Source organism: Ferrovibrio terrae, assembly GCF_943371255.1.
GTDB classification, from domain to species: domain Bacteria; phylum Pseudomonadota; class Alphaproteobacteria; order Ferrovibrionales; family Ferrovibrionaceae; genus Ferrovibrio; species Ferrovibrio terrae_B.
The window spans coordinates 1-44,051 of the sequence record NZ_CALRUC010000022.1 but is presented as its reverse complement, the minus strand read 5'-3'; the positions used below and the strand labels follow the sequence as shown (position 1 = coordinate 44,051).

The following is a 44,051-nucleotide window of genomic DNA, read 5'->3' as shown; positions in this document are numbered from 1 at the left end:
TAGCTGATCGCCTGCTCCAGCGTCATCTTGCGCGGCGGGGTGAGGCGCACGGCCTCATCCTTGCCCGACGCACGCATGTTGGTCAGCTGCTTGGCCTTCATCGGATTGACTTCGAGGTCGTTGTCGCGGCTGTTCTCGCCGATGATCATGCCCTCGTAGACCGGTGTGCCCGGATCGACGAACAGCGTGCCGCGCTCCTCGATGTACCACAGTGCATAGGCCACGGTTTCGCCGGTGCCGTTGGCAATCAGAACGCCGTTGCGGCGGCCCGGGATGACGCCGCGATGCGGGCCGTAGCCATGGAACAGCTTGTTCATGATGCCGGTGCCGCGCGTGTCGGTGAGGAATTCACCGTGATAGCCGATCAGGCCGCGCGAGGGGGCATGGAAGGTGATGCGGGTCTTGCCGCCGCCCGAGGGGCGCATGTCGCGCAGCTCGGCCTTGCGCAGGCTCATCTTTTCCACGACCACGCCGGTATAGGCGTCGTCGACGTCGACATGCACTTCCTCGATCGGCTCGAGCAGGTTGCCGTCTTCGTCCTTCTGGAACAGCACGCGCGGGCGGCTGATGGAGAGCTCGAAGCCCTCGCGGCGCATCACTTCAACCAGCACGCCGAGCTGCAGTTCGCCACGGCCGGCGACCTGGAAGGCGTCCTTCTCCTCGGTCTCGCGGATATGGATGGCGACGTTGCCTTCGGCTTCGCGCAGCAGGCGGTCGCGGATCACGCGGCTCTGCACCTTGCTGCCTTCCTTACCGGCGAACGGGGAGTTGTTCACCGAGAAGGTCATGGCCAGCGTCGGCGGATCGATCGGGTTGGCCGGTACCGGCTCGGTCACGGCGGGCTCGCAGATGGTGTCGGCGACCGTGGTGGTGGTCAGGCCGGCAATGGCGACGATGTCGCCGGCATCGGCTTCTTCCACCGGCACGCGTTCGATGCCGCGGAAGGCCAGCAGCTTGGTGACGCGGCCCACTTCGATCTCGCTGCCATCAGCGCGCAGCGAATGGATCGGGGTGTTGACCTTCAGCTTGCCCGAATAGATACGGCCGGTAAGGATGCGGCCGAGGAAGTTGTCGGCTTCCAGCGTGGTGACCAGCATCTTGAAGGGCGCATTCTGCTCGGCGATCGGCGCCGGCACATGGCGCACGACGAGGTCGAACAGCGGGGCGAGATCCTTGCGGGCGCCTTCCAGGCTGTCATCGGCCCAGCCGGAGCGGCCAGAGGCGAACATGCAGGGGAAGTCGAGCTGCTCTTCGGTGGCGTCCAGCGCGGCGAAGAGATCGAAAACTTCGGAATGGACTTCCACCGGACGGGCGTCCTGGCGGTCGACCTTGTTGATGACCACGATCGGACGCATGCCAAGGCCGAGCGCCTTGCCGAGCACGAACTTGGTCTGCGGCAGCGGGCCTTCGGCGGCGTCCACGAGCAGCACCACGCCATCCACCATCGACAGGATGCGTTCGACTTCACCGCCGAAATCGGCGTGGCCGGGGGTGTCGACGATATTCACGCGTGTGCCGTGCCACTCGACCGAGGTGCACTTGGCGAGAATGGTGATGCCGCGCTCGCGCTCCAGGTCGTTGCTGTCCATGACGCGCTCGGCGACCTGCTGGTTCTCGCGGAACGAGCCGGACTGGCGCAGCAGGGCGTCGACGAGCGTGGTCTTGCCATGGTCGACGTGGGCGATGATGGCGATATTGCGGATATCCATGCGGCTTACACAAAAGGCCCGGTCCATCCTGGGGTCAGGCGGCCGGGCGCGATTCCTTTAGGTTTCGGCTAGAGTTGGGCGGGTATATACGGCCCGGGGCGGATTGTTACAAGGATAGATTTGTTGCGTCGCAATGACGATGGTGCAGGGCTGCCATGTTGGCGCCTTGCCTGGTAATTAATGTCGCTGAATCCGTAGCTTAGCTTTTGCCGGAGCTGCAGGTGCCCCCTCGGCTACGGTTTTCTCGGCTTCGGCCGCCAGCCAGGCGGCAAAGGCCCGAACCCGCAGGTCGCCCGACAGGGCTGCCGGCCAGCGCACCACATGGGCCTTTTCCGCGGGCATTTGCCACTGCGGGCCGAGCGGCCGGATCAGCCGGCCGTCGCCCAGGGCGTCATGCACCAGCAGGGAGCGCGCCAGCACCACACCGGCGCCTTCCAGGGCGGCCGAGATCGCCGTGCCGATATCGCCAAAGCGCAGGCTGGTTTTCGGCTTGCCGGCGATGCCCAGGCGTTTGAACCAGGTGCTCCATTCCCATTCCGGGGTCTGGCCTTCCTCGACCGCCTTGTACAGCAGCGGCAGGGTGGCGATGGCCTTGGGGTCGCGCAGGGGTTTTGCCAGCACTGACGGGGCGCAGACCGGGAAGACCTGTTCGCGGAACAGCAGGCGCTGGGTGCTGGTGTTGCGGGCCTCGTCCGGCTTCTTCCACAGCACGCGGATATCGATGTCGCCGGAGCGGGCCTCGGCCTGCGCCTTGGTGGTGAAGATCACCAGTTCCACATCGATGCCGGGATGGCGTCTGGCAAAGGCGGGCAGGCGGCGCACCAGCCAGAGCTGGGCCAGTGCCGCGCTGATGCCGACGCGCAGGCGGGCCGGTGCCGTGGTCGCGCGGCAGCGATCGCGCAGGCCGGCCATGCTGTCGAATACATCGCCCAGCCCTTCGGCCAGTGCCGTACCTGCAGGGGTTGGCGACAGGCCGGCGCGGCGCCGGAGCAGCAAAGGCGTGCCGATGAAGGTTTCCAGCCGGCGCAGGCGATGGCTCACCGCGCTCTGGGTGATGCCCAGCTCGCTGGCGGCCGCCGTCATGCTGCCATGGCGCAGCACGGCATCGAAGGCGACCAGGGAGTCGAAGGGCGGCAGGGGGCGCATGGCCGTATTATGAATGATATTCATGATACTGTGAAGCGATCTTGTTGGTGCCGTCCGCGCCGGCATGCGATGCCAGCGTCATGTCCGATCTCGCCCAACCCGTCGCACGTTTTGGTTTCCAGCATCCGATGGCCGTTGCCTGGATTCTTGCGCTGTCGGTCAGCCTGGCCAACTTCGATGTCACCGTCGTCGCCGTGGTGTTGCCGGCCATCCGTGACGAGCTCGGCTTCTCGATCAGTGCCACTGCCTGGGTGATGGATGCCTACAGCCTGGCCTTTGCCGGCTCATTGTTCGCCGCCGGCGCACTGGCCGACCGTTTCGGCCGCCGCCGCATGCTGCTGCTGGGCAATGCCGGCTTCGCGCTGGCTTCGCTGCTCTGCGGTCTGACCTGGGACGGGCCGTCGCTGTGGGTTGCCCGCGCGCTACAGGGCCTGTGCGCAGCCTTCTATATCACCGGCGGCCTGGCGGCGATCTCGCTGGCCTATCCGACCTCAAACATTGCTGCCCGCGCGCGGGCCTTCGGCATCATCGGCGTTACCAGCGGCGCGGCGATGGCACTGGGCCCCACGCTGGGCGGCTTTGTAGCCGCGGGCTTCGGCTGGCGCTGGGTCTTCCTGATCAACCTGCCGATCTGCGCCCTTTGCGACTGGGCGGTGCGCCGTGTGATTGCGGAATCGCGCGATGAGGAAGGCCGTGCGCTCGATCTGCCGGGTGTTCTGCTGCTGACACTGGCGATTGCCCTGCCGGTGCAGGCACTGCTGCACAGCGACGGCGCGCCGGTCTGGCGCTGGCTCGCCACGGGCGCAGGCCTGCTGCTCGGCATCGCGCTGGTGTGGCAGCAGAAGCGCCGTGCGAAACCGATGCTGGATCCGATGCTGTTCCGCCGCCGCGAGGCCATCGGCATCGGCTGCCTGCTGCTGTCATTGTCGGCCGGCTACTGGGCCACGCTGATCTATCTGCCGCTCTATCTGCTGGCGGCCTTCGGTCTCGATGTCGAACGGAACGGGTTGGCGATGCTGGCGGCCACTCTGCCGATGCTGGTGCTGCCGCCGGTCGGCGTCTGGGCGACGCAGCGCTATGGCTGGCAGGTGACGTTCACCGGCGGCATGCTGCTGCTCACCGCGGGCCTGGCGCTGCTGGCTTTCGCCACACTGCAGGGGGCGTCGCTCTGGCTGGTGCTCGGCGCCATGCTGCTGCTGGCCAGCGGTGCCGGGATCAGCAATTCGCAGGTTTCGGGTGCGCTGGTGGCGCTGGCGCCGCCGGATCGTGCCGGCATGGCATCGGCGATGGCGACAACCCTTCGCCAGGCCGGCTTCGCCATCGGTATTGCGCTGCTCGGCGCGGTCTCCGGCGGTGTGGATTATGCCGTTGCCTTCGGCGTGGCCGCCGCCGCCGCCGCCCTAGGTGCAATCGCGGCGGCGCTGACGTTGAGGAAAACCCTGAGCTAGGCCGTTCAGACCACAATATTGGCGACGAGACCGGTGGTCTTGCTGCCCATGTTCATGCCTTCCTTCATTTTCCTTTCAAGCAGATCGCGGAACTCGTCCTCGATCTTCTTGCGGTCTTCCTCGCTCAAGGATGCCAGAGATTTTTCGTCCAGCCCTCTGCTTTCAAGGAACTGCTTGCGGATGCGCTCGGGCACCGAAAGCTTGGCGAAATCGAGGAATTCCTGCGTCACGTCGCCGACGTTCAGCGGCGCCGCCGAAACGGCAGAGGCGCCAGCTGTAGCGGCTTCTTCCTTGGTCTTCACAACTTCTGTCGGCTTGGTGCCGCCGGCCTGGTTGATGCCGTAATAGGGATTGGTGAAGTAGCTGGATGAAATCGAGCTCATGGTTGGTTCACACCACTAGGTTGGCGATGCCACCGATGTTTTTGCCGGTCTGCGCGCGGATGGTCTTTTCCACCTTCTGGCGGATGGGCTCATCGAGATTGGCGCGCTCATGCGCGTCTTCCTCGTTTTCTGCGAGGGAAGAAGCAAGTGACATGCCAGAGGTTGCAAAGATCCGCGTGTAACAGAATGTTGCGGATTACAGCAAAATCACACTGTTGCGCAGTTTGGTGAACGCGGATTAACCGGAAAGTTTTGCCGGGCAATCGCGGCACTGCGGCGCGAATTGCCGGGCCTGCTTGGGACAATGCAAACAGATCGGCGGCTCAGCGATCGATATGGCCAAGGTTGCGCGCGGGATCGAGGCGGTCGCGCACCAGCTGCTTCAGCGTCTTTACATCCGGAAAGCCGCCATCGCGCTTGCGGTCCCAGATCGTGTCGCCGTCATAGGCAATGACGAATGTGCCGCCGCTGGCCGGAATCAGCGCCACCTCGGCCAGATCCTCGGTGAAGGTGGAAAGCAGTTCCTGCTGCATCCAGGCCGCGCGCAGCAGCCACTGGCACTGGGTGCAATAGGTGATCGCGATTCTGGGACGGTGGCGCTCGCTCATGGCAACACCCTAGCATGACCTAACCGGCTGAATCAGCACAGAATTCAGCAAGCTTTACTTTGGCCTTCCGGCCACTAAATATGATGATCATCATATTCTGGACTCACCATGCCCCCAGCCACCGTACCGACAGAGCGCAAGCAGGCGACCCGCGAGAAGATCCTGCGGCAGGCCGCCCGGGCCATGCGCGCCCATGGTCCGGCCGGTGTCGGCGTTGCCGAGATCATGCGCTCTGCCGGCCTGACCCATGGCGGCTTCTACGCGCATTTCGGGTCGAAGGATGATCTGGTAACCGAAGCGATCCGTGGCATGTTCGCTGAAGGCAGTGCGCGCTTTGCCAGCCGTGTCGGCGCCGCGACCGGCATCGATGCCTTGCGGTGCTGGGCGGATTCCTATCTGTCGCCATCGCATCGCGACAATCCGGGCAATGGCTGTGCGGTTGCGGCGCTGAGCGGCGATCTGGCGCGCCTCAGCAAGGCTGCACGCGCCGCGTTCGATGCCGGTATCGAAGGTATTGTCGCGCGTTACATGCGGCATCTGCCACAGCGTGACGCTTTCGATGCGCAGGGCTTTGCGCTGGCGATGTTGACGCAGATGGCCGGCGCGGTCGCCATGGCGCGCGCCGTCGCTGACCAAAGCTTGTCTGACACTATCCTCAATGCCGCACGGCAGAGCGTGCAACAGCGGCTCAACGCGATCGAAAAGGCGGCCTGACATGAATGACCAGACAATCCGCAAGCCTGTCGCCGCGGCGACGGGGCGCGAGATGCTGCTCACTGCGCCGATCCTGCCCACCTTGCTGAAGCTCAGCGCACCGACCACGGTTGCCATGCTGGCCACTGCACTGGCTGCGATTGCCGAGACAGCCTATGTCGGCCTGCTGGGTGTGGAATCGCTCGCCGCCATGGCGCTGGCCTTCCCGATGGTGATGCTGATGCAGATGATGTCGGCGGGTGCCATGGGTGGCGGCGTGTCCTCGGCCATCGCCCGTGCGCTGGGTGCCGGTGATCTGCAGCGCGCCAACACGCTGGCGCTACATGCCATCATCATTGCCGTGGTGGCCGCCGCATTTTTCACGGCCTTTTTCTGGCTGCTTGGCCCAGCAATTTACCACCTGCTCGGCGGGCGCGGTGCGGCGCTGGACCTGGCGGTGCTGTATTCCAACACGGTATTCAGCGGCGCGATTGCCGTCTGGTTGTTCAACACGTTGTCCTCGGTGCTGCGTGGCACCGGCAACATGAATGTGCCTTCGGTGCTCGGACTCGCCGCCGCGGTGGCGCAGATCGCCATCGGCGGTGTGCTTGGCCTCGGGCTTGGGCCGATCCCGGGTTTCGGCATTGTCGGTGTCGCGCTGGGACAGGTGTTTGCCTTCGGCCTGGGCACGCTGGTGCTGTTTGTCTACCTGCGCAGCCGTCGCGCCCGGCTGCGGCTGAGTGCAGCAGGCTTTGTCGCCCAGAAGCCGCTGTTCCTCGATATCCTGCGGGTTGGCGCGCTGGCCTGCGTCTCGTCGCTGCAGACCGTGCTGACAGTGCTGATCTTCACTGGGCTGGTGGCGCGCTTCGGCACGGTTGCGCTGGCCGGCTATGGCATCGGCGCCAGACTGGAATTCCTGCTGATTCCGATTGCCTTCTCGGTCGGTGTCGCCAGCGTGCCGATGGTCGGCATGGCCATCGGTGCCGGGCAGGTGGCGCGCGCGCGCCATGTCGCCTGGATGGCCGGCAGTGTGGCCGCCGTGGCGCTGGCCGTGATCGGCCTGATCGTCATCGTCGCGCCCGATCTGTGGTCGCGGCTGTTCACGGATGATGCCGCGGTGATTGCGGCGGCGCGGCAGTATCTGATCGCCGCCGGCGCCGGCTTCCCGTTCTTCGGTTTCGGCCTGTGCCTGTATTTCGCCTCGCAGGGTTCGGGCAAGGTGCTTGGCCCGGTGGTGGGCGGCACCATCCGGCTTGTGATGGTGGCGCTGGGCGGCTGGTGGCTGACGATGAGCGGCGCCGTAGTGTGGACATTGTTCGCGCTGGCCGGTGCCGCGATGGTGGTCTACGGCGTCAGCACCGGCTTGCTGGTGAAGGCGACACGCTGGGAGCCGAAGTAGCTTACAGTGTCTTGCCCAGATGATGCGCCACGTCGGCCGGGAAGAATCCGGCCTCGCGCACGGCCTCGCTCAACGCAGTTTTCGAAACACCGAGGCGCTCGGTCCAGTATTTGACCTCGTCGTCATCGCTCAGATTCACACGCTCATGCTTCTGCAGCAGCTTGTCGCGGGTGCGATCCCCCGCCTTGGCTGATTTGTCGCTGTCCAGCGATGCCGTGGCCGTGGTCGGCTGGGTTAACGCCACCGGATCGCTGGCGGGGAAGCTGTCACGCAGCGCTATGTCCAAATCTTCCTGCTTTTCCGTCTGGCTCTGATCGCTGTGGTGCGCTTCACGCATCTGTTCGTCGCTTGGTTTTGGCATTGGTTTGTGTGGCACCATGGTCTGCACTCCTTTTTGGGCCCTGTACAGAACCTGTCCGAAGCCGGAGGGTTCCGCAGTTTCTTGCGGAACCAATGCGCGGCCAGATCGTCTTTAAACCTGCGGGCGAAAAAACCAGTCCCGTTTCAACGAGATTGTCATGCGCCTGTTCGAATGTCTGGGCTGCGGCCAGCCGCTCTATTTTGAAAACACTCAATGTGAAAGCTGCGGGCGGCGGCTCGGCTTTCTGTCCAATGCCCTGGTGCTCAGTGCGCTGGAACCCGTGACGCGCAGCGATGGCAGCGCAGCGTGGCAGGCGCTGGCGGCGCCCGAACAGCACTACCGCTTCTGCTGCAATGCCGAGCACGACGCCTGTAACTGGCTGGTGCCGGCCGAGGCCGAGGGGCAGGCACCCGATCCTGAACCCTATTGCGTGGCCTGTGCGCATAACCGCACGGTGCCCGATCTGTCGGTGCCGGTGAACCTGGCCAACTGGCGCCGCATCGAAAGTGCCAAGCACCGGTTGTTTCACGGCCTGCTACGGCTTGGGCTGCCGCATGAAACGCGTGACGAAGACGCGGAAGAGGGGCTGGCCTTCGATTTCCTCGCCGACCCGCCCGATCCGTCAGCCCCACGGATCATCACTGGACATGACAACGGCCTCATCACCATCAATCTGATGGAAGCCGATGATGCCAGACGCGAGAAGATCCGTGTCGCGATGCATGAGCCCTACCGCACCCTGCTCGGCCATTTCCGGCATGAAGTCGGGCATTACTACTGGGAGCGACTGGTGCGCCGGACCGGTGAAACCAGCGAGACCATGACTGGCTTTCGCACCTTGTTCGGCGATGAACGGCAGGATTACGGCGAGGCATTGCAGCGTCATTATGATGATGGCCCCGGTTCCGGCTGGCAGGAGGGTTATGTCAGTGCCTATGCCGCGGTGCATCCCTGGGAGGATTTCGCCGAAACCTGGGCGCATTACATGCATATCGTCGATACACTGGAGACGGCGGGCGCTTTCGGCCTGCGGGTCAAACCGCGCATCAGCCGGGGCGAAGAACTGGGCGTGCGGGTCGATTTCGACCCTTATCATGCCGACAGTATCGAACAGCTGATCGAAGCCTTTCTGCCGGTCACCTTTGCGGTCAACAGCCTGAACCGTTCCATGGGCCAGCAGGATCTTTATCCCTTTGTGCTGAGTGCTGCGGCGATCGGCAAGCTTGGTTTCATTCACACGCTGTGTCGTCAGGCGCGCGAAGGACTGGGCCAGCCAGTGTCGGCATTCCAATCCGGCGTTGCGCCACTGCAGCAGACAAATCAGCCGCAGCCGCTGGCTGCGTCAGTTGGCACCGATCCGCAGCCGGATGCAGAGGTGCCGGAACAGACGGCAGCTTTGCTGACAGTCGCTTCGCAGTTGGCGCTCGATCCGGTGCCTTGATCAGGCGTCCGGTGCACCGTGGTAGAAGAAGGCCGAGAGGATGCGGTCCACCGTGCTGCCGTCTTCCCCAAGCGGGCAATGGGCATATTCCACGTCGCCGAAGTTGAAGCGGAAAGGAATGTTGACCCGACCGCACCAGTGTTGCATGCAGCCGGTTTCCGCCACCTGGCGCCGCACATCGACGATGCGTGACTCGCTGTCGTCCCGTGAGTCCTTGATCAGGTTCACGCTGCTTTCGATATATCGATTCATCAGCGGTACCGGCACGGCGCGCAACACGGATTCGCCGGCAACGCGGACCAGAAACCTCATCGCACCGGCAGAGGGACGCTCGACCTGCACCAGCACGAGATGGCCGAGCAGATGTGGAACCCGCATGGGATCGAAGGCCGCACGCGCGGGCAGCCGGTCCGCCGGGTGGATGTTGCGCATATGCTGGAGGAAGTCGCGGATGACCGGACTTTTCGCCGCGGCCAGGGCGACGTCGATGGCGGCAAGATTGGGATGCGTGGCGGTATTGCTCAGCGGAGGACCGGCTCCAGGGCCTGATAATGGTTGACCGTCATGATGTGATCGACGGTAACGCCATTCTCGGCCAGCGGGCAATGAGCATATTCGACTTCGGCATAATCGAGCGGGAAGCGCAGCCGGGGTTTGCCGCGGCGATAGACCATGCAGCCGGTCTCGACAACACTGTGGCGGCTCTCGATGGGAAAGCGCGCGGTCGGTTCCGATGTGTTGGCGATCTCGTCCATATAGCGCCCGATCAGGGGCATGCGCAGGGCGGCGACCACCTCTTCGCCTGCCACCTTGATGCGAAACCGGGCCGGCCGGCCATCGGGCTGGCGTTCCACTTCGGCCAGCACCAGATGCGGCAGCAGGCGTGGCACTGCCATCGGATTGAAAGCCTCGCGCGAGGGCAGGGCATCGGCTGGATGGATGCCGGCATAGTAGGCCAGGAAGTCGCGCACAATCGGGTGGCGCGCTTTGGCCAGCGCCGCCTGCACCGCATCCTGGTTGGCATGCGGTGTCATGGTGGCGAGACGGGCTGTAGTCACGGACATAAACGGCCTCTGTTGCCGAACGAGGCGCGCTGTCTATCAGGAAATATTGCGCCGCACCATGGCGCCGGTCACAAACCAGCTTTGCAGAATTGACGACACTGCCGCGGATTTGGGCAGGATCATAACTGCCCTGATAGCACCAGTCTCAGATCGGCATGGTGGCAGCGCCGGCCTTCACCCGTTGCAGCAGCCGGTCCATGAAGGCCTCGCAGAGACCAATCTGGGCCAGCTCGATGAACTCATTGGGCTTATGCGCCTGTTCGATCGAACCCGGACCGCAGACGATGGTAGGAATGCCCAGCTCGGAGAACAGGCCGGCCTCGGTGCCGAACGAGACCTTCTGCACGCGGTTGGCGCCGGTGAGCGCCTTGGCCAACTCTACCACGCCACCGCGGTCATTGGTGGCGAGGCCGGGGAATTCCGATATCTGCGTGAAGGTGAAGCCACAGGCCGGATCGATCTTCTTCATCTCCGGTTCCAGCCTGGTCCTGGCATAAGCCACGACTTCGGCGAACAGCGCATCGACATCGTCCTGCGGCAGGTAGCGGATCTCCCACAGGAAGCTGCAATCCTTCGGCACGATGTTGAGCGCCGTGCCGCCATTGACCGTGCCGGTATGCAGCGAGGTATAGGGCGGGGCAAATTCGGAATCAAACGGGCCGTTATCCCGCTTGTTGCGGGCCAGCGACTTGATGAAGGCGATCAGTTCGGCAGCGGCCTCCACTGCATTGGCGCCCATATGGGTCAGCGAGGAATGGCATTCAAAACCGCGCACATCGACGCGCCAGCTTTTCTTGCCCTTGTGCTGGGCGATCACCTGCATCTCGGTCGGCTCGCCGACGATGCAAGCCTTGGGTTTCACCGGCATGTCGCGCAGCACTTCGATCAGGCGCTTGGCACCGAGGCAGCCCACTTCCTCGTCATAGGTGAAGGCATAGTGGATCGGCGTATCCAGCGTCTGCGCCAGGAATTTCGGCGCATAGGACAGCGCGATGGCGACGAAGCTTTTCATGTCCGAGGTACCACGGCCATAGAGCTTGCCGGCTTTTTCGGTCAGCTTGAAGGGATCGGTATCCCAGTCCTGGCCGTCGATCGGCACCACATCGGTATGGCCCGACAGCACGATGCCCGGCTTGTCCTGTGGCCCCAGCGTGGCATAGAGGTTGGCTTTCTTGCCGGTGGCATCATGCACCAGCGTGGCATCGACGCCGAGCGATTTCAGGTGGTCGCGGATCCAGTGAATCAGGTCGAGATTGGAATCGCGGCTGACGGTCGGCATCTCGATCAGCTGCCTGATCATTGCCAGGGCTTCGGGGGAGGGCTTGGTCATAGGCGCTTACCTTCATTCTACAACAGTGTCATGCCCGGCCTTGAGCCGGGCACCCACGAGTTTTTTTTCGCAGCGGCCACGCTGCAAGACGTGGATGGCCGGGTCAAGCCCGGCCATGACATAAAACAGGTTACGACGATTGCAGGCTCTTGATCTGGTTGTCGAGATCGTCGGCGATGAAGCTCTGCACGATCTCATCGATACCGGCATCGACGGTGAAGCCCATCGCTTTCGCTCGCTCCGATGCGGTGGCGCCGGGCCAGCCATCGACAATCTTCTGGATCGCGGCATCGGGAGTCCAGTGAATGGTCCCGATCTTGCGGTTGGCGCCTTTCAGGGCCGGGGTGGCGCGTTCGACGGCGGCTGCCATTTCGCCGGCAGTGACACGGATGCCGCTGAGCAGCAGGGCGCGGTCCTTGCCGAAGTCTGCTGCCGGCAGATCATGGGCACGAATGAAGGCATCCACGGTGCGGCGCGGCGACAGGCAGGCCATCGGTGAGTCGGGGCGCACCGGGCAGACCGCATCGACGCCCGAGAGCGGCTCGCGGATCATCGAACTGGCCCAGGTGGAGGCGGCTTTGTTCGGTTTGCCGGGCCGTACCATGATCGTAGGCAGCCGGATGCTGCGGCCATCGACAAAGCCCTTGCGGCTGTAGTCGTTGATCAGCAACTCGCCGCTCAGCTTCTGTACGCCGTAGGAGGTAGTCGGGCGCTGGGCGGTCTGGTCGGTCACGGTCTTGGGCAGATCGTCGCCGCCATAGACGGCGACGGATGAGGCAAACACCAGGCGCGGGGTATGCGTGGGAATCGCCCGGCAGGCTTCCAGGATATGGCGGGTGCCTTCCAGATTGACGCGATAGCCACCTTCGAAGTCCGCTTCGGCTCCCGAGGAGACGATAGCAGCAAGATGAAACACCGAATGTGTGTTGTGGCCGATCAGCTTCAGTACGTCGCCATGATCGCCGATATCGCCGGCAACGGTCGTGATGCGTTCATCCTGCGGACCCGCTGCAGCGACAGTGTCGAACAGTGTGATGCGGGCAATCGGTTCCGACTTGCCGCTCGGCCCGGTCAGCGTTCCGCGCTTCAGCAGTTCGGCGGCCAGTTTCTGGCCGATGAAACCGGCACCGCCGGTGATGACGACATTGAGCATGGATGCCCCCAGTGGCTTTCCGGGAAAACACCCACGCTAAACAGCCTGTCGCCCAGAGACAAGGGTGCCGGGCTCGGCGGTGCAGACCCTTAGTTGCGGGGCGGCGGAGGCGGCGGCATGTCGCCACGCATATGCGGCGGACCGCCCATGGGCCCGCCCGGCGGGCCACGGCGCAGCATGCGCTCGGCATACTCGCGGCGCTGTTCCGGCGTCATGGCATCGGCTGCAGCCAGCAGGCCGGCCTGCAGACCCTGCTGCAACTGGTCAAGCCGCTGGCGGTGTTCGCTCAGCACGGCGGCAAGGCGCTCGCGGTCATAGGGCTCGGCACTCAGTGCGGTGCCCAGATCACGGCGCATCTGGTAATGCGAAATGGCGCCACCCTTGCGGCCGTCCTCGAAGGCGTGGCGGAACGCCCGCGCGGCATTGTCGGGTAGGCGGCGGGCAAACTGATCCTCGATCTGGCCACCGCGTTTTTCGGCCATCTCACGATATTTGAAGAAACGCACGGCACCGAAGCTGGCGAAGCCGAGGTTGAGCGCCACCGAGGCGATCAGGCCAATGGCAAGCCAGCGATTGAGCTTCGACTTCGGGGTGGGCGCGGAGGCAACCGGATCGACCATGATAATTCTCAATCCTCGGTGAGCAGCGGTGTGGCACTGGCAATCTGCACGCTGACCAGGTCGCTTTCCTGCGCATCGGCAAAACCGATATTGGCAAAGCCGGCGCTGATGCCGATCGCAACGGCGAGGGCCAGCGCGGCAAATTGCGGCAGGCTGCGGCCGCTGGGGAAGAGCAGCGCGAGTGCTTCCAGCACCTGGCCACGCCAGTTGGCTGTCGGACTCGCGGCCGGCAGCATGGCAACCTGGGCCAGCACGCGCTGGCGCAGGGCATCGCTTGGTTCGATCATTGGAAGAGCCGCATTGAACAGCAGGGCATCGGCCGAGGCCGCGCGGCGCTGCGCCTCGCGTGCCTCGGGCAATGCGGCCAGCAGCGCGGTGGCTGCAGCCTGCTCAGCCTGGGGCCAGAGATCGAGATCGGCGCCATAGGCGTCGAGCAGATCGATAAAACGCTCGAGAGTCATGGCTTCACTCCTTCATGCCGGCCGGGTTTGCACCCAGGGCCGGGCTCAGATCGTCGCGCAGGCTGCGCTTGGCGCGAATCAACAGGGACTCCAGCGCGCCAACAGTGACACCCAGCGCCCGGGCGGCGTCGATATTGCTTTCGCCTTCCCAGAAGCAGAGCAGGATCGCGGCACGCTGGCGTTCCGGCAGTTTCTGCAGGGCCAGCGCAACGCGGTCGGTGGTTTCGCTGGCCAGCCGTGCCTCATAGGGTGTGGCGCGATCCTCGTCGATCGGCTCGGGCTGGTCATCAAGCACGGCCATGGTGGGCCTGCGCTTGCGGTCGATGCACAGGTTGACCACAACGCGGTTAAGCCAGGTCTTGAAGCTGGCTCCGCCATCGGCACGCCAGCGCGCGGCATGCTGCCAGACGCGCAGAAATGCTTCCTGTGCCACCTCTTCGGCATCGCTGCGATTGAACAGCACGCGATAGGCAACGGTCACGGCGTGGCGCAGATATTTGTCGACCAGCAGGCGATAGGCCGCATGATCCCCGCGCGCGACCCGGTGCATCAGGGCCGTATCGACGTCGCTCACGCGTTCACCGCCCAAAAGTCCGGGCGTCCCGGTTTCGAGGCGTGGCAGGGCGAGGGAGGCGAACATGTAAATGTCCTGCTCATACCGTTATTGTCTGTAGCTCTACACGGCGCCATGGCAGGATTCCTGCGCCGCAAAAATGGCGGAATTCAGGCCAGGAAAGATTATGCTCGGCCGGCGGCTTCCAGGGCTTTCAGTTCTTCGGTCAGGCGGGCGATCTCGGCGCCCACCGCCTTGGCCATGTCGGCCTGGTCCCAGTCGCGATACTGGCCCTGGCGATAGGCCAGCGCGTTGCGGTAATAGAGCCAGGCGTTGAGGCGGCAGCGCACATAGTTGTTCTGCGTCTTGATCACCTTGCCGGGACTGCCCACCACCACGGAATTGTCGGGGATGATGGTGCCTTCCTTGAGGAAGGTGTGGCCGCCGATGATGCAGTTATTCCCGATCACGCAGCCATCCATGATGGTCGAGCCGATGCCGATCAGGCAGTTATCCCCGATGGTGCAGCCGTGGATCGTGCAGTGATGGGTGATCGAGCCATGGGCGCCGATATAGGTGCCGCTCTGGCTGCCCACATGCAGCATCGAGAAATCCTGGATATTGGTGTAGGCGCCGACCACGATCTCGTAATTCTCGGCACGCATGGCGACGTTGATCCAGACCGAGCTGCCCTTTTCGAGCCGCACCTTGCCATAGATCTGCGCGCTCTCATGGATATAGGCGGGGGCGTTCAGCACCACGTCGGGGCCATGCACAGGCATCGGATCCTCCATTTCTGCAGGACGACCTTAACCAACAGATGACAACGGAAAAAGGTGCGGCGGCTTAAGCCGCCACGGCCTCGTCGGCTTCAACCGTGGCGCCGCCGGCCTTCTTGTAGGCCAGCAGACCGCCATCGAGATGCAGCAGGCCGGTCACGCCCTGTTCGGCCAGTTTCTGCAGGGCAATGCCCGAGCGCTTGCCGGTCAGGCATTGCAGCACGTGGCGCTTGCCATTGGCGGCGGGCAGCTGGCCGGCATCCAGGCTGGACAGCGGCAGCAGCACAGCCCCCTCGATATGCTCATCGGCATATTCGTCGGGTTCGCGCACATCGATCAGCAGGGCTTCACCATTGGCGAGCCAGTCCCGCACCGTTTCGGCGGAAACCGAAGCTGGGGTGGTATTGCTGGGGATATCGGTGCTCGCTGTGGACATAAGGGCAATATAGTTTTTTAACTGTAGAATGCAATGTAATTGGCGTCACAATATGTACTATATATTTTCTACATTAATTCATGTGAAATAAAAAGGCCTCCCATCATGGGAGGCCCTGGAACCCGTGCAGACGACCTTACTTGGTGGCGTCCTTCAGATAGGCGATCAGGTCGGCGATCTCGCTTTCCTTCTTGATGCCGGGGAAGACCATCTTGTTGCCGGGGATATAGCCCTTGGGATCAGCAATATAGGCAGCGATGGTGGTGTCGTCCCAGGCCACGGCCTTGGCCTTCATGGCATCGGAATACTTGAAGCCTTCGACAGTGCCCGACTTGCGGCCAAACAGGCCCTTCAGGCTGGGGCCGACGGTATTCTTGCCGGCCTCAAGCTGGTGGCAGGCACGGCATTTGGCGAAGGCTTTCTTGCCTTCCTCCGGATTGCCGGCCGCATGGGCACTGGTCATGCCGAGGCTCAGGGTGAGAACGGCGAGGGCGGACAAAAGGACTCGCGACATCGGGGGCTCCTCAATGGGTCTTTCGACAATGCTGGAAACGGACTGCTGGCGATTCGGATGGGGGCCGGAAAACCGGTCTGAGAAAAAAATAGCATAGCGACTCGCAAGAACAAGCGTGGCGGCTTGTCGCATTTACCACCGCTTAACAGCCGGCTGCGTAGTCTGCCCCGCCTGAGTGGTTGGGGACGTGTTGCATGAATATGATGGCGAATCTGGGGCGGGCTCGTTTGCAGGCGATGGTGGCGGCGGGCAGCGATGTGCTGAAGATCCAGCAGGGTCTCGCAGCCAAGCGCAGCAACCTGGTCGCCGAACTCCTGCATGGCGAGGAAGATTTTTTCGAGCAGCAGCACTATCCGGCCGGCGATGTGTTCGATCCGCAAACCGGTGCGCAGTATTACTATCATGCCCATCGCAACGAAGACCGTGAGCACGGTCACTTTCATATCTTCCAGCGCCCGCAATTCCTTGGTGAAGCCTTCGAGCCGGCCAAGTATCTGAAAACCGGCGTCGGTCGCTGCTCGCCCAAGGAAAAGCTGGGAGAACACTGGCCGCGTGGCGATCAGGCCCTGGCCCATATCGTCGGTGTGGCGATGGACCATTATGGCCAACCGATCCGCCTGTTCACCGTCAACCGCTGGGTTACCGACGAAACCTGGTTTGCGGCGCGCGATGTGATTGCCATGCTCGACCGCTTCGAGCTGCGCCATGCCTGGCCATCATCGAATGTGAACCGCTGGCTGAATGGTCTGCTGCGTCTGTTTCAACCCGAAATCATCGAATTGATCCGCCGTCGCGACGATGCGGTGGAGGCACGCGGTCTTGCCAATCCGCGCGGCGATGCGCTGGAAGACCGCAGCCTGGAAGTGACAGCATCCATCGATATCTCGGTGGAACGTCAGGTGCGCCAGCTGCGCCGTTCGATCGGCGCCTGAGCCATCAGGGCAGGTAGCCCAGGCCGCGCCACTCTGCGTAGGATTTGCGGAATGCGTGGTAAGACTCCCACACCTTCTTGAATTCCGGATTGGCGGCGCTTTCCTCTTTCACCACCTGGATCCATGACGCCTTCAGCGCGTCCATCACCGGCACAGGCAGGGTGCGGACATTGACGCCGCGCTGGCGGATTTCCTGCAGTGCCTGCACCTGCTGCACTTCGCCTTCCGCCAGGCTCTCGCGGATATTATCGCCGCAAACATTCATGATCATGGCGCGCTGCGCATCGGTCAGGTTTTCCCAGACCTTCATGTTGATCATCAGGGTGATCAACGAGCTCTGCTGGTGCCAGCCCGGGAAATAGTAATTGCTTGCAGCCTTGTCGAGGCCGTAGCGCAGGTCGATGAAGGGCAGGGAGAATTCGGCAGCATCGATATTGCCGCTTTGCAGGGCGAAGAAGGTGTCGCCGCCATTCAGCGTCACGGTATCGACGCCCAGCCGGCGCATCACCTTGGCGCCGATGCCCATGAATCGCATGCGCAGGCCCTTGAGATCGCCTACCGAGGTAATCTCGCGGCGGAACCAGCCGCCGGACTCCGGCGGCAGCACGGTGCAGACGATGGGTTTGATGTTGAAGCGCGCAAAGCTGCTGTCCATCAGATCCTGGCCACCGCCATAGGACAGCCAGGCGAGATATTCGCCGGCGGAGGGGCCGAAGGGCACGGTAGAGAACAGCCAGAAGACGGAATCGCGTTCAGCAAAGAAATTTGGCGACGACCACACGGCATCGATTGTGCCGTCGGCAACCTTGTCGAACAGCTCGGCATTCGGCGCCAGCGTATTGGGCTCGAACAGCTTGATCTCGATGTTGCCGTCAGACGCCGTTGCCAGTTTTTCCACCGTGGTCACGGCCATGGTGCCGATCTGCGGTGCCGATGTGGGGGCAGCGCTGGCGAGCTTGATCACAACCCGCGCACCCGGTGCCTCGACCACAGCGGTGCTGCTGCTCTGCGGGGCATCGGGTTCCTTGATCGCGCGCGCCTCCGGGGCATTGGCGGCGCGATCCAGCGAGACCGCACCGATGCCAATCAGAATGCCCAATACCAGGGCCAGGCCAGCCACTGTGACCAGACGCGCCATCAAACCCTTCTTTCACGCGGTGAGACCCACCCACCGATCTTCTGCCGGCGCAACAATAGGCGGCAAGCCGCTGGCGCGTCTACGTATTCAGCCGGTAACCCCCGGCAGGTAAGGGCGGGCCTGCCTTGACCTTAGTTACAGATGTAACTATCCTTCGAGCAGCAGAAAAAACCATAACAACCGTCTGGGAGGACGATCCGTGACAGCCAAGCTGACTCGTTTCATGGGTAAAGCGGCGCCTGCCGTTTTGACCGCCCTTCTGTTCGCAACCGCAGCATTGCCGGCGGCGGCGCAGGAGATCGAACTCAAGCTGAGCCACTTCCTGCCGCCGGGCCACGGCATGCATCGCGACTGGTTCGTACCCTGGGGCGAGGAGCTGGCCAAGCGGACCAACGGCAAGGTGAAACTGACGGTGTTTCCGGCCGGCAGTGCCTTTGGCAACCCGGCGCGTCAGCTCGAGCAGGCGGTCAGTGGCGTGGTCGATATCGCGCATGGCCTGCGCGGGGTGCCCGCCGGCCGCTTCAGCCGCATGGGCATCGTGGAATTCCCCTTCCTGGTCGAGACAGCCAACGCGGCCAGCCGCACATTGTGGGAAATGTATCCGAAGCATTTCGCGCAGGAATTCCCTGACACTGTGAAAGTGCTCGGTCTGCATGCGCATAACGCCGGCCTGATCCATACCGGATCGAAGCAGGTCAAGACCATGGACGATCTCAAGGGCCTGCGTATCCGCTCGCCCAGCCCGCAGATCAACGCCATGCTGCAGCAGCTGGGCGCCACGCCGGTCGGCCTGCCGCCGGGCGAGGTCTATGAAAACCTGCAGCGCGGTGTGATCGACGGCGCGGTGTTCCCCTGGGATCCGATCAATTCCTTCCGGCTGTTTGAAGTCACCAAGTTCCATCTCGACGCGCGGTCTTACACAGCGAGCTTCTATTTCATCATCAACAAGCGCAAATACGACGGCCTGCCGGCGGATGTGAAAAAGGCCATCGACGATACGACAGGCAGCGCGCTGACCGAGAAGTTCGGCGACTGGTGGAACCAGTGGGATGCACCGGGCCTGGAGGCTGCGAACAAGAAGGGCAATGCGATGACCTCGCTGTCGGATGCCGAACGCACCCGCTGGCGCGATACGCTGAAGCCCACCACTGAAAAGCTGCTGACCGATCTGGAAGGAGCGGGGGTCAAGGATGCCCGCGCCATCTTCGCTGAAATGCAGCAGCGTATCGCCAAATACGAAGGCAAGCGCTGATCCCATCGGGATCGTATGTCTGACCGCCCTGCCGCCAGCATCGATGGCGGCAGGGCATTTTTCTTCTCGGGTCTCAAGCGATGATTGCCATCTACCGTATCGCCGAGCAGGCCGCGGCCTGGGCCGGAAAACTCGGTGCCTTCTGTGCGCTGGTCGCCGGCCTGTTCACCTGCCTCGATATTGCCATGCGCAATTTCGGCGGTCAGGGCATCCTTGGCACGGTCGATATCACCCAGCTGATGATTGTCGCCTGCGCCTTCCTGACCATCCCCTATGGTTTCATGACTGACAGTCATGTCTCGATCGATATCGGCATCGGCTGGTTGCCGCTGCGGATACAGGCCCTGTGCCGGGCTTTCGCCGCTTTGCTCGGTGGCGCACTGATGTGGGCGATCGGCTGGTTTGGCATCGGCCAGGCCAATACGGTGGCCCTGATGGGCGACAGGTCGCAGACCATTGCATTGCCGATGATCTGGTTCTGGTATCCGCTGCTGGCCGGCTCGTTCTTTGCCACGCTGCTGATTGCGCTGATTGTGTTGCGACATCTCGCCGTCGCCGTCACCGGCCGCGACATTGTGCCATCCGCGCCGAAAGGCGAGGTGCTGTGATGGATGCGACGCTCTTCGGTGTGATCGGCTTTGCCCTGGTCCTTGGCCTGATGCTCATCCAGGTACCGGTCGCGGTGGCGATGGGCGTGGTTGGCGGGCTTGGCTTCCTGTGGCTGCAGGGCTGGGACGGGCTGGCCTATGTGATGGGCTCGTCGCCGTTTGAATCTGTAATTCCCTACAGCCTCTCCACCGTGCCGCTGTTCGTCATGATGGGCGTGTTTGCCACCTATGCCGGGCTGTCGCGCCAGCTTTACGATGCCGCCTACGCCTTCCTCGGCCACTACCGCGGCGGCCTCGCGCTTGCCACCATCGGCGCCTGCGCCGCCTTCGGTTCGATCTGCGGCTCGGCGATTGCTACGGCGGCCACCATGTGCCGCGTCGCGCTACCGGAAATGCGCCGGCGCGGCTACGCCGACAGTCTCGCCACCGCCACCGTAGCCGCCGGCGGCACGCTCGGCATCCTGATCCCACCCTCGATCATCCTGCTGATCTATGCACTGCTCACAGAGCAGTCGCTGGGCAAGCTATATGTGGCTGCCCTGCTGCCGGGCGTGCTCGGCACGGCGCTCTATATGCTGGCCATCACCGCGACCACACGACTCAATCCGAAAAGCGGCCCGGCCGGCGAACGCATGCCCTGGCCGCAGCGTCGCCGCACGCTGAAAAATGTCTGGCCGGTTTTCCTGCTGTTCGTGATCGTGATCGGCGGCATGTTCATCGGTGTGTTCTCGCCCAACGAAGCCGCCTCGGTCGGCGCGGTCGGCGCACTGATCTTTGCGCTGGCGGGCCGCACCATGACCCTGGGCCGTTTCAAGGACTCACTGCGCGAGACGGCGGCAACCAGTGCGATGATCTTCCTGATCCTGATCGGCGCCGGCCTGTTCAATTTCTTCCTTGAGATCACCAACGCGCCGCAATTCGTGGTGGCGCAGATTCAGGCGCTGCAGCTCAGCCCGGCGCTGTTCCTGGTGCTGCTCACCGTGTTTTACGTCGTGCTTGGCGCGCTGATGGACGATCTGGCCATGATGCTGCTGACCCTGCCATTCGTCTTTCCGGCGGTGCAGGCGCTTGGGATCGACCCGATCTGGTTCGGCATCTACATGGTGACGATTGTCGAGATCGGCATGATTGTGCCGCCGGTGGGCATGAACCTGTTTGTCATCCAGGGCGTGGGGCAGGTGAAGCTGCAGACCGTGATCCGCGGCATCCTGCCCTTCGTGCTGGCCGATCTTGTGCGCGTCGGCCTGCTGATCGGCTTTCCCGCCATTGTCCTCTGGCTTCCGTCCCTGATGAACTAGGCTTTTTTCTTCGGCACCACGCCGTAGTCCCTGATCCAGCCCAAAGAGTCCACCGTACTGCCGGCCGGTCGGTATTCGCAGCCGATCCAGCCGTCATAGCCGAGCCGGTCGAAGGTCTCGAAGATATAGCGATACTCGATCTCGCCATTGCCGGGTTCACGCCGGTCCGGCGGATTGGCGATCTGCACATGGTCGATCCACGGCATCTGCCGCTCAATCCGCTTGACTAGGTCGCCATGAATGATCTGGGCATGATAGACGTCGAACTGCAGGCGCAGGTTCGGCGCGCCGATATCGGCGATCACCTTTTCGGCGAAATCGAAATCGCTGAGGAAAAAGCCGGGCACATCGCGCCGGTTGATCGGTTCGATCAGCAGGATGCGACCGAGCCCCGAAGCCTGCTCGGCCGCCCAGGCCAGATTGTCCATGTAACAGGCTTCCATGGCGCGGCGGTCGGCTCCGGCGGGTGCCACGCCGGCTACAACATGGATGCGCGGGCAGTTCATCGCCTCGGCATATTCAAACGCCCGGGCCATCGCGGCGCGGAAGTCCTGGCGCCGGTTGGGCAGGGAGGCCAGGCCGCGTTCGCCATTGGCCCAGTCGCCCGGCGGTGCGTTGAACAGCGCGACCTGGATGCCCGCCGCCCGCATGGCCGAGGCGACGGCGGCGGAGGAATGCTCATAGGGGAACATGAATTCGACGGCCTGGAAGCCCTGGTCGGCGGCTGCGGCGAAACGGTCGAGGAAGGGTTCGTCCAGGAACAGGAAGCTCAGGTTGGCGGCAAAGCGCGGCATGATCCCCCCCATATGGCACCCCCGGAAAGGCTCCGGGGCAGCGTAGCCGATCTGACATCGGGCATTGGTTTTCTGAGACTGTCATTTCTGCTAACTGTTGGGCAAGCTTTCTTGTTTTCGGTTCGGGGGCGCATGGCCGAGGGGCAATTGCAGGCGGGACGGGAGGGGGCGGTGCTGCGGCTCAGCCTGACCGGCGACTGGACGCTGGCTCATGCCGCGTCTCTGCTGGGCCGTCTGGGCGGCCTGGCGACCGCCGGTCTGACCGGCGGCCATCTGCGCGATGGCGGCGCGCGCGAGGCCCGTCTCGATACCACCAGTCTCAACCGTCTCGATACGGCCGGCGCCCTGCTGCTGGTGCGCCTGTATCGTCAGCTTGAGGATCAGGGTTTCAGCATCGACTGGCCAACGCCGCGCCACGAACACCGCTCGCTGTTCGACTATGCCAGGGGCTGCGGCGAGGCGGTTACCGTCTGGCCCGCCACCGATAGCGGCGTGGCCGGCGCCGTGCAGCATCTCGGCTGGCTGACCATGTTCTTCCTGCGCGAGGCACGGCGCTTTACCGGCTTCATCGGCGAAGTGACCGAAACCGCCGTGATGATGGCATTTCGTCCGCGGCAGATGCGCTTCACCTCGATGGTGCATCATATGGAGGAGACCGGGCTGAAGGCGCTGCCGATTGTCGGACTGCTGTCCTTCCTGATCGGCATGGTGATGGCGTATCAGGGCGCCAGCCAGCTGCAGAAATTCGGTGCCGAGATCTTCGTGGTCGACCTGATCGGCATTTCAGTCCTGCGCGAGTTGGGCGTGCTGCTCACCGCCATCCTGATCGCCGGCCGCTCGGGAAGTGCCTTCACCGCCCAGATCGGCACCATGAAGGTGAACGAGGAAATCGCCGCCATGCGTACGCTGGGCCTCGACCCGGTGGTGGTGCTGGTGCTGCCGCGCATGTTCGCCCTGATGCTGACCCTGCCGGTACTGACCTTCTTTGCCGATATCATGGGCCTGGTGGGTGGTGCACTGATGGCCTGGAATGCGCTGGGCATCAGCCCGGACCTGTTCTTCCACCGCCTGCATGATGCCGTCGTGCTGCGCACCTTCCTGGTCGGCATCGTGAAGGCGCCGGTCTTTGCCGCGCTGATCGCGCTGGTTGGCTGCTATGAGGGCCTGCGGGTCAAGCGCGATGCCGAAAGCGTCGGCCGCCTGACCACGCGCTCCGTGGTGCAGTCGATCTTCCTGGTCATCGTCTTCGATGCGCTGTTCTCCATCATGTTCAACTTCCTCGGGGTCTGAACATGGCGGCGGGTCTGCAACAGAATGGGGCACAGCGGAACGATGTCGTGATCCGCGTGCGCGGCCTGGTCAATCGCTTCGATGACAATGTGGTGCATCAGGGCCTTGATCTCGATGTCTATCGCGGCGAGGTGATCGGCGTGGTCGGTGGTTCGGGCACCGGTAAATCCGTGCTGCTGCGCACCATCATCGGACTGAACGAAGCCGTGGCCGGCAGCATCGAGTTGCTGGGCACCGACATGATCCATGGCTCGCCCGAGGCCCTGCGCAAGGTGCGCCAGCGCTTTGGGGTGCTTTTTCAGGATGGCGCGTTGTTTTCCTCGCTGACGGTGGCGCAGAATATCCAGGTGCCGCTGAAGGAATTTTACGACCTGCCGCAGGATCTGCTGGATGAGATCGCGGCCGCCAAACTGTTTATGGTTGGCCTGTCACCCGATGCCGGCTCCAAGTATCCAGCGGAACTGTCGGGCGGCATGCGCAAGCGCGCCGGTCTGGCGCGCGCCCTGGCGCTCGATCCCGAAGTGGTGTTCTTCGACGAACCGACCGCCGGCCTCGATCCGATTGGCGCGGCGGCCTTTGACCAGCTGGTGCGTGACCTGCAGCAGGCGCTGGGCCTGACCGTGTTCATGGTGACCCACGATCTCGACTCGCTGCATGCCATTTGTGATCGGATCGCCGTGCTGGCGGAAAAGAAGGTGCTGCTGACCGGTCCGATGGATGTCATGCTGAAAGACAAGCATCCATGGGTGGTCGAATATTTCCACGGGCCACGGGCCCGGGCCGCCGCCATTACGGCGGCTCTGGACGAGAGGATGTGACATGGAAACCCGGGCGCACCATCTGCTGATCGGCAGCTTCATGCTGGCCTTTCTGGTTGCCATCGTGGCCTTCGTGCTATGGCTGGCCAAATCCGAGGTCGACCGGGAAGTCGCACGCTACAACATCTTCTTCAATGGATCGGTTGCTGGCCTGGGCGTTGGTGGCGATGTGCGCTTCAACGGCATCAAGGTCGGCTCGGTCTCGCAGATTCTGATCGACCGCGAGAATACCAGCCGGGTCCGCGTCGTGGCCGAGGTCGATGCCGATACGCCCATCCGTGCCGATTCCGAAGCCACGCTGCAGTTGCAGGGCATCACCGGCGTGTCGTTTGTGCAGATCACGCCGGGCAGCCGCGAGTCTCCGATCCTGCCGGTGGTGGCCGGCCGCGACCTGTCGAAATACCCGACGATCCGTTCGAAAGCCTCTGCCATCGAGGCGCTGTTCGAGGCCGCGCCTGACCTGATCACCCGTGCCGCCCAGGTGCTGAGCGACGAGAACCTGCAGAATATCGGCGGCTTCATTGCCGACCTGCGCTCGCTGTCGCAGACGCTGGCGCAGCGTCAGGATGCGATTGCCGGCGCGGTCGACAGTTTTGCCAAGACCAGCACCGATATCGCCAAGGCGGCCTCGGCGGCGCAGGAGATCGCCAGCAAGCTGGACCGCGTGATGAACGAGGCTGAGACAACACTGAAGACCACCAATCGGCTGCTGGAAGGCGATGCCACGGCGGCGGCGCAGGATGCGCGCAAGGCGATGGCGCAGCTGAACGAGGTGCTGGCCGGTGTCAGCGGCATCATCGAGGAGAACCGCGTGCCGCTCAACACCATGGCCACGGATGGCTTCGGCGAATTCCGTCGTCTGATGGCGGAGGCGCGTATCCTGGTCGCCAGCCTGGCGCGCGTGGCGCAGAGGCTGGAGGATAATCCGAGTTCGGTGCTGTTCGGCAACCGCGATGCCGAATACCGCAATGAAGGGGGAGGGCCGCGGCGATGAGCGATACCACAAGACGGAACCTGCTGCTGGCTGCCGCTGCGCTGCCATTGTCGGGCAGCCTCGCGGCCTGTGGCGGCCTGATCCCGCAGGCGCCGCCATCCAATCTCTATAACCTGTCGCCCAAGACGACCTTCCCGCCCAGCCTGCCGCGTGCCGACTGGCAGCTGGTGGTGGAGGAGCCCTATGCCGCGGGTGGCTTGGATACCCACAAGATCGCCATCTACACCAACCCCTACGAGGTGAAGTATTACGCCGAGGCGCGCTGGGCCGAGCGGGCGCCGCGCATGGTGCAGACCCTACTGGTGGAGAGTTTCGAGAATACCGGCAAGATCGTCGCCGTCGGGCGGCAGTCGGTCGGCCTGCGTTCGGACTTCAACCTGAAAAGCGACCTGCGCGAATTCCAGGCGGTGCTGAAAGACGGACAGGCCACACCGGAAATCGTGATCGTGCTGCAATCCAAACTGATCGCGCAGCCGCGCCAGCAGATCGTGGCGTCCGCTACTTTCGAGCGGCGCGCGACGGCAAAAAACACCACCATCCTGGCGGTGGTGGAAGCCTTCGACGACGCGCTGGGCAAGGTACTGCGCGATACCGTGCAGTGGGTGATGACGACGGGTAAGAAAGACGCCGCTTGAATCCAGATCCGCTTGCGGTAGCGGGTGGGTTTAGCCCTTGCTGCGCAGTTCGACGATCGGCTTGGACATCACCGCTTCCATGTCCCAGGGGAACAGGATCCAGGTATCCTGGCTCACTTCGGTGATGTAGCTGTCCACCATCGGCCGGCCCGAAGGCTTGGCATAGATGGTGGCGAAATGCGCCTTGGGCAGCAGCTGGCGCACGGCTTTGGCGGTAATGCCGGTATCGACCAGGTCGTCGATAATCAGCCAGCCTTCGCCCCGGTCGGGCAGGGCGGCAGTGGCTTCTTTCAGGATATTCACCTTGGTGCCGCGCTCCAGCTCGTTATAGGTCGAGCAGGAGATGGTCTCGATCACGCGCACATTCAGTTCGCGCGCCACGATGGCCGCCGGCACCAGGCCGCCGCGGGTAATCGCCACCACGCCCTTGTATGTCGTGCCGTTGTCGAGCAGGCGCCAGGCCAGCGCCTTGCAGTGCCGATGCAGCTCTTCCCAGGAGACCGGGAAGAATTTGGTATAGCCGTGGGTCTCGGTCATGTTCGGTCTCTTTGGCCGGTCTCTTATTGTGCGGTGGTCGCCTGGCGATAGGCTTCGATGGGGCCGCGGATATGCGGCGGAATTTCCACCGACTTCAGGATTTTCTCATCGACGATGCAGGAGACATGCGTGCCGGTGAAGCAGACTTCGCCAGCGGCATTCCGGCCCTTGAAGTCATAGGTGATGGTGGCGCGGCTCAGCTTTTCCACGCGCAGCTCGACCGTGAAGGGGTCGCCGCCTTTCAGTGCACGCTGGAAATCCAGTTTCGTGCTGACCGTGGGCGAACCCAGGCCCAGCTCCTTGTGCAGGCGCAGGAAGCTGAAACCGATCACATCGCGCCAGAAGGCCTCCAGCGTCTCCATCACATAGTCGAGGAACTGCGTGGTGTAGACCATGCCGGCGGGGTCGCATTCACCCCATTGCACAATGCGGGCGGCAGCGAAGGGACGGTCGGGAGTATAGGCAGCTGAATCGGTCATGGGCCGGGATCATACGGAGCCCTCCCGTAAAAATGAAGCGCCGGCGAAAAAGAAGGGGGCGCCCGGATGGTCCGGACGCCCCAGAAGTGACCCAAACAGGGAGGCGTTTTGGTTTTTTAACTAAGCCCGGCCTCAGGCGCGGACGTATTCGAAATCGATCGGCTGGTTGTTGATGCCGCGGGCCGGCGGCGCGATCCAGGCGGCATATTTGCCGATCTCGGTCACCGGCTTCATCAGGCTGATGACGAACAGACGGTCGTCCTCGGTCGGCAGCCAGTCGTGATGCCGGGAGTCCCAGTCGGCCTGGCTGATGACGCGGCCCTGCGGATCGACGCGCAGCTCGGCGAACTGGCCGATCTGGCGATGGAAGGCGCGGTGCGGCAGCTTCAGCTCGAAGTCGATGCCATGGCGCTTGATCACCTGGTTCCAGCGCATCACGCCACGGGCACAATCGGCGACATAGTCGTCACGCAGGCGTTCGTTCAGTGCGGTCAGCGCCGAGGCCTCGGTCTCGCGGAAACCGTCGCCATGCACTTCCAGCACCTTGTAGCTGGCATCGGTTAGCTTGTGGTCATCGCCGATGCGGGTCTCGTCGAAGCGGCCCTTGATGCCCATGGTGTAGTAGTTGGCGGCGTTGGTGGAGATTTCCGAACCGAACAGGTCGACCGACACGGAGAAATGGAAGTTCAGGTATTTCTGCAGTGTGGGCAGGTCGATGGCGCCATGCTTGCGCACATCGTCGGTCTTGAAGTCGCGCATGATCTCGCAGGTACGCTGGATCACGCGGCTGATGCCGGTCTCGCCCACGAACATATGGTGCGCTTCCTCGGTCAGCATGAAGCGGCAGGTGCGGGACAGTGGATCGAAGCCGCTCTCGGCCAGCGAGGCCAGCTGGAACTTGCCGTCGCGGTCGGTGAAGAAGGTGAACATGAAGAAGCTGAGCCAGTCCGGCGTCGCCTCGTTGAAGGCGCCGAGGATACGCGGCTTGTCATCATCGCCCGAACGGCGCTGCAGCAGGGCTTCGGCCTCTTCGCGACCGTCGCGGCCGAAATAGGCATCCAGCAGATAGACCATGGCCCAGAGATGGCGGCCTTCTTCCACATTGACCTGGAACAGGTTGCGCATGTCATACAGCGACGGGCAGGTCTGGCCGAGCAGCCGCTGCTGCTCCACCGAGGCCGGCTCGGTGTCGCCTTGCGTCACGATCAGGCGGCGCAGCACGCTGCGATATTCACCGGGCACGTCCTGCCAGGCGGCTTCGCCCTTGTGGTCGCCGAAGTTGACCTTGCGCTCGGCTTCCGGCTCGGCAAGGAAAATGCCCCAGCGATAGTCGGGCATCTTCACATAGTCGAAATGCGCCCAGCCCTGGCTGTCGACGCTGATCGCGGTGCGCAGATAGGCTTCACGCGCCTGGAAACCGGCCGGGCCCATATCGCCCCACCAGTCGAGGAATTTCGGCTGCCACTCTTCCAGCGCACGCTGCAGGCGGCGGTTGTCGCTGAGATTGACGTTATTCGGGATGCGGGAATTGTAGTCGATCGCCATGGCCGTTTCTCCCTGAAATCCGTTAGACGCGTTTGCGGTCGTAGGCGGCGCGCTGGCCGGTGCCGTAGAGCTTGAGCGCGCCCTGGTCGCCAACGGCGTTGGGACGCTGGAAAATCCAGTTCTGCCAGGCCGTCAGACGACCAAAGATCTTGGTCTCCATGGTCTCGGGGCCGCCGAACCGAAGCGAGGCTTCCATGCCGGTGAGGGCATCGGGCGAGAAGGCGGCGCGCTCTTCGATGGCGATGCGCACTTCGTCTTCCCAGTCGATGTCATCGGGCGTGAAGGTGACGAGGCCAGCCTCGTCGGCTGCCTCGGCATCGAGGTCGTTGCCGATCAGTTTCTTCAACTCATCGACCTGCGCCGGATTGTCGAGGTTGCGGCTGGCAATGCGGCTCAGCCCATTGCCCATCGGATAGGCGCCGAAATTCATCGGCGTCATGCGGACAGTCGCCGGCGGGCGATTGTCGCCTTCCATCTGGCCGTGCAGCATGTAGGAGCGGTCGGATGCCACGACGAGTTCAAGCAGCGTGCCGGTGAAGCAGGAGCCGGGTTCGATCAGCGCGAAGATCGAGCGCGAGGACACATCCACGCGCTTGAATACCCGCTTGAGGAACAGACGCACCTCACGCACCAGCCAGTTGGCCTTGTGCTGTTCGAGCGCGGCATCATAAGCGGCAACCAGATCGGCATCGCCTTCGCTGCGGAAGACCCACATGCCCACCGTCTCTTCGTTGGTGCGCAGATGCAGGATCAGATCGTCCAGTTCGCGGGCGAAGGCCAGCGACCAGAACTGGTCGCCCTGGGCCTGGATCGCCTCGGCTGTGGCAGGCGGTGCCACCTTGGGGCCATGCACGGTGATTTCGGCAATGCCCTTGGTGCGGTCGATCTTGGCCTCGACATGGCTGTAGGCCACGCGGTCGCCTTCGATCTTGCGGTCCAGCTTTGACAGCGCCACGCCCTTGGCATTGGCCGGGCGGTCAGATTTTGCCGCCATTTCCTGGGCACGCTCGCGCACGGTGTCCGCCAGCTTGGTACGCGGCACCACTTCATCGACCAGGCGCCAGTCAACGGCGCGCTTGCCCTTGATGCCTTCCTCGATGGTGCAGAAGAAATCGGCGCGGTCGCGGCGCACCATGCGTTTGTCGACCAGGCGGGTGAGGCCACCGGTGCCGGGCAGCACGGCGAGCAGTGGCACTTCCGGCAGCGATACCGAGGTGTTGCCGTCATCGGCCATCAGGATGTAGTCGGCGGCCAGCGCCAGTTCGTAGCCGCCGCCGGCGCAGGGGCCGTTCACGGCGGCGATATAGGTCTGTTTCGATTCGCTGGTGGCATCTTCAATGCCATTGCGGGTCTCGTTGGTGAATTTGCAGAAATTCACCTTCCAGCCATGGGCCGACTGGTTGAGCATGCGGATATTGGCACCGGCGCAGAAGATGCGTTCCTTGCCCGAGGTGAGGACGACCGAACGGATTTCAGGATGTTCGAAGCGCAGGCGCTGGATCGCGTCATGCAGTTCGATATCGACGCCGAGATCGTAGGAATTGAGCTTGAGTTCGTAGCCGGGGCGCAGGCCGCCATCTTCGCGCACATCCATCGCCAGGGTGGCGACGGCGCCATCGAAGCTCAGTTTCCAGTGTTTGTACTGGCTCGGCTCGGTGCGGAAATCGACCGGGCCATGGGCGCCATTGGTCTGGTGTTCGGCCATTGTAATCCTCCCTGACTGCGATGTGCATTATAATGCATTATCGAGCCGATGCAAGAATTATCTTGCAGGATTACTCGGCGGCCTCGCGGGCGAGCCAGGCCGGATGGGCCCGCAGTGCCGTGGCAAGATCCGTGGCGGCCTGGCTGGCCGATTTACCGGCAGTATCGAAGCTCATATCGGCGCGGGCATAGAGGGCCTCGCGCTGGGTCAGGATGCGTTTGAGGTCGGCCATGGCTTCCGACTGGCCGGTGATCGGCCGCATATCGCCCTGGGCGACCACCCGGCCCATATGTTCCTCGGGCGAGGCCTTCAGCCAGATGGTGAAGCATTGCGACAGCAGATGCGCATAGGTGACCGGCTCGGACGGCAGGCTGCCGCCGGTGGCGATCACCTTCGGCGCCGGATCGGCGGTGACACGTTCCAGCGCCCGGCGCTCGAAGCGGCGATAGGCGGCCTGGCCGTAAAGATCGAAAATCTCGTTCAACGAGAGGCCGGCTTCGACTTCGATTTCCTTGGCCATTTCGACAAACTGCAAGCCGAAAGCGTTCGCGAGCTGCATGCCCAGCGTGGTCTTGCCGGCACCGCGCAGGCCGATCAGCGCGATATGCCGCTTTATGCTTGGCGCGATGCCAAAGTGGTCGCGCACAAAGACCTGCAGTTCCTGCAACTGCTCGGGTGCCAGATCCTCGATCTGGCGCAGCAGCAAAGCCTGGTCGACGCCGAGCGGCGGGCGGTCGCCGAGGAAATCGGTGATCGGCAGATCCATGGCGCGGGCGATCTGGCGCAGCAGCAGGATCGAGATATTGCCGGCGCCGCCTTCCAGCTGGGCTAGGTAGCGCTCGGAAACCCCGGAATCCTTTGCCAGAATCTTGCGGCTCATACCGCGGCGGGCACGGGCGTTGCGAACACGCTCTCCAACCGTCTGCAGGAAGACGGTATCCTCGGGTGCGGTTTTATCCCGTGTTTCACTCATGAAGTGCATTATAGTGCAATTTCCTCTGGAGCGCCAGAAGATGATGCGTTATAGTTCGGGCTCACTACCAAGGTTCTGTTGAGGAGCGTTTCATGCAGGTATCCATTCTGGTCGGCACCATGACGGGGACTGCCGAACTCGTGGCGGGCGACGTCAAGAAGGCCCTGGAAGGCAAGGGCCATGCCGTCGACATCCTGCTGATGGACAACCTGAAGGCCGACGTGTTCCAGCGTCCGGGCGCTTTCCTTGTCATCACCTCCACCTACGGCCAGGGTGACGTGCCCGACAATGCGCGGGATTTCCATTCCGACCTGCTGGTGGTGCGGCCCGATCTGAGCGGCAAATATGTCGGCATCATCGGTCTGGGCGACACCACCTACCAGGATACGTTCAATCATGGCGGCAAACAGTTCGAGGATGCCTTGCGCAGCCTGAATGCCAGCATGGTGGGCGACCGGATGCAGCATAACGCCTCGGGCGGCACGTTGCCGGAAGACGATGGCGTGGCCTGGGCGATTGAATGGGCCGATCAGGTCGAACCGCTGGCCAAGGCTGCATAACCCGCCCGCATTCTCAGGCGGGCGGCGATAACACTATAAAAATTCCCGGGAGGAATTGATGCCGCGCTTTCTCGAGCTGCCGCGGCGGTATAACGCCGCGAGCCATTTCATCGACCGCCATATTGCCGAGGGCCGTGGCGACAAGACCGCCTTCATCGACGACAAGGGCCGCTACACCTATGCGGAACTTGCCGCACGTGTGAACCGTGCCGGGAATCTGCTGAAGGCCCAGGGCGTGCAGCCGGAGCAGCGCGTGCTGCTGGCGTTGCTGGATGGCATCGATTTCCCGGCACTATTTTTCGGTGCCATGAAGATCGGGGCCGTGCCGGTGCCGGTGAATACTTTGCTCACCACGCCTGATTACGATTTCATGCTGCGCGACAGCCGTGCAGTGCTGCTGGCTGTGTCGGATGCGCTGATGGAGCGCTTCCGTCCGATCATTTCCGGCCAGCCCTGTCTGCAGAATGTGCTGATCTCGGGCCAGGTGCCGCCAACAGTGACGCCGCTGGCCAGACTGCTGGATGAACAGTCCGACCAGCTGGACCCTGCCGCCACCACGCCCGACGATATCGGCTTCTGGCTTTATTCTTCCGGCTCCACCGGTGCACCCAAGGGCACCATGCATCTGCATGGCGACCTGGTGCACACGGCCGTGCTCTATGCGCAGGACGTGCTCGGCATCAAGGAAGACGATGTGGTCTTCTCGGCTGCCAAGCTGTTCTTCGCCTATGGCATGGGCAATGCCATGACTTTCCCGCTGCACGTCGGCGCCACCGCCGTGCTGATGGCCGAACGGCCAACACCGGCCGCGGTCATGAAGCGGCTGAAGGATCATCAGTGCAGCATCTTCTACGGTGTGCCGACGCTGTATGGCGGCATCCTGGCAGACAGCACGATCACCAAGGACAGCGGTTCGGCCAAGCTGCGCCGCTGTGTCTCGGCCGGTGAGGCGCTCCCCGAAGATATCGGCAAGCGCTGGGAAAAGCTGTTTGGTGTCGAGATTCTCGACGGCATCGGCTCGACCGAGATGCTGCATATCTTCCTGTCCAACCGGCCCGGCGAAGTGCGCTATGGCAGCACCGGCAAGGCCGTGCCGGGCTATGACCTGCGCGTGGTGGGCGAGGCCGGTCAGGATGTGGCGCCGGGCGAGATCGGCGAACTGCTGGTCAGCGGGCCGTCCTGCGCGGTTGCCTACTGGAACAATCGCACCAAGAGCCTGAACACTTTCCACGGCCCGTGGACGCGCACCGGCGACAAATATATCTGCGACAAGGATGGCTATTACACATATGCGGGCCGCAGCGACGACATGCTGAAGGTCAGCGGCATCTGGGTCTCGCCATTCGAGGTCGAGTCCGCGCTGCTGGGACATCCGAAAGTGCTGGAAGCCGCCGTCGTCGCCCATGCCGATGTGGACGAACTGGTGAAGCCCAAGGCCTATGTGGTGCTGCGGGCGGAATTCGTCGCGGAAGAAGCTCTGATCGGCGAGTTGCAGATGTTCGTCAAGGATCGTCTGGCACCCTATAAATATCCGCGCTGGATCGAATTCGTTGCCGAACTGCCGAAGACGGCGACCGGCAAGATCCAGCGGTTCAAGCTGCGCGGCTGAGATGCCCGGAAGCGGTATGCAATCTGTCGATACGCCGACCGGTCGCATTGAGTATCGCTGGGTCGGGCATCGCGGCACAGCGTTGCATGATGCTGCGCTTCCAGTGTTGGTCTTCCTGCATGAAGGCCTCGGCTGTGTCGCGTTATGGCGCGATTTCCCCGATCAGCTGGCGCAGGCGACCGGCCTGCCGGCGCTGGTCTATAGTCGTATCGGCTATGGCGGCTCGTCACCTTGCGCCTTGCCGCGACCGCTCACCTACATGCATGAGGAAGGCGAGGCGGGATTGCCAGCGTTGCTCACCGCTCTTGGCATCCAGAAGCATATCCTGGTCGGCCATTCCGACGGTGCCTCGATCTCATTGATCTATGCCGGCGCCAAAGTTCATGACGATCTGCTTGGCGTTGCCGTGCTGGCGCCGCACAGTTTCTGCGAAGAGGTTTCCGTCAGCTCGATCCGTACCGCCGGCAAGGCCTATGCCGAAGGCGACCTGCGCGCGCGGCTGGCGAAGTATCATGGCGATAATGTCGACTGCGCCTTTCGCGGCTGGTGCGACGCCTGGCTCGACCCGGCTTTCATGCGCTGGAATATCGAAGCTTATGTTGACCGGATCAGCGTGCCGGTGCTGGTGATCCAGGGCGAGGATGACGAATACGGCACCGCGGCGCAGGTCGGCAGCATCGCGCGCCGCACGAAAGGCGGAGTCGAGACGCTGCTGCTGCCCGGCTGTGGCCATTCGCCCCAACGCGACCAGCCTGCTGCAACCCTGAAGGCTTTGACCGGATTCATCGAAGAGTTGATTTAGATGATGGAAATGCCGGGATTCGGCAGATTTCCTGCCTGTAACTTTGTGCGGGTATCACACCGGGTATAATTTTTTGCGCACAATTTGGTTGCGCGTACACCGATTCTCACTAAACAACTGAGGATATGACTGGCAGCCCTCCTTCAGATGCTATGCCGCAGGCAAACCGGATTCTGGTGGTCGATGACCATCGTGAATTCGGCGATTTCGTGCAACGTGTCGCCGCCAAGGCCGGGTTCGAGGTTTCCGTCGCCACCTCCGGGGCGGAGTTCAAGGATGTGTACCACGCGGTGCAGCCCAGCATCGTTTGCCTCGACATCGTCATGCCGACGGAAGATGGCATCGAGCTGATGAACTGGCTGGCGGCAGAACGCAGCCGTGCTGCCATTTACATCATCACCGGACACAGCCCATCTTTTGCGCGAGCCGCGGTCGCGATTGGCCGCAGTCGCGGGCTCAACATCGTCGGCGTCTTACAGAAGCCGGTCAGCCTCGACGCGCTGCGCAATATCCTGAAGGCGGCGCGCGACGGCACCGATATGGTCGCCGCCGATTAGGCTTTTGATGTCCCGGTCGACTTGAACGCTGCTTCGATCTTGGCCAGCAGACGCGTCAGATCTACAGGTTTGGTGTCGTAGTCGACGCAGCCGGCATCCAGGCTGCGTTCACGATCAGTCGCCAGGGCATGGGCCGTCAGCGCGATCACCGGAATGGCGGCAGTCTGCGGTACGGCTTTCAGCCGTCGGGTGGTCTCCAGCCCGTCGATGCCGCTGCCCAGGCCGATATCCATGAGAATCAGATCGGGCATTTCACGCGGGACGACGTCCAGTGCCGCCTCGCCGGTTTCAGCATAACACAGGTCGAATCCGCGCTTTTGCAGGCGGCGTCCCAGCATGTCGCGGTTGAAGGCATTGTCTTCGACAATCAGCAGCTTGGTCATGAGGCGACGGCGTTCTGGATTTGCGCCGGCACCGCAATGGTGAAGATGGCACCCTTACCCGAGGCGGACACCAGGGTGATGTCGCCGCCGAGCAGGCGAACCAGCCGGCGGCTGAGCGCCAGACCAAGCCCGGTACCGCCATGATGGCGCGCGGTATTGCTGTCGCCGCGATGGAAGTCCTCGAAAATGTCGGCCTGGAATTCCGGCGCAATGCCGATGCCGGTATCGCGCACGGCAATCTCGATCCAGTCCGCCTCATCACGACGGACCGAGCAGGTTTCGATCGAGACTTCACCGTTTTTGGTGAACTTGGCAGCATTGCCCAGCAGGTTGATCACCGCCTGACGCAGCTTGGTGGCGTCGGTATCCAGATGTGTCACCCGACTGCGGTGTTCGACAGTGCAGTGGTTGTTATTATCTTCCAGCAGCCTACGGCAGACGGTGAGTGAATCGTCGATCAGGTCTTTCAGCTGTACGCGTTCGACGGCAACGTCCATCTTGCCCGCCTCAATCTTGGAAAGGTCGAGAATGTCGTTGATCAGCGCCAGGATATGCTTGCCGGCAGTGTGGATTTTTTCCAGGTCGCCGCGTGCGCTGCCGTCATCGCGCTCCTCGGCTTCCTCCATCAGGATTTCGCTATAGCCGATCACCGCGTTCAGCGGGGTACGCAGTTCATGGCTCATGCTGGCCAGAAAATCGGTCTTGGCTGTGCTGGCACGCTCGGCAACGTGTTTGGCTTTCAGCAGTTCGATGGTGCGCTCGGCCACCATGCCTTCCAGCTTTTCATTCATGTTGCGCAGGCGCAGCGCCTCGGCCTGGGCGCGTTTGGCCAGGGTCTGGTCGAACATCGCGGCCAGCAGCGCCAGGAACAGGATGACAAAGGACGCCGAGGCTACCGCAACGGCCAGAATCTCCGACGACGCGCCTTCCGTCGGAGCGAGGGCGCCGTGAGCAGGGATGTAACTGGCGGCGGCCATGCCGGTGTAATGCATGCCGGCCACGGCAACGGTCATCAGCGCCGAAGCGCCGAGCTTGGCGCCCGGTGTGCGGGAGTTGAACGAGAGCCACAGCGCGGCGGCGGAGGCGGCAATGCCGATCAGCACCGAGAGGGCAACCAACTTGGCATCCCACTGGATGGTGGCGCCCATCTGCATGGCCGCCATGCCGGTGTAATGCATGGCGCTGACACCAAGGCCGGCGATAATGCCGGCCACCGGCAGGCTGTAGACCTCGCCTGGCCGGAACGCGACGAGCAAGAGGCCGAAGGCCACAACGACAATAGCAACCAGGAATGAAATGACCGTGAGGCCCGGTGCATAACGCACCGGCATGTCCATGTCGAAGGCGAGCATGGCGACGAAATGCATGCTCCAGATGCCCCCACCGAGTGCGATCGCGGCACCAAGCAGCCAGCCCATACGGGTCTGCCCGCTGCTGGATTCAATACGGCCTGCCAGGGTCAGGGCCGTGAAGCTGGCGAAGAAAATCACCGTCAGACTGAGCAGCACCAGTTCCGGCTGGTAGGTCTCGGTCAACGGGACAGAAAGATATTGCATGTCAAAATTTGACATAGGGCCAGAGCCTGATGGTTAATTTCCGACAACACTTTTGTACAGATTGGGGCGAAATTTTCTCTCCAGAAGTGTGAAGGTTGCGATAGAGATTGCATAAGCCAAGGGCAGGATAAATCCCAATTGAATCGAGTGGAACAGGATCACTTTGTGCCAGTGTGTGATGATGCCAATTCGTTCGGCAATGATTTCTGTCCAGATTGCGAACTGTCCCGCCCGGCTCATGATGATCGGGTAATGCCAAAGATAAAGGCTATATGAAATCGCTCCGGTGAGCATCATGAGCCTGGCAGCATGCCGATAGAGACTATATCGACTACCGAGAGTGTCTTCAGATGGACATTCGACCAAGTATATGGTGGCGATCGATGCAATCACGACAATGAGTTGTGCATAGGTTCGCTGACCATTCAATTCAAGCCAATTGTAAAGCAAATGAATGACTAAGGCCCCGATGAAGAGGGCTGTCAGCTTTAGGCCTTCATTCACCTGAAATGACCGGCGTTGGATGGCCAGGTTGACGGCGTATCCGGCTAGGAAAGCATAGACGTACTGGAAGTATTCGCCATACCGCCATGTCGAGGTCAGCCACCATGCTGCTGCGAGGGCTACCAGACACAAGGGAAGACCAAACCGCCGATGCCCAAACGCCCAGAACACGAAGGGTGCGACAAGGTAATATTGCATTTCGTGCGACAGTGACCACGTCACAAGATTGATGCTGCGCCCTGTAAAATTATTCACGAAGAACAGGTCGCCAAGCAGGGTTTTGAGCGACAAGACTGAAGCGCCATACAGGCCAATGCATATCGCCAGATTGAAGTACAGAAGAGGCGCCAGCCGATAATAGCGATTCTTGTAGAATGCAGCGATGCCATGCCACGAGACATCGTAGCGGGCGTCGTGAAACACCTTCCCCATGAGGTAGCCGCTCTGCACAAAGAACAGAATGACAAAGTTTGTACCCAGCAACGGAGTCAGGACAAAGAGTGCGTCCAGAATGGAATTCTTATGCTGGTTCCCGTGTATGAATACGCCCACAGTGCTTTGTGAGATGAACGTCCCGAGACTGTATTCTCCGATGCCAAAGGCGTGGCCAAGCAAGACACCGATGATTGCGATACCCCGCAGGATCAGAAGGTAGTCGATTGGCTCGGGATTTATTTTGGACAACACAGTGATGACACCAGGGTTGATCGGGCGTTTTTGCGATCTCTTCTTTCCTGTAACGGCCATATCTGGATCCATCAAGCGGCCGGTTCGGGGCGGGACTGGAGGGGTTTGCCCGTGGCGTCTATGGCGGGTTTGACAACTGATGATTGCGGTTAGCGGGTAAAGTTTATCTGAGTTTTACTCTCACTTGCAGCCAGGCCGAGCTGGTGCTAATTTGACTGAAAGTCATTATCAAGAGCCCGTTTTGGAGGATCATATGCGCCGGCAAACCACCATTTCCGCCACGGTTTCGCGCCGCCTGCTGCTGTTGGGGGCACTTGCTGCCAGCATGGTGTTCGGTCTGCCGCAGGCGGTCATGGCCCAGGACAAGGTGGTGAACCTGTATTCCTCGCGCCATTACGACACCGACGAGGCGCTGTACGAGACCTTCACCAAAAAGACCGGCATCAAGATCAATCGAATCGAAGCCGGTGAGGATCAGCTGCTGCAGCGGATGCGCGCCGAGGGCGACAAGAGCCCGGCCGACGTGCTGATCACGGTGGATGCGGGCCGGCTCTGGCGTGCGCAGCAGAACGGCCTGCTGCAGCCGACCAAGTCAGCGGTACTGGAAAAGGCGATCCCGGCGCATCTGCGCGAAGCCGAGGGCCACTGGTTCGGCTTTTCCAAGCGCGCGCGTGTCTTGGTGGTGAACAAGGACAAGGTGAAATCGGGTGAACTGACCCGCTACGAGGATCTGGCCGATCCGAAGTGGAAGGGCCGCCTGCTGATCCGCTCGTCCACCAACGTTTACAACCAGTCGATCGTCGGCTCGATGATTGCCACGCTGGGTGCACCGGCAACCGAGGTTTGGGCCAGGCATGTGGTGGAGAATTTCGCCCGCGCGCCGAAGGGTGGCGACACCGACCAGATCAAGGCGGTGGCGGCCGGTGAGGGCGACGTGGCGCTGTCGAACACCTATTACTTCGCGCGCCTGCTGAATTCGGCCAAGCCGGAAGACAAGGCCGTGGTGGCCAAACTGGCAGTGATCTTCCCCAACCAGGGCGATCGCGGTACCCATGTGAATGTCAGCGGCGCCGGCGTTGCCAAATATGCACCGAACAAGGCGAATGCGATCAAGTTCCTCGAGTATCTCGCCTCTGCCGAAGCACAGAACTACTTTGCCAAGGGCAACTACGAATTCCCGGTAATCGCCAATGTGCCGCTGCACCCGGTGATCGCATCCTGGGCCGAGTTCAAGGAAGACCAGATCAATGCCGCCGTCTTCGGCCGCAACAACGAAGATGCGCTGAAGCTGATGGACCGGGCTGGCTGGAAGTAACCGGTCTGGCTGAAACTGGACTGGACAGAAGGGCGGGGGAAACCCCGCCCTTTTCCGTTGCCGGTGGCATGGAACAGGGGATCGGATAAACTGCGGGCCGATTCTTCCGGAGGACCGTCATGACCCGCACCGTAATCACGCTTGCCGCACTGCTGTCGTTTTCATTCGGCGGCGGCCTGATCGGTGGCTATATCGGCGGCCTGCATGCAGCGCGCGGGCAGCAGGGCGAATTCCAGGTGCTGAATGCCAGCATCGACAAGGTCACGGCTGCGACGGTCAACATGGTGGCCTCGCTGGCGACCGATACCGAAATCATTGCCGGAGACCTGGCCGAATTGAACGGCCGGCTCAACACGCTGGATGTGCGGGTGAAGGATCTCGCGCGGCAGGCCGCGCCGCGCAACTGATGCCGGGCCGCCTCAGTCCTCGGCGTTCAGCTTGCGCAGGGCGGCGGTGACCATCGCATTGCGCTGATCCATTTTCAGCAGATGCTGCCGTATCACGCTGCGCAATGACTCGGAATCGCTCACTTCCAGCGGCGTCCAGAACCGGCGGCTGGCGCGGAAGAAGCCAACTTCATCCAGGAATGACACGCCGAAATAATACGCCTCGGCCGGACTGGCATAGGGTTCGTCATCGAAATGGCCGTCCGGCCGGATCGACACGTTGAGCGAGCGCGCCACCATGATGGTCAATTCCGCCGTGGCGCGCGACTTCTGCTCGGCCGTCATATAGGGCCAAGCACGGCGCAGCAGGCGGGTAACGTCATAGGCATGGTGATTGTTCTGCTTGCCCTGGTCGCGCCAGCCGTAAGGATAGCGGCTGGTGCGGATGGCAAACAGCGTATCGGCCAGTTCGCGCATATGCGGCGGGTCGTTCGGCCGGTAGCTGATGGCATGGAAGGTGATGCTGAGGTCGTTGGTTTTCTTCAGTTCGCCATCGATCATGTACCAGGCGCCCCAGAAACCGGTTTCGGGATTCTGCGCCGTCTTGTCGAGGAAGTCGTTCAGGGTCGCGGCCAGTTCCACCACCGGCGTACCAGTCGGCAGCAAGGCGGCCACCTTCGGCTTGAACAGCAGCTGCGCCAGGCTGGTGATCGCGTAGTTGAGTTCCTTGCGGTTATCGATGCCGGTGGCTTTCACATCGGAGACCAGCAGGCCCTCAAGGTAGTTGCGCATCTTTTCCGGCGTGTTGACCGGCTCGAAGAAATGCAGCGGATATTCCGGCGTCTTGCCGGCTTCGACCAGTTCCTTCAGCGGGTCGACGCTGGCATCGAGCCGCAGATACCATGACTTGTAGCAGCCACCCCAGGAGCCATCCTCGGGCGATTGCTTGAAGGCGTGATCCTGGTCCGGATCGGCCAGGCTGGCGCGCAGGTCATCCAGCCGCGCGCGCACGCCTTCGATGTTGTTTGTATAATTCATCATATCGCGTGCTTCGCCCATGATCTGGGTCGAGCAGAGCGGCTCATGGCCATCGCGATGCAGGGCCATCACCTGGTCGCGCAGGGCCTGCAGTTCCACGCGAAACCGCCCGTTCATGTCGCGCTTGTAGGGCGATACCGGAATGTAATTCGGAATGTAGCGGTAGTGGATCGGGGTCTGCGGGCTGGCTGTCACGGTCGGCTTGCGGCTCCATTCCGGCTGCAGTGTGGAAATGACAATGCCGCCAACCAGCGCCATGGCGCCAATGGCAACCAGCAACAGCAAGCGCACCCGCATCGCTCAGACCGGATCAGCCATGCTTGGCAAGCACCATGAAACAGGGCACCGGCTGGCCCATTTCTTCGCGGCCGTGGGTGTCTTCGAAACTGATTACGGTGAAACCGGCTTGTTCCAGCGCGCCCTTCACATAGCCGGCGTCGTGCTGGTAGCGCCCGGTGGGGCCAAGGCGGTAGCCATCGTTGCTGCCGGCATCAAACGGCATCGCTTCGACAGTGAACCCGAACAGTCCCTGCGGCGCAGTCCTGGCGGCCAGCGCGGTGAAGCTCGGGGTCAGGGCGCCGAAATAACAGAAAACGTCGGCGGCAACGGTGATGTCGTAGCGGTCACTCGTTGCCGCGAGGAAGGCGCCCAGTTCGGCCTCATGCAGCGCATCATAAATCTTGCGCTCCTGTGCCTTGGCCAGCATGCCGCCACTGAGATCGACGCCCACCAGGGTCTTCGATACCGGTCGCAGGAACGGTGCGCAGAGCCCGGTGCCGCAGCCGGCGTCGAGCACGGTCAGGCCGGTGCGGCCAGCCAGCTGATCCTTGATGGCCGTGCAGAGCAGCTCCGGCACACGATAGCCCAGGCCGCCCAGCACTTTCTCGAAATCATTGGCGAAGCGGTCGAAGGTCTCGCGGACATAGCCGTCGCCAGCGCGTTCGGGCACCTGGCCGCCCAGGACCGCGGCAGCCATATGCTGTGCCACCGCATCATCGGGGAAGGCGGCCTTCCAGCGTTCGGCATATTCGCGCGCCTTGGCGGTCTCGCCGCTGCGCACCAGGCCATAAAGCATCTCGCCCATATGGTATTGCAGCATGGTGTCGTTGGGCGAAACGACCAGCGCCCGGGCGGCAATTTCGGCACCCTCGGCATAGCGGCCAATCTTGTGCAGCGACAGCGACAGGGTGCGCAGCGCATCGGGCTGGTCGGGCGACAGCTGCAAGGCGGCAAAGGCGGCTTCGGCCGCAGCAGGATAATCTTCCCGTATCGTCAGCAGGCCGGCCAGGTTGACATGGGCCGCCGCATAATTGGGCTGCAGTGCCAGGGCCTGGCGATAGGTGTCTTCGGCTTCCTGCAGCTGGTTGTTTTCGCGATAGGCGTTGCCCAGGCTGAAATAGGCCTGCGCGTAGGAAGGATTGAAACTAAGGGCTGCCTGATAGCTCTCGATTGCGCCAGCCAGATCGCCGGTCTGCTTGAGCGCGACGCCGATATTGAAATGCAGCAGGGCATAGGTCGGGTTGGACAGCAGACCATCGCGATAGGCCTGCAGGGCCTGGTTGGTGCGTCCGTTGCGCAGATAGGCGTTGCCCAGATGCACGTAGCCTTCCGGTGCTGTCGGCGCCAGACCGATCACGCGTTTGAAGGCCTGCACCGCAGGCTTGAACTCATCGCGCTGGGCATGAATCTGGCCAAGACGGAACCAGGCCTCCACATGGCTGGGCAGTCGCTTCAGCACATCCTGCAGGATGCGCTGCGCGCCATCGAGGTCGCCCTGGCCAGCCAGGGCATTGGCGGCGGCAACCGGATCGGTATTGGTGCCGATGCCGGCCTGCTGCAGAAGCATGTCGCTGACTGAATTCGCCATAATCCTAAAATCCTGCCTGCCGCCGGCCCTGTATGTCCGGCGGGTTACGCTGCGTCGGTTTCACTTTCGCCGGGACGCGACCGTGCCACCACATGATGCAGCCAGATTACGGGAATGAGGCTCACCGCCACAATGATCAGGGCGCCGGTCGATGCCTCGGCCAGCCGTTCGTCGCTGGCCAGCTGGTAGACCCGAACCGCCAGGGTATCGAAATCAAAGGGCCGCACGATCATGGTGGCCGGTAATTCTTTCAATACATCCACGAAAACCAGCATGGCCGCGGTCAGCAGGCTGCCGCGCAGCAGGGGCGCATGGACCCGCCGGATCACGCCCAGCGGAGTTTCGCCCAGCACCCGGGCGGCTTGGTCCAGGCTGGGCCTGATTCGGTGCAGGCCACCGTCCACCGTATTGAAGGCGACTGCGAGGAATCGCACCAGATAGGCATAGAACAGGGCGATCACGGTGCCGCTCAGCAGCAGCCCGGGCCCTTTGCCGAACAGGGAGCCGGACAGCGCGTTCAGGGTATGGTCGAAGGCGGCAAGTGGCAGCACGACGCCGATGGCTATGACCGATCCGGGCACAGCATAGCCCATGGTGGCAAGGCGGATCACCCAGTTGGTGATACGGCTGGGTGTGATGCGGTGAACATAGGCCAGGCCCAGCGCCACCGCGATCAGGATCACCGCGGCGATGCCGGCCAGAACGAAACTGTTGGCCGCGAAACCGGCGAGGCGGCTGATGCTGAAGCCATCGCCCTCATTGAGGGCCAGATGCAGCAGCCAACCGCCGGGCAGGGCAAAGCCGATCAGGATCGGCAGGGCACAGGCCATGATCGCGAATGTGGCGGCTGTTGTCGACAGCGGGCGCAGCGGCAACGGTCGTGTGCGTGCGGAGGTATGATGGAATCGTTTGGCCTGCCGGCCGGCGCGTTCCAGCATGACGACGGCAAGCACGAAGATCAGCAGCATGGCGGCGAGCTGCGCCGCGGCAGTGACATCGCCCATGCCGAACCAGGTGCGATAGATCGCGGTGGTAAAGGTGGGAACGCCGAGCCAGCTGACGGCACCGAAATCGGCCAGGGTTTCCATCAGCACCAGCGCGACACCGCCGGCGATCATCGGCCGCGCCAGCGGCAGCGCGATGCGGCGAAAGCGGGTCCAGGGCCCCAGGCCAAGCGTGCGGCCGACTTCCAGCACGCAGACCGACTGGTCGAGGAAGGCGGCGCGGGCCAGCATGAAGACGTAAGGATAGAAGCTGAAGATGAAGAGCGCGATGGCACCCTGCAGCGACATGAAATCGGGAAACCAGTAATCGCCGCGCTGCCAGCCGAACAGCTGCCGCAAGCCGGTTTGCACCGGGCCGGCGAATTGCAGCAGGTCGCTGTAGATGAAAGCGCTAACATAGGCCGGCATCGCCAGCGGCAGGAACAGCGCCCAGGACAGGAAACGCCGCCCGGGGAACTCGGTCATGGTGACCAGCCAGGCACAGCCCGTGCCGACCGCCATGGCACCCAGCCCGACCCCGATCATCAATAGAACCGTGTTGAGCAGCATCTCGGGCAGCACGGTGGAAATCAGGTGCTGCCAGACTTCCGGCGCCGGCTGGGCGAGGTTGACCAGAATGGCGAAAATCGGCGCGGCAATGACCAGAGCGACCAGGCTGGCAAACACCAGCCACCCCATGCCATGGCG

General features: G+C 62.7%; 47 protein-coding genes. 18 read left to right on the top strand and 29 right to left on the bottom strand.

Features of this window, described 5'->3' with window-relative positions:
- On the bottom strand, positions 1 to 1,709 hold a 1,709-nt coding region (gene typA, locus AAG799_RS07430), incomplete at its 3' end, for a translational GTPase TypA (protein ID WP_341895178.1).
- A 177-nt stretch (positions 1,710 to 1,886) separates the two neighbouring features.
- On the bottom strand, positions 1,887 to 2,879 hold the full coding sequence (locus AAG799_RS07425) for a LysR substrate-binding domain-containing protein (protein ID WP_341895177.1): 993 nt from the start codon (positions 2,877 to 2,879) through the stop codon (positions 1,887 to 1,889).
- Between the two features lie 56 nt (positions 2,880 to 2,935).
- Here AAG799_RS07425 and AAG799_RS07420 point away from each other — a divergent pair, with 56 nt between their 5' ends.
- Positions 2,936 to 4,303, top strand: a complete 1,368-nt coding sequence (locus tag AAG799_RS07420) for an MFS transporter (RefSeq protein WP_341895176.1) — start codon at positions 2,936 to 2,938, stop codon at positions 4,301 to 4,303.
- A gap of 5 nt (positions 4,304 to 4,308) precedes the next feature.
- On the opposite strand, the gene AAG799_RS07415 is transcribed toward AAG799_RS07420, so the two are convergent.
- From AAG799_RS07415 to AAG799_RS07405, 3 genes are all read right to left on the bottom strand, one after another.
- Positions 4,309 to 4,686, bottom strand: coding sequence for a hypothetical protein (locus tag AAG799_RS07415; protein WP_341895175.1), 378 nt, complete (start codon positions 4,684 to 4,686; stop codon positions 4,309 to 4,311).
- 7 nt (positions 4,687 to 4,693) lie between these two features.
- Positions 4,694 to 4,840, bottom strand: a complete 147-nt coding sequence (locus AAG799_RS07410; RefSeq protein WP_341895174.1) for a hypothetical protein — start codon at positions 4,838 to 4,840, stop codon at positions 4,694 to 4,696.
- A gap of 169 nt (positions 4,841 to 5,009) precedes the next feature.
- Complete coding sequence (locus AAG799_RS07405) at positions 5,010 to 5,294, bottom strand: SelT/SelW/SelH family protein (RefSeq protein ID WP_341895173.1); 285 nt, start codon at positions 5,292 to 5,294, stop codon at positions 5,010 to 5,012.
- A 108-nt stretch (positions 5,295 to 5,402) separates the two neighbouring features.
- On the opposite strand from AAG799_RS07405, the gene AAG799_RS07400 reads away from it, so the two are divergent.
- Complete coding sequence (locus AAG799_RS07400; protein WP_341895172.1) at positions 5,403 to 6,008, top strand: TetR/AcrR family transcriptional regulator; 606 nt, start codon at positions 5,403 to 5,405, stop codon at positions 6,006 to 6,008.
- Position 6,009: 1 nt separating this feature from the next.
- Positions 6,010 to 7,386 (top strand): MATE family efflux transporter, encoded by a 1,377-nt coding sequence (locus AAG799_RS07395; RefSeq protein WP_341895171.1) that lies wholly within the window; start codon positions 6,010 to 6,012, stop codon positions 7,384 to 7,386.
- Position 7,387: 1 nt separating this feature from the next.
- Here AAG799_RS07395 and AAG799_RS07390 read toward each other — a convergent pair whose 3' ends face one another.
- Positions 7,388 to 7,723: a DUF3606 domain-containing protein gene (locus tag AAG799_RS07390; RefSeq protein ID WP_341895170.1), complete on the bottom strand. Its 336-nt coding sequence runs from the start codon at positions 7,721 to 7,723 to the stop codon at positions 7,388 to 7,390.
- A gap of 181 nt (positions 7,724 to 7,904) precedes the next feature.
- Between AAG799_RS07390 and AAG799_RS07385 the strand changes: the two genes are divergently transcribed.
- Complete coding sequence (locus tag AAG799_RS07385) at positions 7,905 to 9,188, top strand: putative zinc-binding peptidase (protein WP_341895169.1); 1,284 nt, start codon at positions 7,905 to 7,907, stop codon at positions 9,186 to 9,188.
- On the opposite strand, the gene AAG799_RS07380 is transcribed toward AAG799_RS07385, so the two are convergent.
- The 10 genes from AAG799_RS07380 to AAG799_RS07335 form a co-directional block, all read right to left on the bottom strand.
- On the bottom strand, positions 9,189 to 9,620 hold the full coding sequence (locus tag AAG799_RS07380) for a hypothetical protein (protein WP_341895168.1): 432 nt from the start codon (positions 9,618 to 9,620) through the stop codon (positions 9,189 to 9,191).
- Positions 9,621 to 9,709: 89 nt separating this feature from the next.
- Positions 9,710 to 10,252 (bottom strand): hypothetical protein, encoded by a 543-nt coding sequence (locus AAG799_RS07375; RefSeq protein ID WP_341895167.1) that lies wholly within the window; start codon positions 10,250 to 10,252, stop codon positions 9,710 to 9,712.
- A 145-nt stretch (positions 10,253 to 10,397) separates the two neighbouring features.
- Positions 10,398 to 11,582, bottom strand: a complete 1,185-nt coding sequence (gene argE / locus AAG799_RS07370; RefSeq protein WP_341895166.1) for an acetylornithine deacetylase — start codon at positions 11,580 to 11,582, stop codon at positions 10,398 to 10,400.
- Between the two features lie 130 nt (positions 11,583 to 11,712).
- Complete coding sequence (gene denD, locus AAG799_RS07365) at positions 11,713 to 12,735, bottom strand: D-erythronate dehydrogenase (RefSeq protein WP_341895165.1); 1,023 nt, start codon at positions 12,733 to 12,735, stop codon at positions 11,713 to 11,715.
- A gap of 89 nt (positions 12,736 to 12,824) precedes the next feature.
- Complete coding sequence (locus AAG799_RS07360) at positions 12,825 to 13,355, bottom strand: periplasmic heavy metal sensor (protein WP_341895164.1); 531 nt, start codon at positions 13,353 to 13,355, stop codon at positions 12,825 to 12,827.
- Between the two features lie 8 nt (positions 13,356 to 13,363).
- Positions 13,364 to 13,816: a hypothetical protein gene (locus AAG799_RS07355; RefSeq protein ID WP_341895163.1), complete on the bottom strand. Its 453-nt coding sequence runs from the start codon at positions 13,814 to 13,816 to the stop codon at positions 13,364 to 13,366.
- A 4-nt stretch (positions 13,817 to 13,820) separates the two neighbouring features.
- Positions 13,821 to 14,456: an RNA polymerase sigma factor gene (locus AAG799_RS07350; protein ID WP_341895162.1), complete on the bottom strand. Its 636-nt coding sequence runs from the start codon at positions 14,454 to 14,456 to the stop codon at positions 13,821 to 13,823.
- Positions 14,457 to 14,554: 98 nt separating this feature from the next.
- Positions 14,555 to 15,151 (bottom strand): gamma carbonic anhydrase family protein, encoded by a 597-nt coding sequence (locus tag AAG799_RS07345; RefSeq protein WP_341895161.1) that lies wholly within the window; start codon positions 15,149 to 15,151, stop codon positions 14,555 to 14,557.
- A gap of 64 nt (positions 15,152 to 15,215) precedes the next feature.
- Positions 15,216 to 15,584 (bottom strand): rhodanese-like domain-containing protein, encoded by a 369-nt coding sequence (locus tag AAG799_RS07340; RefSeq protein WP_341895160.1) that lies wholly within the window; start codon positions 15,582 to 15,584, stop codon positions 15,216 to 15,218.
- A gap of 136 nt (positions 15,585 to 15,720) precedes the next feature.
- The gene (locus tag AAG799_RS07335; protein ID WP_341895159.1) at positions 15,721 to 16,098 is read right to left on the bottom strand and encodes a cytochrome c family protein; all 378 of its coding nucleotides are present in this window, start codon (positions 16,096 to 16,098) and stop codon (positions 15,721 to 15,723) included.
- A gap of 194 nt (positions 16,099 to 16,292) precedes the next feature.
- Between AAG799_RS07335 and AAG799_RS07330 the strand changes: the two genes are divergently transcribed.
- Positions 16,293 to 17,030: a hypothetical protein gene (locus AAG799_RS07330; protein WP_341895158.1), complete on the top strand. Its 738-nt coding sequence runs from the start codon at positions 16,293 to 16,295 to the stop codon at positions 17,028 to 17,030.
- A 4-nt stretch (positions 17,031 to 17,034) separates the two neighbouring features.
- Here AAG799_RS07330 and AAG799_RS07325 read toward each other — a convergent pair whose 3' ends face one another.
- Positions 17,035 to 18,168 carry a TRAP transporter substrate-binding protein gene (locus AAG799_RS07325; RefSeq protein WP_341895157.1) on the bottom strand — a complete coding sequence of 378 codons (1,134 nt, stop codon included), beginning with the start codon at positions 18,166 to 18,168 and terminating at the stop codon, positions 17,035 to 17,037.
- A gap of 199 nt (positions 18,169 to 18,367) precedes the next feature.
- Here AAG799_RS07325 and AAG799_RS07320 point away from each other — a divergent pair, with 199 nt between their 5' ends.
- The 3 genes from AAG799_RS07320 (at position 18,368) to AAG799_RS07310 (ending at position 21,326) form a co-directional block, all read left to right on the top strand.
- Complete coding sequence (locus tag AAG799_RS07320; protein ID WP_341895156.1) at positions 18,368 to 19,420, top strand: TRAP transporter substrate-binding protein; 1,053 nt, start codon at positions 18,368 to 18,370, stop codon at positions 19,418 to 19,420.
- 80 nt (positions 19,421 to 19,500) lie between these two features.
- Positions 19,501 to 20,028, top strand: a complete 528-nt coding sequence (locus AAG799_RS07315) for a TRAP transporter small permease (protein ID WP_341895155.1) — start codon at positions 19,501 to 19,503, stop codon at positions 20,026 to 20,028.
- Positions 20,028 to 21,326, top strand: coding sequence for a TRAP transporter large permease (locus AAG799_RS07310; protein ID WP_341895154.1), 1,299 nt, complete (start codon positions 20,028 to 20,030; stop codon positions 21,324 to 21,326). Before AAG799_RS07315 ends, AAG799_RS07310 begins: the two co-directional genes overlap by 1 nt.
- Here the strand turns inward: AAG799_RS07310 and otnI are convergent.
- Positions 21,323 to 22,120, bottom strand: a complete 798-nt coding sequence (otnI, locus tag AAG799_RS07305) for a 2-oxo-tetronate isomerase (RefSeq protein ID WP_341895153.1) — start codon at positions 22,118 to 22,120, stop codon at positions 21,323 to 21,325. The genes AAG799_RS07310 and otnI overlap by 4 nt on opposite strands.
- Positions 22,121 to 22,291: 171 nt before the next feature.
- Between otnI and AAG799_RS07300 the strand changes: the two genes are divergently transcribed.
- From AAG799_RS07300 to AAG799_RS07285, 4 genes are read left to right on the top strand one after another with little or no spacing between them, the layout of a single operon-like run.
- Complete coding sequence (locus tag AAG799_RS07300; RefSeq protein ID WP_341895152.1) at positions 22,292 to 23,410, top strand: MlaE family lipid ABC transporter permease subunit; 1,119 nt, start codon at positions 22,292 to 22,294, stop codon at positions 23,408 to 23,410.
- 2 nt (positions 23,411 to 23,412) lie between these two features.
- Positions 23,413 to 24,228 (top strand): ABC transporter ATP-binding protein, encoded by an 816-nt coding sequence (locus AAG799_RS07295; RefSeq protein WP_341895151.1) that lies wholly within the window; start codon positions 23,413 to 23,415, stop codon positions 24,226 to 24,228.
- Position 24,229: 1 nt separating this feature from the next.
- Entirely contained in the window at positions 24,230 to 25,222 is a 993-nt protein-coding gene (locus AAG799_RS07290; RefSeq protein ID WP_341895150.1) for an MlaD family protein, read from the top strand.
- Positions 25,219 to 25,857, top strand: a complete 639-nt coding sequence (locus tag AAG799_RS07285; protein WP_341895149.1) for an ABC-type transport auxiliary lipoprotein family protein — start codon at positions 25,219 to 25,221, stop codon at positions 25,855 to 25,857. The genes AAG799_RS07290 and AAG799_RS07285 overlap by 4 nt, the downstream gene beginning before the upstream one ends.
- Positions 25,858 to 25,887: 30 nt before the next feature.
- Here AAG799_RS07285 and gpt read toward each other — a convergent pair whose 3' ends face one another.
- The 5 genes from gpt to AAG799_RS07260 form a co-directional block, all read right to left on the bottom strand.
- A complete protein-coding gene (gpt, locus tag AAG799_RS07280; protein ID WP_341895148.1) occupies positions 25,888 to 26,394 on the bottom strand; it encodes a xanthine phosphoribosyltransferase in 507 nt (168 codons plus the stop codon).
- 23 nt (positions 26,395 to 26,417) lie between these two features.
- Positions 26,418 to 26,873: a thioesterase family protein gene (locus tag AAG799_RS07275; RefSeq protein ID WP_341895147.1), complete on the bottom strand. Its 456-nt coding sequence runs from the start codon at positions 26,871 to 26,873 to the stop codon at positions 26,418 to 26,420.
- A 132-nt stretch (positions 26,874 to 27,005) separates the two neighbouring features.
- A complete protein-coding gene (gene boxB, locus AAG799_RS07270) occupies positions 27,006 to 28,418 on the bottom strand; it encodes a benzoyl-CoA 2,3-epoxidase subunit BoxB (RefSeq protein ID WP_341895146.1) in 1,413 nt (470 codons plus the stop codon).
- A gap of 22 nt (positions 28,419 to 28,440) precedes the next feature.
- On the bottom strand, positions 28,441 to 30,123 hold the full coding sequence (gene boxC, locus AAG799_RS07265) for a 2,3-epoxybenzoyl-CoA dihydrolase (protein WP_341895145.1): 1,683 nt from the start codon (positions 30,121 to 30,123) through the stop codon (positions 28,441 to 28,443).
- Between the two features lie 70 nt (positions 30,124 to 30,193).
- Positions 30,194 to 31,096 carry a helix-turn-helix transcriptional regulator gene (locus tag AAG799_RS07260; protein ID WP_341895144.1) on the bottom strand — a complete coding sequence of 301 codons (903 nt, stop codon included), beginning with the start codon at positions 31,094 to 31,096 and terminating at the stop codon, positions 30,194 to 30,196.
- A gap of 92 nt (positions 31,097 to 31,188) precedes the next feature.
- Between AAG799_RS07260 and AAG799_RS07255 the strand changes: the two genes are divergently transcribed.
- From AAG799_RS07255 to AAG799_RS07240, 4 genes are all read left to right on the top strand, one after another.
- The gene (locus AAG799_RS07255) at positions 31,189 to 31,656 is read left to right on the top strand and encodes a flavodoxin domain-containing protein (RefSeq protein ID WP_341895143.1); all 468 of its coding nucleotides are present in this window, start codon (positions 31,189 to 31,191) and stop codon (positions 31,654 to 31,656) included.
- Between the two features lie 58 nt (positions 31,657 to 31,714).
- On the top strand, positions 31,715 to 33,265 hold the full coding sequence (locus AAG799_RS07250) for a benzoate-CoA ligase family protein (protein ID WP_341895142.1): 1,551 nt from the start codon (positions 31,715 to 31,717) through the stop codon (positions 33,263 to 33,265).
- A gap of 16 nt (positions 33,266 to 33,281) precedes the next feature.
- The gene (locus tag AAG799_RS07245; protein ID WP_341895141.1) at positions 33,282 to 34,067 is read left to right on the top strand and encodes an alpha/beta hydrolase; all 786 of its coding nucleotides are present in this window, start codon (positions 33,282 to 33,284) and stop codon (positions 34,065 to 34,067) included.
- A 152-nt stretch (positions 34,068 to 34,219) separates the two neighbouring features.
- Complete coding sequence (locus tag AAG799_RS07240) at positions 34,220 to 34,624, top strand: response regulator (protein ID WP_341895140.1); 405 nt, start codon at positions 34,220 to 34,222, stop codon at positions 34,622 to 34,624.
- On the opposite strand, the gene AAG799_RS07235 is transcribed toward AAG799_RS07240, so the two are convergent.
- From AAG799_RS07235 to AAG799_RS07225, 3 genes are read right to left on the bottom strand one after another with little or no spacing between them, the layout of a single operon-like run.
- Positions 34,621 to 35,007 carry a response regulator gene (locus AAG799_RS07235; RefSeq protein WP_341895139.1) on the bottom strand — a complete coding sequence of 129 codons (387 nt, stop codon included), beginning with the start codon at positions 35,005 to 35,007 and terminating at the stop codon, positions 34,621 to 34,623. The genes AAG799_RS07240 and AAG799_RS07235 overlap by 4 nt on opposite strands.
- Positions 35,004 to 36,563, bottom strand: coding sequence for an MHYT domain-containing protein (locus AAG799_RS07230; protein WP_341895138.1), 1,560 nt, complete (start codon positions 36,561 to 36,563; stop codon positions 35,004 to 35,006). The genes AAG799_RS07235 and AAG799_RS07230 overlap by 4 nt, the downstream gene beginning before the upstream one ends.
- 33 nt (positions 36,564 to 36,596) lie before the next feature.
- Positions 36,597 to 37,814, bottom strand: coding sequence for an acyltransferase (locus AAG799_RS07225; protein ID WP_341895137.1), 1,218 nt, complete (start codon positions 37,812 to 37,814; stop codon positions 36,597 to 36,599).
- A 193-nt stretch (positions 37,815 to 38,007) separates the two neighbouring features.
- On the opposite strand from AAG799_RS07225, the gene AAG799_RS07220 reads away from it, so the two are divergent.
- On the top strand, positions 38,008 to 39,069 hold the full coding sequence (locus AAG799_RS07220; protein ID WP_341895136.1) for a Fe(3+) ABC transporter substrate-binding protein: 1,062 nt from the start codon (positions 38,008 to 38,010) through the stop codon (positions 39,067 to 39,069).
- Positions 39,070 to 39,188: 119 nt separating this feature from the next.
- Positions 39,189 to 39,476 (top strand): hypothetical protein, encoded by a 288-nt coding sequence (locus AAG799_RS07215; RefSeq protein WP_341895135.1) that lies wholly within the window; start codon positions 39,189 to 39,191, stop codon positions 39,474 to 39,476.
- 12 nt (positions 39,477 to 39,488) lie between these two features.
- Here AAG799_RS07215 and AAG799_RS07210 read toward each other — a convergent pair whose 3' ends face one another.
- The 3 genes from AAG799_RS07210 to AAG799_RS07200 form a co-directional block, all read right to left on the bottom strand.
- Positions 39,489 to 40,790 (bottom strand): hypothetical protein, encoded by a 1,302-nt coding sequence (locus tag AAG799_RS07210; RefSeq protein WP_341895134.1) that lies wholly within the window; start codon positions 40,788 to 40,790, stop codon positions 39,489 to 39,491.
- A gap of 13 nt (positions 40,791 to 40,803) precedes the next feature.
- Complete coding sequence (locus AAG799_RS07205; RefSeq protein ID WP_341895133.1) at positions 40,804 to 42,360, bottom strand: tetratricopeptide repeat protein; 1,557 nt, start codon at positions 42,358 to 42,360, stop codon at positions 40,804 to 40,806.
- A gap of 44 nt (positions 42,361 to 42,404) precedes the next feature.
- On the bottom strand, positions 42,405 to 44,051 hold a 1,647-nt coding region (locus tag AAG799_RS07200; protein WP_341895132.1), incomplete at its 5' end, for an iron ABC transporter permease.

Excerpts from the sequence above, each read along its gene's own strand:
- denD (WP_341895165.1), bottom strand. The coding sequence starts at position 12,735 with ATGCTCAATGTCGTCATCACCGGCGGTGCCGGTTTCATCGGCCAGAAA.
- AAG799_RS07210 (WP_341895134.1), bottom strand. The coding sequence starts at position 40,790 with ATGCGGGTGCGCTTGCTGTTGCTGGTTGCCATTGGCGCCATGGCGCTG.
- AAG799_RS07225 (WP_341895137.1), bottom strand. The coding sequence starts at position 37,814 with ATGGCCGTTACAGGAAAGAAGAGATCGCAAAAACGCCCGATCAACCCT.
- AAG799_RS07420 (WP_341895176.1), top strand. The coding sequence starts at position 2,936 with ATGTCCGATCTCGCCCAACCCGTCGCACGTTTTGGTTTCCAGCATCCG.
- AAG799_RS07285 (WP_341895149.1), top strand. The coding sequence starts at position 25,219 with ATGAGCGATACCACAAGACGGAACCTGCTGCTGGCTGCCGCTGCGCTG.
- AAG799_RS07380 (WP_341895168.1), bottom strand. The coding sequence starts at position 9,620 with ATGCGCAACATCCACCCGGCGGACCGGCTGCCCGCGCGTGCGGCCTTC.
- AAG799_RS07260 (WP_341895144.1), bottom strand. The coding sequence starts at position 31,096 with ATGAGTGAAACACGGGATAAAACCGCACCCGAGGATACCGTCTTCCTG.
- AAG799_RS07230 (WP_341895138.1), bottom strand. The coding sequence starts at position 36,563 with ATGCAATATCTTTCTGTCCCGTTGACCGAGACCTACCAGCCGGAACTG.
- AAG799_RS07405 (WP_341895173.1), bottom strand. The coding sequence starts at position 5,294 with ATGAGCGAGCGCCACCGTCCCAGAATCGCGATCACCTATTGCACCCAG.
- AAG799_RS07290 (WP_341895150.1), top strand. The coding sequence starts at position 24,230 with ATGGAAACCCGGGCGCACCATCTGCTGATCGGCAGCTTCATGCTGGCC.
- AAG799_RS07330 (WP_341895158.1), top strand. The coding sequence starts at position 16,293 with ATGAATATGATGGCGAATCTGGGGCGGGCTCGTTTGCAGGCGATGGTG.
- AAG799_RS07350 (WP_341895162.1), bottom strand. The coding sequence starts at position 14,456 with ATGTTCGCCTCCCTCGCCCTGCCACGCCTCGAAACCGGGACGCCCGGA.
- boxC (WP_341895145.1), bottom strand. The coding sequence starts at position 30,123 with ATGGCCGAACACCAGACCAATGGCGCCCATGGCCCGGTCGATTTCCGC.
- AAG799_RS07220 (WP_341895136.1), top strand. The coding sequence starts at position 38,008 with ATGCGCCGGCAAACCACCATTTCCGCCACGGTTTCGCGCCGCCTGCTG.
- AAG799_RS07255 (WP_341895143.1), top strand. The coding sequence starts at position 31,189 with ATGCAGGTATCCATTCTGGTCGGCACCATGACGGGGACTGCCGAACTC.
- AAG799_RS07335 (WP_341895159.1), bottom strand. The coding sequence starts at position 16,098 with ATGTCGCGAGTCCTTTTGTCCGCCCTCGCCGTTCTCACCCTGAGCCTC.
- AAG799_RS07415 (WP_341895175.1), bottom strand. The coding sequence starts at position 4,686 with ATGAGCTCGATTTCATCCAGCTACTTCACCAATCCCTATTACGGCATC.
- AAG799_RS07400 (WP_341895172.1), top strand. The coding sequence starts at position 5,403 with ATGCCCCCAGCCACCGTACCGACAGAGCGCAAGCAGGCGACCCGCGAG.
- AAG799_RS07345 (WP_341895161.1), bottom strand. The coding sequence starts at position 15,151 with ATGCCTGTGCATGGCCCCGACGTGGTGCTGAACGCCCCCGCCTATATC.
- AAG799_RS07390 (WP_341895170.1), bottom strand. The coding sequence starts at position 7,723 with ATGCGTGAAGCGCACCACAGCGATCAGAGCCAGACGGAAAAGCAGGAA.
- AAG799_RS07275 (WP_341895147.1), bottom strand. The coding sequence starts at position 26,873 with ATGACCGATTCAGCTGCCTATACTCCCGACCGTCCCTTCGCTGCCGCC.
- otnI (WP_341895153.1), bottom strand. The coding sequence starts at position 22,120 with ATGCCGCGCTTTGCCGCCAACCTGAGCTTCCTGTTCCTGGACGAACCC.
- argE (WP_341895166.1), bottom strand. The coding sequence starts at position 11,582 with ATGACCAAGCCCTCCCCCGAAGCCCTGGCAATGATCAGGCAGCTGATC.
- AAG799_RS07375 (WP_341895167.1), bottom strand. The coding sequence starts at position 10,252 with ATGTCCGTGACTACAGCCCGTCTCGCCACCATGACACCGCATGCCAAC.
- AAG799_RS07315 (WP_341895155.1), top strand. The coding sequence starts at position 19,501 with ATGATTGCCATCTACCGTATCGCCGAGCAGGCCGCGGCCTGGGCCGGA.
- AAG799_RS07325 (WP_341895157.1), bottom strand. The coding sequence starts at position 18,168 with ATGGCGCGTCTGGTCACAGTGGCTGGCCTGGCCCTGGTATTGGGCATT.
- AAG799_RS07410 (WP_341895174.1), bottom strand. The coding sequence starts at position 4,840 with ATGTCACTTGCTTCTTCCCTCGCAGAAAACGAGGAAGACGCGCATGAG.
- AAG799_RS07395 (WP_341895171.1), top strand. The coding sequence starts at position 6,010 with ATGAATGACCAGACAATCCGCAAGCCTGTCGCCGCGGCGACGGGGCGC.
- AAG799_RS07250 (WP_341895142.1), top strand. The coding sequence starts at position 31,715 with ATGCCGCGCTTTCTCGAGCTGCCGCGGCGGTATAACGCCGCGAGCCAT.
- AAG799_RS07355 (WP_341895163.1), bottom strand. The coding sequence starts at position 13,816 with ATGACTCTCGAGCGTTTTATCGATCTGCTCGACGCCTATGGCGCCGAT.
- AAG799_RS07425 (WP_341895177.1), bottom strand. The coding sequence starts at position 2,879 with ATGAATATCATTCATAATACGGCCATGCGCCCCCTGCCGCCCTTCGAC.
- AAG799_RS07310 (WP_341895154.1), top strand. The coding sequence starts at position 20,028 with ATGGATGCGACGCTCTTCGGTGTGATCGGCTTTGCCCTGGTCCTTGGC.
- AAG799_RS07340 (WP_341895160.1), bottom strand. The coding sequence starts at position 15,584 with ATGTCCACAGCGAGCACCGATATCCCCAGCAATACCACCCCAGCTTCG.
- AAG799_RS07385 (WP_341895169.1), top strand. The coding sequence starts at position 7,905 with ATGCGCCTGTTCGAATGTCTGGGCTGCGGCCAGCCGCTCTATTTTGAA.
- AAG799_RS07295 (WP_341895151.1), top strand. The coding sequence starts at position 23,413 with ATGGCGGCGGGTCTGCAACAGAATGGGGCACAGCGGAACGATGTCGTG.
- AAG799_RS07360 (WP_341895164.1), bottom strand. The coding sequence starts at position 13,355 with ATGGTCGATCCGGTTGCCTCCGCGCCCACCCCGAAGTCGAAGCTCAAT.
- AAG799_RS07205 (WP_341895133.1), bottom strand. The coding sequence starts at position 42,360 with ATGGCGAATTCAGTCAGCGACATGCTTCTGCAGCAGGCCGGCATCGGC.
- gpt (WP_341895148.1), bottom strand. The coding sequence starts at position 26,394 with ATGACCGAGACCCACGGCTATACCAAATTCTTCCCGGTCTCCTGGGAA.
- AAG799_RS07245 (WP_341895141.1), top strand. The coding sequence starts at position 33,282 with ATGCAATCTGTCGATACGCCGACCGGTCGCATTGAGTATCGCTGGGTC.
- AAG799_RS07240 (WP_341895140.1), top strand. The coding sequence starts at position 34,220 with ATGCCGCAGGCAAACCGGATTCTGGTGGTCGATGACCATCGTGAATTC.
- boxB (WP_341895146.1), bottom strand. The coding sequence starts at position 28,418 with ATGGCGATCGACTACAATTCCCGCATCCCGAATAACGTCAATCTCAGC.
- AAG799_RS07215 (WP_341895135.1), top strand. The coding sequence starts at position 39,189 with ATGACCCGCACCGTAATCACGCTTGCCGCACTGCTGTCGTTTTCATTC.
- AAG799_RS07235 (WP_341895139.1), bottom strand. The coding sequence starts at position 35,007 with ATGACCAAGCTGCTGATTGTCGAAGACAATGCCTTCAACCGCGACATG.